Below are 43,615 nucleotides of genomic sequence, written 5' to 3' on the forward strand. Positions count from 1 at the left end.
TGGCATCGATCCAGACGGAACCGTTACGCTCCACTTTGGTGCCCAACTGGCCGAGCAACTTCATGGTCGTGTCGATATCTTTCAGCTTCGGTACGTTCTGGATCTCTACCGGCTCTTCTGCGAGCAGCGCAGCGAAAAGAATGGGCAGCGCGGCGTTTTTTGCGCCAGAAATTGTGACTTCGCCCTGGAGACGCGTAGGTCCCTGTACACGAAATTTATCCATCGTTTGCTCTCTTATAAATTCAACCGTGCTGCGGGCGTTTCGCCCTCAGCTCAAAAACCGTTTAGTTTGCGATCGCGTGCCCACTCCTGTGGGGTGAACGCTTTAATCGACAGGGCGTGGATGCGGTTATCCGCAATGTATTCCATCAGCGGCGCGTACACAGCCTGCTGTTTCTTCACGCGACTCATTCCGTCGAACATCTCACCCACAGCAATAACCTGGAAGTGACTGCCATCGCCAGAGACGTGGGCTTCCTGAAGGGAGAGTGCATTCATCAGCACAGTCTGGATTTCATTATTTTCCATGGGGTCTACATCATCTGATAGTGAAAACAAGCTCAACATCTTAGAGCAAAGTGGCGCGGTCTTAAACAAGCAAAAAGCCCCGACGCGTAAACTGTCGGGGCTTTCAGAAGTAACGTACTGAAAAAATTAGCGAGGTAATACGTCTTCGGGCAAATTGTAAAGCTGTGCAAGGGTAATCACGTTATCGCTTACCCCCGTCAGGGTGACGCTACTCCCCTGCTTTTTGCCCGTGGCCACCAGGTGCGCCAGCAGGGCGATACCGGCGGTATCTACCCGCGTGACGCCATGGAGATCAATCAGCGTCACGCCCTGCATCGCGTTATGGCGAGCGTCCCACAGCGGGTTAAGCAGATCCTGATCCAGCTCTCCCGTCAGCGTCAACGTCTCGCCGTCACGCGCCCAGCTAAGCTGCTGTGACATTACTTCTTCTCGTCCAGGGTAATTTTCTGACGAGAGATGGACTGAAGCTGAGCCGTCAGGCCATCGATGCCTTTAGTGCGCAGCAGATCGCTCCACTCGTTCTGTTTAGTGGTGATCATGCTGACGCCTTCAGCGATCATGTCGTACGCCTGCCAGTTTCCGGTCTGACTGTTTTTACGCCACTGGAAGTCCAGACGAACCGGTGGACGACCGTTTGGATCGATAATCGTCACGCGAATAGGAATGATAGTGGCATCGCCCAGCGGTTGTTCAGGGGCAATCTGATAGGTCTGCCCGTGATACATCGCCAGCGCCTGGCCGTAAGCCTGTTTCAGGTATTCACGGAACGCCGCAAAGTAAGCCTCGCGCTGCGCCGGGGTCGCGTCTTTGTAGTAACGGCCCAGCACCAGTGCGCCCGCGTACTTGATCTGCACATACGGCAGCAGCTCCTGATCCACCACATCACGTAGATAATCAGGGTTAGAACGGATTTTTGGCTGTTCGTTTTTAAGACGGTCGAAGGTTTTCTTCGCGGCCTCATTCATCAGTTTGTACGGGTTACTCTGATCCGCAGCGTGCGCCGCGGTAAGAGGGGCAATGACCAGCATGGCAACCATTAACAGTCGTTTAAACATGAATAACTTCTCCTGAAATTAATTCGTCGCGCCTGGCGTCGGTTCGACGTTGGTGTGGTCTTCACTCTGCGCAGGGGCATCGTCAGACTTTTTATCATCCCCTTTACTGTTGTAAAGGAACTGACCAATCATATCTTCCAGCACCATCGCTGACTTGGTATCCTGGATTACGCTACCGTCTTTAAGGATAGTCGTTCCCAGCTCAGGATCTTCAAAACCAACGTTAAGGGCCAGATATTGCTCCCCCAGCAGGCCAGAGGTGCGGATAGAAAGCGAGCTGGTGTCCGGAATGTGGTTATAGCGCTCTTCGATATCCATCGCGACGCGCGGCAGATAGGTTTTCTCATCAAGCGTAATGTCGGCGACACGTCCGATAACGACGCCACCAATACGCACCGGTGAGCGCGCTTTCAGGCCGCCGATGTTATCGAAAGTCGCGTAGATACGGTACGTCGGCTCGGCGCGAACAGAGGTGATGTCCGCCGCTCGCAGGCAGATGAACAGCGCGGCCAGCAGCGCCAGAAGCAGAAACACGCCAACCCAAATTTCATTTTTTCTCGTTTGCATGAACTCAATTCCCAAACATCAGTGCGGTGAGCACAAAATCCAGACCTAAAACGGCCAGCGACGAATGTACGACAGTACGCGTCGTTGCACGGCTAATGCCCGCCGACGTCGGAATGGCATCGTAACCATTAAACAACGCAATCCAGGTAACCGTCACAGCGAAAACCACGCTCTTGATCAGACAGTTCACCAGATCCATCCGCAGATCGATGGCGTCCTGCATGGCAGACCAGAAGAATCCGGCATCAATGCCTTTCCAGTTAACGCCAACCAGCGCGCCTCCCCAGATACCTACCGCCACAAAGAGGATAGTCAGTAACGGCAAGGAGATAACCCCGGCCCAGAAGCGCGGCGAGATCACCCGGCGCAGCGGATCGACTGCCATCATCTCCATACTGGAGAGCTGCTCGGTGGCGCGCATCAGGCCAATTTCCGCCGTCAACGCTGACCCGGCACGCCCGGCGAACAGCAGCGCGGCAACCACCGGCCCGAGTTCACGCAGCAGCGAGAGCGCCACCAGCATGCCAAGGCTGGTTTCCGCGCTGTAGGTTGTCAGTACCAGATACCCCTGCAACCCCAGCACCATGCCAATAAACAGACCCGACACGATGATGATAAGCATCGACAGCACGCCGACGTTATAAAGCTGCCGCACCAGTAACGGCGCATGCTTGCGGAACTCCGGTTTGCCGACCAGCGCGTTGAACAACATTAATCCGGCACGCCCGAACGTACTGATGGTTTTTAGGCCACGGTGTCCAAGACCCGCCAACGCATTTAACAGCATGAGTGGCTTAACTCCCTATTCCCAGTAAATCGTCATGATAGTCGCCCGCCGGATAGCGGAAAGGCACCGGCCCATCTGCGATACCGTCCAGGAACTGCCGCACGCGCGGATCGCCATTCTCCTGCAACGCCTGCGCGCTGCCGTGGGCGACGATCTTTTTGTCAGCCACAATATAGGCGTAATCAGCGATACTCAGCACTTCCGGCACGTCGTGGGAAACCACCACGCAGGTGACGCCAAGGGCGCTGTTCAGCTCCGAAATTAACTTCACCAGCACGCCCATGGTGATGGGGTCCTGCCCGACGAACGGTTCATCGAACATGATTAAATCGGGTTCCAGGGCAATAGCACGCGCCAGCGCGGCGCGGCGCGCCATCCCACCCGAGAGTTCGGACGGCATGAGTTTCGCAGCCCCCCGCAGCCCCACGGCTTCAAGCTTCATCATCACCGTGCTGTGCAACAGCGCAGGAGGAAGATGGGTGTGCTCACGCAGCGGATAGGCCACGTTGTCAAAAACGTTCATATCGGTGAACAGCGCACCCGACTGAAAGAGCATGCTCATCCGTTTGCGAACCGTGTAGAGGCGCGAGCGAGACATCGCCGGGACGTTTTCGCCGTCGAAGAGAATTTCGCCGCTGTCAGGGGGGATTTGCCCGCCGATAAGACGCAGCAACGTGGTTTTACCGATCCCTGACGGCCCCATGATGGCGGTGATTTTACCGCGCGGCACGGTCAGCGAAATATCATCAAATATTAACCGGTTGCCGCGAGAAAAACTGACGCCCCGGACATCGACTATATTCGCCATCGTTTGGCTCATTTATGGTTCCTTACTTACCTTGCTTCACGGCTGGCATGAAGCGTAAATCAGCCCTAAACCCCGCATTTTTACAGAATATTCACTATTGGGGTTAGCGAAAGCTGGCATTTGTTTTACTTTTCCGGCGCATAAAGTCAAAATTAGGAATTCGTCACGTCTCAGACTTCATCTGGCGCTAAAATTCGTGCGCAGTGGACCAGCGAGTATACCTGAAGAAAGGACTTTTGATGCTTTTAGCAACAGCACTGTTAATAATTGGTTTACTGTTGGTGGTCTACAGTGCTGACCGTTTGGTCTTTGCCGCATCCATTCTCTGTCGACTCATTGGCATGCCGCCCATCATTATCGGCATGACGGTGGTCAGTGTAGGCACATCGCTTCCTGAAATCATCGTTTCTGTTTCAGCCTCGTTGCATGGCCAGGTTGACCTCGCTATCGGCACCGCGATTGGCTCTAACATCGTCAATATCTTGCTGATTTTAGGCTTAGCCGCATTACTGCATCCATTTCGCGTACATTCCGATGTTTTGCGTCGTGAATTGCCGCTAATGTTAGTCGTCAGTCTGCTGGCGGGCTATGTGCTTTATGACGGGGTGCTGAGCGTCGGTGACGGTATATTCCTGCTCGCCCTAGCCGTGATCTGGTTGCTTTACAGCGTGAAGATCGCACGTCTGGCGGAAAAACAGGGTAACGATAGCCTCACGCGTGAGCACCTCGCCGAGCTGCCCCGGGAAGGGACCTTACCCGTCGCCCTGCTGTGGCTGGGCGTCGCGCTGATTATCATGCCAATGGCCACGCGGATGGTGGTCGATAACGCGACGGTGCTGGCGAACGCGTTTGCGATGAGCGAACTGACAATTGGTCTGACGGTCATCGCTATCGGCACCAGCCTGCCAGAGCTGGCTACCGCCATCGCCGGGGCGCGTAAAGGGGAAGATGATATCGCCATCGGCAATATCATTGGCTCGAATATTTTCAATATCGCGATCGTGACGGGGCTGCCGGCATTAATCTCACCGGGGCCGTTTAACCCTATGGTTTTCACGCGCGATTACGGTGTGATGCTGCTGGTCAGCGTGATTTTCGCCCTGCTCTGCTGGCGGCGAAAAGAGCAGATCGGCAAAGGCGCGGGCGCGCTGCTGACGGGTGGATTTATCGTATGGCTGGCGATGCTGTACTGGCTCTCGCCACTTCTCTCTGGGTAAACGGAAACGCATTATGTCGCAAATAGAATTGCAGCCGGGTTTTGACTTTCAGAAAGCAGGCAAAGACGTTCTGGAGATTGAACGTGAAGGTCTGGCGCAGTTAGATCAGTACATTAATCAGGATTTTAGTCTGGCCTGTGAGAAGATGTTCTACTGCGCCGGTAAAGTCGTGGTGATGGGGATGGGCAAATCCGGCCATATCGGGCGCAAAATGGCGGCGACCTTTGCCAGTACCGGCACGTCGTCATTCTTCGTTCATCCCGGTGAAGCCGCGCACGGTGACCTCGGCATGGTTACGCCGCAGGACGTGGTTATTGCGCTGTCCAACTCCGGGGAATCGAATGAAATCCTGGCGTTGATCCCGGTGCTGAAGCGTCTGCACGTACCGCTGATTTGCATGACCAGCCGCCCGGAAAGCAGCATGGCGCGCGCGGCGGATATTCACCTGTGCGTGAAGGTGCCTAAAGAAGCCTGCCCGCTGGGGCTGGCGCCGACCTCCAGCACAACCGCCGCGCTGGTGATGGGCGATGCCCTTGCCGTTGCGCTGCTGGAAGCCCGCGGTTTTACGCCAGAAGATTTCGCCCTGTCTCACCCCGGCGGCGCGCTCGGGCGCAAACTGCTGCTGCGGGTTAACGATATTATGCACACCGGGGATGAGATCCCGCACGTCAGCAAAGAGGCCTCTTTGCGCGACGCGTTACTGGAGATCACCCGTAAAAACCTGGGCATGACGGTTATCTGCGACGATCTGATGAAGATTCAGGGCATTTTCACCGACGGCGACCTGCGCCGGGTATTCGATATGGGTGTGGATGTCCGAACGCTGGGCATCGCTGATGTAATGACACCAGGAGGGATCCGCGTCCGTCCGGGTACGCTGGCGGTAGATGTACTGAACCTGATGCAGTCCCGTCATATTACCTCAGTGATGGTTGCCGATGGCGACCAACTGCTGGGTGTGGTACATATGCATGATCTGCTGCGCGCTGGCGTAGTGTAATGAAGGATAAGACAATGAGTAATGCGGGTGCATCCCTTGCAACCTGTTATGGCCCGGTGAGCGCCCACATGATGTCAAAGGCGGAAAATATCCGCCTGCTGATCCTCGATGTGGATGGTGTGCTCTCCGACGGTCTGATTTATATGGGCAATAACGGCGAAGAGCTGAAAGCCTTTAACGTTCGCGACGGTTACGGTATCCGCTGTGCGCTCACGTCCGGTATTGAAGTTGCAATCATCACCGGGCGGAAAGCTAAACTGGTAGAAGATCGGTGTGAAACGCTGGGCATTACGCATCTCTATCAGGGACAGTCTGATAAGATGGTAGCCTTCCGGGATTTGCTGGGAAAACTGGCCATTGCGCCAGAGAATGTGGCATACGTCGGGGATGATTTGATCGACTGGCCAGTCATGGCGGAGGTGGGTCTGAGCATCGCCGTGGCTGACGCGCACCCGCTGCTGATCCCGCGTGCTGATTACGTTACCCATATTCACGGTGGCCGTGGCGCCGTCCGTGAAGTCTGCGATCTGCTTCTGCTGGCGCAGGGCAAGCTTGATGAGGCGAAAGGGCAATCGATATGAGTAAAACCAGACGTTGGGTTATCATTCTGCTTGCGCTTGTCGCCCTGATACTGATTGGCGTAAATCTCGCTGACCGCGATGATACGCAAGCGGAAGTGGTTAACACGAGCGACCCGACCTATAAAAGCGATCACAGCGACACCGTGGTCTATAGCCCGGAAGGTGCGCTGAACTATCGCCTCGTTGCTCAGCATGTAGAATATTTTTCAGATGACGGCACCTCGTGGTTTACCCAGCCGGTCCTGACCACCTTTGATACGGACAAAGTGCCGACGTGGTCAATCAAGTCTGACCGGGCAAAACTGACAAATGACCGTATGCTTTACCTGTATGGTCACGTTGAAGTCAACGCCCTGACCGCTGACGCGCAACTGCGAAAAATTACGACGGATAACGCCCAGATCAACCTGGTCACCCAGGATGTCACGTCGCAGGATTTAGTCACCCTGTATGGCACAACATTTAATTCCAGCGGTTTAAGAATGCGCGGGAACTTACGCAGCAAAAACGCCGAGCTGATTGAAAAGGTTAGAACCTCCTATGAAATTCAAAACAAACAAACTCAGCCTTAAAGTTGTTATCGCCAGCGCGCTGCTGGCGGCCAGTCTTCCCGCGCTTGCTGTGACTGGCGACACCGAACAGCCGATTCATATTGAATCCGATACCCAGTCTCTGGATATGCAGGGTAACGTCGTCACCTTTACCGGCAACGTCGTTGTGACCCAGGGCACCATCAAAATCAACGCCGACAAAGTGGTCGTTACCCGTCCGGGCGGCGAGCAGGGGAAAGAGATTATCGATGGTTATGGCAACCCGGCCACCTTCTACCAGATGCAGGACAACGGCAAGCCGGTGAAAGGCCATGCCTCGCATATGCACTATGAACTGGCGAAGGATCTGGTCATCCTGACCGGTAATGCTTACCTGGAACAGCTGGACAGCAATATCAAAGGCGACAAGATCACTTATCTGGTGAAAGAGCAGAAAATGCAGGCCTCCAGCGAAAAAGGCAAACGCGTCACGACCGTGCTTGTGCCTTCGCAGTTGCAGGACAAGAACAACGGTCAGGCTCCGGCAAAGAAAAAGAGTAACTAATTCGTTATGGCAACTTTAACTGCAAAAAACCTCGCGAAAGCGTATAAGGGCCGCCGCGTCGTCGAAGATGTCAGTCTGACCGTCAACTCCGGCGAAATCGTGGGTTTGCTTGGCCCTAACGGCGCGGGTAAAACTACGACCTTCTACATGGTAGTGGGCATCGTCCCACGTGACGCCGGCAACATCATTATCGATGATGAAGATATCAGCCTGCTGCCGCTGCATGCCCGCGCGCGTCGTGGCATCGGCTATCTGCCGCAGGAAGCGTCTATCTTCCGCCGCTTAAGCGTGTTCGACAACCTGATGGCCGTGCTCCAGATCCGTGACGATCTGACCAGCGAGCAGCGCACTGACCGTGCGAACGAGCTGATGGAAGAGTTTCATATTGAACACCTTCGCGACAGCCTCGGTCAGGCGCTGTCCGGTGGTGAACGCCGCCGCGTTGAGATTGCGCGCGCGCTGGCAGCAAACCCGAAATTTATCCTGCTGGATGAACCGTTTGCGGGCGTTGACCCCATCTCCGTTATCGATATCAAACGTATCATTGAACACCTGCGCGACAGCGGGCTTGGCGTACTGATCACGGACCACAACGTTCGTGAAACGCTGGCGGTGTGTGAGCGCGCCTACATAGTGAGCCAGGGCCATCTGATTGCCCACGGTACGCCGCAGCAAATCCTCGAAGATGAGCATGTTAAGCGCGTGTACCTTGGGGAAGACTTCAGACTCTGATAGGGTAGAGGTTAAGTCACGCCGAACCGGAGAAAAACGCTCTGAACATGAAGCAAGGTTTGCAATTACGGCTCAGCCAGCAACTGGCCATGACGCCGCAGCTCCAGCAGGCAATCCGTCTGTTGCAGCTGTCCACGTTAGAACTCCAGCAGGAGCTCCAGCAGGCGCTGGACAGCAATCCGCTGCTGGAGCAGACCGATCTTCATGACGAGGTAGACGCCCAGCAGACGCAGGACACAGAAACGCTCGACTCCGTAGATGCACTCGAACAGAAAGAGATGCCGGACGAACTGCCGCTGGATGCCAGCTGGGATGAAATCTACACCGCGGGTACCCCTTCCGGGACGCGTGCAGACTACCAGGACGATGAACTCCCGGTCTACCAGGGCGAAACTACCCAATCGCTTCAGGACTACCTGATGTGGCAGGTGGAGCTGACGCCTTTCTCCGATACCGATCGCGCCATTGCCACCTCGATTGTCGATGCCGTTGACGACACGGGCTATTTGACCGTGACGCTGGACGAGATTCTTGAAAGCATCGGCGATGACGAGATTGAACTGGAAGAGATCGAAGCCGTCCTGAAACGCGTTCAGCGTTTCGACCCGATTGGCGTCGCCGCGAAAGATCTGCGTGACTGCCTTCTGATCCAGCTTTCGCAGTTTGCTAAAGAGACACCGTGGATTGACGAAGCCCGGCTCATCATCAGCGATCATCTGGATCTGCTGGCGAACCACGACTTCCGCACCCTGATGCGCGTCACGCGCCTGAAAGAAGAGGTGCTGAAGGAAGCGGTGAATCTGATCCAGTCGCTCGATCCGCGTCCGGGGCAGTCGATTCAGACCAGCGAACCGGAATATGTCATTCCCGATGTGCTGGTGAGAAAACACAATGGCCGCTGGGTCGTTGAACTGAACGCCGACAGTATTCCTCGCCTGCAAATCAACCAGCAATACGCCTCCATGTGCACCAGCGCCCGTAACGACGCTGATAATCAATACATTCGCAGCAACCTTCAGGAAGCACGCTGGTTGATTAAGAGTCTGGAGAGCCGTAATGACACGCTGCTGCGCGTCAGCCGCTGTATTGTCGAACAGCAGCAGGCATTCTTTGAGCAGGGCGAAGAGTTTATGAAACCGATGGTGCTGGCGGACATAGCCCAGGCCGTCGAGATGCATGAATCAACCATTTCCCGCGTGACCACGCAGAAGTATCTGCACAGCCCACGCGGTATTTTTGAGCTTAAGTATTTCTTCTCCAGCCACGTGAACACCGAAGGCGGCGGCGAAGCCTCGTCGACGGCCATTCGCGCACTGGTGAAGAAGTTGATCGCCGCGGAGAACCCCGCGAAGCCACTCAGTGACAGTAAGTTAACCACCATGCTGTCCGATCAGGGTATTATGGTGGCACGTCGTACTGTCGCGAAGTATCGAGAGTCTTTATCCATTCCGCCGTCTAACCAGCGTAAACAACTGGTTTGACACAACCGATAAGGAAGACACTATGCAGCTCAATATCACCGGACATAACGTCGAGATTACTGAGGCTTTACGCGATTTTGTAAACACTAAGTTTGCGAAACTCGAGCAGTATTTCGAGAGGATCAACCAGGTCTATGTTGTGTTGAAAGTGGAGAAAGTGACGCATATCTCGGATGCGACCCTGCACGTCAACGGAGGGGAACTCCATGCCAGTGCGGAAGGGCAAGACATGTACGCGGCTATCGACGGCTTGATTGATAAGCTTGCGAGACAGCTCAATAAACATAAAGATAAACTGAAACAACACTAATTGTCCGGGCAGTTAACGGGTGCAGGACGGCCTGTTGTGAAACACAACAGGCCATTTGTACAGTTAGCGCTTAGGTGAAATTATGATAAACAACGATTCCGCTCTTCAACTGAGCAATGTCCTTAACCAGGATTGTACCCGCAGTGGCGTTCACTGCCAGAGCAAAAAACGTGCGCTGGAAATCATCAGTGAGCTGGCCGCAAAACAGCTGGGTCTGCCGCCGCAGATCGTGTTTGAAGCCATTCTGACTCGTGAAAAAATGGGCAGTACCGGCATCGGCAATGGCATTGCGATCCCGCATGGCAAGCTGGAAGAAGATACGCTGCGTGCCGTGGGGGTGTTTGTGCAACTGGAAACGCCTATCGCTTTTGACGCCATTGATAACCAGCCTGTGGATCTGCTCTTCGCGCTGCTGGTTCCTGCCGATCAGACCAAGACCCACCTGCACACGCTGTCGCTGGTTGCCAAACGTCTGGCGGATAAAACCATTTGTCGTCGACTGCGCTCAGCCCAAAGTGATGAAGAGCTTTATCAAATTATCACTGAAGCAGAAGGCAATCAGGATGAGGCATAATCGGGAAAGGGCCTTCAGAACGGCTGCCCTGAGGAGAAACGGAACATGGTGCTGATGATCGTCAGCGGTCGTTCGGGGTCCGGGAAGTCCGTGGCCCTGCGCGCGCTGGAAGACATGGGATTTTACTGTGTAGATAACCTGCCGGTAGTGTTGTTACCCGATCTGGCGCGGACGCTGGCGGACAGGCAAATCTCTGCCGCCGTCAGTATTGACGTGCGTAACATGCCGGAATCGCCGGAAATCTTCGAGCAGGCAATGAACAGCCTGCCGGAATGCTTCTCGCCTCAGCTCTTGTTCCTGGACGCTGACCGCAACACGCTGATCCGCCGTTACAGCGATACACGTCGTTTGCATCCGCTCTCCAGTAAAAATCTTTCGCTGGAAAGCGCCATCGATAAAGAGAGCGATCTGCTTGAGCCGCTGCGTTCGCGGGCCGACCTGATTGTCGACACCTCTGAAATGTCCGTCCACGAGCTGGCGGAAATGCTGCGTACGCGCTTACTCGGCAAGCGCGAGCGTGAACTGACGATGGTGTTTGAATCCTTCGGCTTTAAGCACGGCATACCTATCGATGCGGATTACGTTTTTGATGTGCGTTTCCTGCCGAACCCGCACTGGGATCCGAAACTGCGTCCGATGACCGGTCTGGATAAGCCGGTGGCGGCGTTCCTCGACCGACACACAGAAGTACACAATTTTATCTACCAGACGCGAAGCTACCTTGAGCTATGGTTACCTATGCTGGAAACAAACAATCGCAGCTACCTGACGGTGGCGATTGGCTGTACCGGCGGTAAACATCGTTCGGTCTATATTGCCGAACAGCTGGCCGATTACTTCCGCTCACGCGGAAAGAACGTTCAGTCCCGTCATCGCACGCTGGAAAAACGCAAAACATGACCGTAAAACAGACCGTCGAAATCACCAATAAGCTGGGCATGCATGCGCGCCCGGCGATGAAGCTGTTTGAGCTGATGCAGGGTTTTGATGCTGAGGTGCTGCTGCGCAACGACGAGGGAACCGAGGCAGAAGCCAATAGCGTGATCGCCCTGCTGATGCTGGATTCTGCCAAAGGCCGCCAGATTGAAGTTGAAGCCACCGGCCCGCAGGAAGAAGAAGCGCTGGCGGCAGTGATTGCCCTGTTTAACGCCGGGTTTGACGAAGACTAACGTTCGCCATGTCGGCGGGTAGCGCTGCGCTTACCCGCCTTACATAAGATTATTTCGCTCCATAAACCCTTCCCCACCCAACTGACGCATCTGGCGCATAATCCACGCCTGGCGGCTTCGCACGTAGCCTGACGGGGTGCTGGCCTTAAAACGCAGCGGGTTCGGCAGCACGGCGGCAAGGAGTGCCGCTTCGGACATAGTCAACCTGCTGGCGGGCTTGCCAAAATAGCGCTGCGATGCCGCTTCGACGCCAAACACGCCGTCACCAAACTCCGCGATATTCAGGTAGACGGTCAAAATGCGTTTTTTGCTCCACACCGTCTCGACCCCCAGCGTCAGCCCGGCCTCCAGCCCTTTTCTTACCCAGCTGCGACCGTCCCATAAGAACAGATTTTTTACCGTCTGCTGAGAAAGCGTTGACGCGCCGCGGACGCGGTTTTCATGACGTTCATTATGATCCAGCGCCTTCTCAATAGCCGCCACGTCAAAACCCCAGTGCTCCGGGAATTTCTGATCTTCTGCCGCAATGACCGCCAGCCCCATCCACGGGGAGATTTCATCCATGCCGACCCAGTCTGAGTGGGCAACATAGCCAAAATCACCCGAGAGCCAGGCGCTAATCTGCCGCTCTGCCATCACGGCGGAGAACGGGACGGGCAGGATGCTGAACAGCGCAATGCCTCCGCCCCAAAAAACGGCCAGGACCAGCACAATACGCAGCAGGATCCGTTTTAACCACCCGCCAGGGGATAATTTACGACTCATTCGATAAGAACCAGCACTCTGTCCACCAGCTTTTCAATGCCTGCGGCAGCCTCAGCGATGTTCTGCGCCAGCATATACGCCGGCGTGGTGATGATTTTATTGTCCTCATCCACCACAATGTCGTCTACCGGGCATGGCACGTGCTCGCCGCCCATATCCTCGATAATTTCAGCGGTATCAATGTCGGTTCCGATCGTGAGCCGCAGCGGGAAATCAATAATTTTCGGCAGCATGGCTGGCGCAATGCAGATAAAGCCCTGCGGCTTACCTGCTGCATGCATCGCCAGCGATAGCGCTTTCAAATCGGGATCGACATGGCACGCCGCGCCTTCTGTTGCAAACGTGCTCAGGTTTTTTGCCGCGCCAAAGCCGCCCGGCACGATGAGCGCATCAAGTTCAGCGGCATCGGCCTGTGCCAGCGGATGAATATCTCCACGCACAATACGTGCTGCTTCAATCAGCACGTTACGGCTTTCCGCCATTGGCTCGCCGGTAAGATGATTCATTACATCTGCTTGAGTTTTATCCGGCGCGAAGCAGATAACGTCTGCCCCCTGCCGCGATAATGCCAGCAGCGTTAATACGGTTTCGTGTATCTCTGAACCATCGTAAACGCCACATCCGCTCAGCACGACACCCACTTTCTTCATTCTGACGATCCTTCTAAGCAACTCGCTGAAGCACATTAAAAATTCTGATTAAAACGCTATGCTTCACACATTTCACTGATTCATGTAACAAACTGTTTAAGATTTGCTATCTTATCTGCGTGCGGCCTCAATTTTCAGGCGGCGTCCATGCGAAAACAACCCACAAAAATCAGGCGCAGCCACGATTTCCCTGGTGTTGGCGCAGTATTCGCGCACCCCGGTATAGCCGGGGTCATTTTTTTCTGGCATCTACCCAGGCTTTCAGCACTGCCACATCGTTTTGCCACTCCTGTTTCATCTCTTCGACCCAATCACCTACATTATCTTCCCAGGCAGGTAAATCAGGCGACTGAATCTGTTGGCCCAGTTGCTGGAGATGACGTAACCCGACCGATCCTGCCGCGCCTTTGATTTTATGTCCCTCTTCGACGATGCCCTTCTGGTCACGCGCCGTCAGGTTGGATTCGAGCACGTTCAGATAGCCCGGCATCATTTTTTCGAACACGGCCAGGCCATCGGTGATCAGTTTTGGTCCTACCAGATCGATATACTGCTCCAGCATGGCGGTATCCAGTATCGTTTGGGCTTTGGCGCTATCAACAGACGTCATGGTGCTCTCCTCTTCATCACAGGTATCCCAGAACTTCTTGATCATCGCCGTCAGGGCAGGTACCGCCAGCGGCTTGCTGAGCACATCGTCCATTCCGGCCTCGAGGTACTCTTTTTTATCTTTCAGCACGTTTGCGGTCAACGCCACCAGCGGCGGCAGCTCGTCAGGAGCATATTTGCGCGTCAGCTCGCGGGAGATATCCAGTCCGGTCATGTCCGGTAGCTGAATATCGAGCAGCACCAGGTCGTACTCGCCCGGCGTGAACATCTCCAGCGCGGCTTTGCCGGTCATCGCCACATCCACGCTGTTACCGAGTTTTTCCAGTACCGACCGGGCGACAATGACGTTCAGCTCAATATCTTCCACCAGCAGGACGTGCAGGGCTGGCAGCGGCATATCATCGTTCTCAAACGTATCTTCCACCTCTTCCGCTACGGCAGGCGCATGGACGGTAAGCGTAAAGGTGGAGCCTTTACCCGGCTGGCTGGCAACGGTGATATCCCCGCCCATACTTTTCGCCAGACGTTTCGACACCGCCAGGCCAATGCCCGTACCGGTCGCCGGTTTACCGCCGTGGCTGTCTTTAACCTGATAATACATGGCGAAGATCTTATCCTGCTCTTCCTGAGGAATGCCGATACCCGAGTCCTCAACTTCAAAGTGCAGCATGTCGCCTTCGTCATAGCGAATGCGCACCGCAACCTGCCCCTTCTGGGTAAACTTCACGGCATTGCTGATGAGGTTCCACAGGATCTGCCGCAGCCGCGTGCCGTCCGTCACCACTTTATGCGGCAGCGGCAGCGTCGGCTCCATCACAAAGCTCAACCCTTTTTGCTGGGCCTGCAAACCTGACAGGTTCTCCAGGTCTGCGAGGAAGCCGGTAAAATCAACCGGCTGGTTGTCGAGCTGAACTTTACGGCGCTCCATCTTATCCATGTCGATAATATCATTGAAGATATTGCCCAGCGTGACCGCCGAGACGTGGATCGTTTTGAGGTATTTTTCCTGCTCGCTGGTCAGCTCGGTATCCAGCAGAATGCGGCTCAGCCCCACAATGCCATTCAGCGGGGTGCGCAGTTCATGGCTGATGGTGGAGATGAAGGTTGTTTTATCCCGGCTGGCGCGCTCCAGCGCATCCTGATAGCGCTTACGCTCAGTGATATCACGGCCAAAGCCCATCAGACCATGACGTTTACCCACCCGGTCGTAATAAGGTACTTTGCGGATCTCAAAGCAGGCTTTGCGCCCGTCTGGGTAGTCCAGCCACTGCTCATAGGTCAGCGAAACGTTATGGCGGAAGACCTTTTCATCCGTCTCCATCACTTTTGCTGCCGCCTCTTCGGAATAGACATCCTGAGGTTTCAGGTGTATCAGCTGTTTTTCGCTTTTCCCGGTCAACAGTTCCATGGCCCGGTTACAGCCGGAGAACTCTTTATCTTCATTACGGTAGAACACCAGATCCGGCGACGCATCGAGGAACGAGCGCAGGAAAGAGGATTGCTGTTCAAGCTGGATCTGCGTGACTTCACGCTCTTTCATCTCAATTTTCAGCTGCTCAAGCGTGGTCTGACGCTCGGCTTCCGCCTTCTCACGGTCTGAAATTTCCTGATTCAGCTGGGCAATGTTGTCCTTGAGCTGAACGTTGAGTTTAAGATCGCGCTCGCGCATCTCTTCCAGCTTATCCACCAGTTTCGATAAACGCTGTCGGGACTCTTCCAGCTGCTCAACCACCACGGAGAGGAAATAGACCGCCCATGGGGTGATCAGCAGGCCAAAGAAAATAGAGCGGATCACGTCGATGCTCTCGACCTGACCATGCAGAACCATGGTCACGGCCATTTGCACGACAATGGCCAGAACGACCAGCGCCAGCGCCAGCAGCATGGAAAAACGCACCAGCCCGAGCTTCATCATCAGGTCGACGTAGTACTGGGCCAGCATTCGAATTTGCTTCATAGAGGATCCCTTCACGACTTTATCGCTCAATAATACTCAAATTCACGGCGAGGCGTTGAAGGTTGTGAGAAAAAGTGCGGGGTGAAACAGGAGATTAGCCTCGCCCCCGGGCTAGCGGGAGCGAGGAAGACGTTTTATCAGGAGCGTTTTAGCAGCATCCAGAGGCTGATCAGGAAGAAACTGGCGCTCGGCAACAGCGCGCCGATAATTGGCGGAATGCCATACACCAGTGTCAGTGGACCGAAAATCTGATCGAGGACGTAGAACACGAAACCAAAGCTGATACCAGTTACCACGCGAACCCCCATCGGCACGCTACGTAGCGGTCCAAAGATGAACGACAGCGCCATTAGCATCATCACCGCCACGGACAGTGGCTGGAAGATTTTGCTCCACATGTTGAGCTGGTAACGCCCCGCATCCTGTCCGCTCGATTTCAGATATTTTACGTAGTTATGCAGACCGCTGATTGAGAGCGCATCGGGATCGAGCGCTACCACGCCAAGCTTGTCCGGCGTCAGGTTGGTTTTCCAGGTACCGCTTACGGTCTGCGAACCGGTGATCTGTTTCGGGTTCGTCAGGTCAGATTCATCAACCTGGGATAACCGCCACAGCTTGTTGTTCGCATCAAATTTAGCGGAGGCGGCATAACGCACCGACTGCAAACGACGATCGTTGTTGAAGGCGTAGATGCTCACGCCGCCCAGTTCATCGTCCCCTTTCACGCGTTCGATATAGACGAAGTTCTGACCATCTTTCGCCCATAACCCCTGCTGCGTGGAGAGCAGCGAACCACCGTACATAGCCTGAGCACGGTAGTTACGCGCCATCTGTTCGCCCTGCGGCGCGACCCATTCGCCAATCGCCATGGTCAACAGCACCAGCGGGATCGCGGTTTTCATTACCGACAGCGCAACCTGCATACGGGTAAAGCCAGATGCCTGCATCACCACCAGCTCGCTACGCTGAGCCAGCATCCCCAGGCCCAGCAACGCCCCCAGCAGGGCCGCCATCGGGAAGAAGATCTGCACATCTTTTGGTACGCTGAGCAGGGTGTACATCCCGGCACCCAACGCATCGTAACTCCCCTGCCCGGCTTTTTTCAGCTGGTCGACAAATTTGATAATGCCCGAAAGCGACACCAGCATGAACAGGGTCATCATGATGGTGGTGAAAATCGTTTTACCGATATAGCGGTCAAGTACGCCAAACGCCTGCATTAGATGGCTCCTTTACGCGTAAACCGGGCACGAAGACGACGCACAGGCACCGTGTCCCACAAGTTGAGTCCGACTGCCAGCAGCAGATACAAACCATTCACGACCCAGGTCCAGATCATCGGGTCAATTTTTCCTTTCCCGCCGTTAGACTTGATTGAGGTTTGCAGCAGGAAGAACACCAGATACAGCAGCATCGCTGGCAGCATCGACAGCACGCGGCCCTGGCGCGGGTTCACCACACTCAGCGGAACCACCATCAGCGCCATCATAAATACGGTGAATACCAGCGTGATACGCCAGTGCAGTTCAGCACGCGCACGATCGGTATCGGTATTCATTAAGGTGCGCATATCCATCTGCTCAGTATCCGTTGGATCGAGCGCGACGGCCTGATGACCAATGATGGCCTGGTAGTTCTGGAAATCGGTAATACGGAAGTCGCGCAGCATAGCCGTGCCTTCGAAACGCGTTCCTTTGTTCAGCGTGACAACCTGAGAGCCGTCTTTACGCTGAGACAGCTGACCGGAGTCCGCCACCACCACAGAAGGCCGAGCGTTACCTTTCGGGCGCAGTTGAGCAAGAAACACGTCATTGAAGCGGTTGCCATCGACGCTTTCGATAAACAGCACGGAGTTACCGTCTGTCGCCTGCTGGAACTGCCCCTGCGCCAGCGCCGCCAGCCCCGGGTTAGCTTTTGCTTCCGCCAGCACCTCATCCTGATGGCGAGAGGAGGTCGGCCCCGCCCACATGACGTTAACCGCGGCAACAATGCCCGTAAACAGCGCCAGCACCATGGCTGCTTTTACCAGTACGGCTTTACTGAGGCCGCAGGCATGCATCACGGTGATTTCACTTTCGGTATAGAGCTTACCCAGGGTCATCAGCAGACCAAGGAACAGGCTTAACGGCAGGATAAGCTGCGCCATTTCCGGCACGCCAAGCCCGAGCAGGGAAAGCACCAGATTCGTTGGGATTTCGCCATCAACCGCCGCGCCGAGGATCCTGACCAGCTTCTGACAGAAAAAGATCAGAAGGAGGATAAAGAGGATCGCCAGTTGGCTCTTCAGCGTCTCCCGAACCAGATATCTTATGATTATCACTTTAAATACGCCCGTTAAAACTCGTCTTATGCAGGAATTTAGCTTGTTTCATGGCTTAAACGTCATTTATTCTCTTGAGTCGTCGAAATCATCGCTAAGATTAAAAAACCCGGCGGATTCGCGCTTCATGACATTTATTGACGTGTCGAAACCGTAGTAACGTAAGATTAACACGAAGTCACCACAACGGCGGACATGAGTTACGAAAGGTTTCAATTCTATCCGTAGCCGCCGCCGTTGTCTTTAAGATTCAGGAGCGTAGTGCATGGAGTTCAGTGTAAAAAGCGGTAGCCCGGAGAAACAGCGGAGTGCCTGCATCGTTGTGGGCGTCTTTGAACCACGCCGACTCTCCCCGATCGCCGAGCAACTCGATAAAATCAGCGACGGCTATATCAGCGCCCTGCTGCGCCGTGGCGAACTGGAAGGCAAACCAGGGCAGACCTTGTTGCTGCACCATGTTCCGAACGTCCTGTCCGAGCGTATTCTGCTGATTGGCTGTGGTAAAGAACGTGAGCTTGATGAGCGCCAGTACAAGCAGGTTATTCAGAAAACCATTAATACACTGAATGATACTGGTTCGATGGAAGCCGTCTGCTTCCTGACGGAGCTGCACGTTAAGGGCCGCAACACGTACTGGAAGGTGCGCCAGGCCGTCGAAACCGCAAAAGAGAGCCTCTACAGCTTTGATCAGCTGAAGACCACCAAAAGCGAGCCGCGTCGCCCGCTGCGTAAAATGGTCTTTAACGTGCCAACCCGTCGCGAGCTGACCAGCGGCGAGCGCGCCATTCAGCACGGTCTGGCCATTGCCGCCGGTATCAAAGCGGCAAAAGATCTTGGCAATATGCCGCCAAACATCTGTAACGCCGCGTACCTGGCGTCTCAGGCGCGCCAGCTGGCTGACGCCTACAGCAAGAACGTTATCACCCGCGTTATCGGCGAACAGCAGATGAAAGAGCTGGGGATGCACTCTTATCTGGCGGTCGGTAACGGCTCCCAGAACGAATCCCTGATGTCAGTCATTGAGTACAAGGGCAATCCGTCTGAAGATGCGCGTCCGATCGTGCTCGTCGGTAAAGGGCTGACCTTCGACTCAGGCGGTATCTCCATCAAGCCTTCAGAAGGCATGGATGAGATGAAGTACGACATGTGCGGCGCGGCGGCGGTTTACGGCGTTATGCGCATGGTCGCGGAACTTCAGTTGCCCATCAACGTGATCGGCGTGCTGGCGGGCTGCGAAAACATGCCTGGCGGCCGCGCTTATCGTCCTGGTGATGTGCTGACCACCATGTCCGGCCAGACCGTTGAGGTGCTGAACACCGACGCCGAAGGTCGTCTGGTACTGTGCGACGTGCTGACCTACGTTGAGCGTTTCGAACCTGAAGCGGTGATTGACGTGGCTACACTGACCGGCGCCTGCGTGATTGCGCTGGGGCATCACATCACCGGCCTGATGTCGAACCACAACCCGCTGGCGCATGAACTGATCGGCGCGTCCGAACAGGCCGGCGACCGCGCGTGGCGTCTGCCGCTGGGGGACGAGTTCCAGGAACAACTGGAGTCTAACTTCGCAGACATGGCAAACATCGGCGGTCGTCCTGGCGGGGCGATTACCGCGGGCTGCTTCCTGGCGCGCTTTACCCGCAAGTACAACTGGGCGCACCTGGACATCGCGGGGACCGCATGGCGCTCCGGTAAAGCCAAAGGCGCGACCGGACGTCCGGTGGCGCTGCTGTCGCAGTTCCTGCTCAATCGTGCGGGTTTTAACGGCGACGAGTAATGATAAACGCCGGGTGGCGCTACGCTTACCCGGCTTTGCATTTAAATCCACGACAAGAAACCCCATATATGAAGAATGCAACGTTCTACCTTCTGGACAATGACACCCATCAGGATGGCCTCAGCGCCGTTGAACAACTGGTGTGTGAAATTGCCGCAGAACGTTGGCGCGCAGGTAAACGCGTCCTGATTGCCTGTGAAGATGAGCAGCAAGCAATTCGCCTGGATGAAGCGCTATGGGCGCGCCCGCCGGAGAGTTTTGTTCCGCATAACCTGTCGGGCGAAGGTCCACGCGGCGGGGCACCGGTGGAGATTGCCTGGCCGCAAAAACGCAACAGTAGCGCGCGCGATATTCTCATTAGCCTGCGGACAGACTTTGCAGATTTTGCCACCGCTTTCACAGAAGTGGTAGACTTTGTCCCTTACGAAGAATCTTTGAAACAACTGGCGCGCGAACGCTACAAAGCGTACCGCCTGGCCGGTTTTAACCTGAATACGGCAACCTGGAAATAATGGAAAAGACATATAACCCACGCGATATCGAACAGCCGCTTTACGAGCACTGGGAACAGCAGGGCTATTTCAAGCCTAACGGCGACGAAAGCAAAGAGTCCTTCTGCATCATGATCCCGCCGCCGAACGTCACCGGCAGTTTGCATATGGGGCATGCTTTCCAGCAGACCATCATGGATACCATGATCCGCTACCAGCGCATGCAGGGTAAAAACACCCTGTGGCAGGCGGGGACTGACCACGCGGGTATCGCGACCCAGATGGTGGTTGAGCGTAAAATTGCCGCTGAAGAGGGTAAAACCCGCCACGACTACGGTCGCGACGCGTTCATCGACAAAATCTGGCAGTGGAAGGCAGAATCCGGCGGCACCATTACCCGTCAGATGCGCCGCCTCGGCAACTCCGTGGACTGGGAGCGCGAGCGCTTCACCATGGACGAAGGCCTGTCCAACGCCGTGAAAGAAGTCTTCGTCCGTCTGTACAAAGAAGACCTGATTTACCGCGGCAAACGCCTGGTCAACTGGGACCCGAAACTGCGTACCGCCATCTCTGACCTGGAAGTGGAAAACCGCGAGTCTAAAGGCTCCATGTGGCACATCCGCTATCCGCTGGCAGACGGTGCAAAAACCGCAGACGGCAAAGATTATCTGGTGGTGGCGACCACCCGTCCGGAAACCCTGCTGGGCGATACCGGCGTGGCCGTTAACCCGGAAGATCCGCGTTATAAAGATTTGATCGGCAAATTCGTGGTGCTGCCGCTGGTGAACCGCCGTATTCCGATTGTGGGCGACGAACACGCCGACATGGAAAAAGGCACCGGCTGCGTGAAAATCACCCCGGCGCATGACTTCAACGACTATGAAGTCGGTCGTCGTCATCAACTTCCGATGATCAACATTCTGACCTTCGACGGCGATATCCGCGAAAGCGCAGAAGTGTATGACACCAAAGGCAACGAGTCCGACGTTTATTCCAGCGACATCCCGGCTGAGTTCCAGAAGCTGGAGCGCTTTGCCGCGCGTAAAGCCATCGTAGCCGCCGTTGACGCGCTCGGCCTGCTGGAAGAGATTAAGCCTCACGATCTGACCGTGCCGTACGGCGACCGTGGCGGCGTAGTTATCGAGCCAATGCTGACCGACCAGTGGTACGTGCGTGCCGACGTGCTGGCGAAACCGGCTGTGGAAGCGGTTGAGAACGGCAGCATTCAGTTCGTGCCGAAGCAGTACGAAAACATGTACTTCTCCTGGATGCGCGATATTCAGGACTGGTGTATTTCCCGTCAGCTGTGGTGGGGTCACCGTATCCCGGCGTGGTACGACAACGAAGGCAATGTCTACGTTGGCCGCAGCGAAGATGAAGTGCGCCAGGAAAACAACCTGGGCGCTGACGTTGCCCTGCGCCAGGATGAAGACGTGCTGGATACCTGGTTCTCCTCCGCGCTGTGGACCTTCTCTACCCTCGGCTGGCCGGAAAACACCGACGCGCTGCGTCAGTTCCACCCAACCAGCGTGATGGTCTCCGGCTTCGACATCATCTTCTTCTGGATCGCCCGCATGATCATGATGACCATGCACTTCATCAAAGACGAAGACGGCAAGCCGCAGGTTCCGTTCCATACCGTTTACATGACCGGCCTGATCCGCGACGACGAAGGCCAGAAGATGTCCAAATCCAAGGGTAACGTTATCGACCCGCTGGATATGGTGGACGGTATCTCTCTGGAAGAGCTGCTGGAAAAACGTACCGGCAATATGATGCAGCCGCAGCTGGCGGAGAAAATCCGCAAGCGTACCGAGAAGCAGTTCCCGAACGGGATCGAATCTCACGGTACCGACGCCCTGCGCTTCACCCTGGCGGCGCTGGCCTCCACCGGCCGTGACATCAACTGGGATATGAAGCGTCTGGAAGGTTACCGTAACTTCTGTAACAAGCTGTGGAACGCCAGCCGCTTCGTGCTGATGAACACCGAAGATCAGGATTGCGGCTTTAACGGCGGCGAAATGACCCTGTCTCTGGCAGACCGCTGGATCCTGGCGGAATTTAACCAGACGGTGAAAGCGTTCCGCGACGCGCTGGACAGCTACCGCTTCGACATCGCGGCAGGCATTCTGTACGAATTCACCTGGAACCAGTTCTGCGACTGGTACCTGGAACTGGCGAAGCCGGTCATGAACGGCGGTTCTGAAGCGGAACTGCGCGGCACGCGTAATACGCTGATTACCGTTCTGGAAGGTCTGCTGCGCCTTGCGCACCCGATCATTCCATTCATTACCGAAACCATCTGGCAGCGCGTGAAGGTGATTGCCGGTATTAATGCCGATACCATCATGCTCCAGCCGTTCCCGGCATTCGATGCCGCGAAAGTGGATGAAGCCGCGTCTGCGGATACCGAGTGGCTGAAACAGGCGATCGTTGCGGTACGTAACATCCGCGCGGAAATGAACATCGCTCCGGGTAAACCACTGGAGCTGCTGCTGCGCGGTTGCAGCGAAGCTGCCGTTCGTCGCGTCACCGAGAACAACACATTCCTGAAAACCATGGCGCGTCTGGAAAGCATCACCGTGCTGCCTGCCGATGACAAAGGTCCGGTTTCCGTGACCAAAATCATCGACGGCGCGGAGCTGCTGATCCCGATGGCGGGCCTGATCGACAAAGACGCGGAGCTGGCGCGTCTGGCGAAAGAAGTGGCGAAAGTCGACGTGGAAATTGACAAAATCGAAAGCAAACTGGCGAACGAGGGCTTTGTGGCCCGCGCGCCGGAAGCGGTCATCGCCAAAGAGCGTGAGCGTCTGGTTGCCTTCGCCGATGCGAAGACCAAACTGATCGAGCAGCAGGCGGTTATCGCAGCCCTGTAATGCTTTTACCCCTTACGCTTCAGGGCGTAAGGGGTATCCTTCCTGAAAACTCCTCGCTTGCACTCCCCTTTCTGCGGTGCTATTAACAGCAGTTGTGTGTCAATTTTTGTCATGAGTAATGCTATGAGCGTGATTACCCCCGTCGCGACGACAATGCGTCGGATCACTGAGCAGGACAACCCGGCTATCGCCGCCGTTATCCGCACGGTTTCTGCCGAATATGGCCTGACCGCCGACAAAGGCTACACCGTGGCCGACCCCAATCTGGACGAACTTTTTCAGCTGTACAGCCAGCCGGGTCATGCCTACTGGGTCATTGAACAGGACGGCCAGGTCGTGGGCGGCGGCGGCATTGCCCCACTGCTTTGCAGCGAGCCGGATATCTGTGAACTTCAGAAAATGTATTTCCTGCCAACGATACGCGGACAAGGCCTGGCGAAAAAGCTGGCGCTGGTCGCCCTGGAACATGCACGCTCACAGGGCTTTAAACGTTGCTACCTCGAAACCACCGCTTTCCTTAAAGAGGCCATTGGCCTGTATGAGCATCTGGGCTTTGAGCATATCGATGCGCCACTGGGCTGCACGGGCCACGTGGACTGCGAAGTCAGGATGCTGAAAAGTCTGTAAGTTTCGTTCCTGCCGCCTTCTGTTAAGCGTCTGTAAACTGAATGCTCTACACTCACAGTTCACACCAAAACAGGGGAAACGCGATGTCGAAGATAAAAAGCTACGCCGCACCGCAGGCGGGTGCAGAACTTGAGCTGTACGAGTACGATGCGGGCGAACTAAAAGCGGAAGACGTCGAAGTACAGGTTGATTACTGCGGGATCTGCCACTCGGATCTCTCGATGATCGACAATGAATGGGGCTTTTCCAGCTATCCGCTGGTTGCCGGGCACGAAGTCATTGGCCGCGTCGTGGCGCTCGGCAGCGCCGCGCAGGACAAAGGGCTGAAAGTGGGCCAGCGCGTGGGTATCGGCTGGACGGCACGCAGCTGCGGTCACTGCGATGCCTGTATCAGCGGCAACCAGATCAACTGCCTTGAGGGCGCAACGCCGACCATCCTTAACAAGGGCGGTTTCGCCGATAAGCTGCGCGCCGACTGGCAATGGGTTATCCCGCTGCCGGACAGCATTGATATTGAATCCGCAGGTCCGCTGCTGTGTGGCGGTATCACCGTATTTAAACCGCTGCTGATGCATCACATCACTGCCACCAGCCGCGTGGGCGTGATCGGTATTGGCGGTCTGGGGCATATTGCCATCAAACTGCTGCATGCGATGGGCTGTGAAGTGACGGCGTTCAGCTCTAACCCGGCGAAAGAGCAGGAAGTGCTGGCGATGGGTGCGGATAAAGTGGTGAACAGCCGCGATCCTCAGGCGCTCACCGCCCTGGCAGGCCAGTTTGACCTGATCATCAACACGGTAAACGTCGATCTCGACTGGCAGCCGTACTTTGAAGCGCTGGCCTACGGCGGTAACTTCCACACCGTGGGTGCGGTGATGAAGCCGCTGCCGGTTCCGGCGTTTACCCTGATCGGCGGGGATCGCAGCGTGTCAGGCTCCGCGACCGGTACACCGTACGAGCTGCGCAAGCTGATGAAGTTTGCCGGACGCACAAAAGTGGCACCCACCACCGAGCTGTACCCGATGTCAAAAATCAACGAAGCGATCCAGCACGTGCGCGACGGCAAAGCCCGCTACCGCGTGGTGTTGAAAGCGGATTTTTGATGTGACATTGCCGGGGAATGTGCGGCCTGATGCCCTCACCCCAACCCTCTCCCTCAAGGGAGAGGGGGCCGTCTGTGCAGGCATTATTTTGTGGGGATCCCTCAGCTCACAGGGAGAGGGCGCAAACACTAAAAACGGTAACGGTTGTTACCGTTTTGCATCTACCATGGTCTTAAAAACTTCCGCCACCGCGACTGCCCCCGGATCCATCACCCCGTCCAGATTCTCTTTATTCACATACGACGAGCGTCCCGCGCCGGCTTTCGCCATTTTTGCCGTTGCTTCGGCGCCCTGCTGCGCGGCCTGCGCTGCCGCCTGAATATTGCCTTTCTGTAACGCCTCCAGCGCCGGTTGCAGCGCATCGATCAGCGTACGATCGCCAAGATCCGCGCCGCCATACTGCTTCATCTGCGCAAGTCCGCTCAGCAAGGCTTCAGGTAGCGGCTGTCCATCGTGAAGCTTTTGTCCTGCCGCCGTGAAGAAGATCGACATCAACACCCCACTCGATCCGCCCATCACCGTTGCCAGCCGCTCGCCTACCAGCAGGAGTAATGTCGGCACGTCGTTAAGGGGCAGGTTGTTCTCCTCAAGTCGCTGCGCAATATCCCGCGCCCCTTGCGCAAAAGTGGAGCCCGTGTCGCCATCGCCTACTTTGGCATCCAGCGCGTTAAGGCGGTTTTCCAGCTGAATCAATGTTTTCGTTACCGAGGCGACGGCCTCGCTCACCTCCGTATTGTCCGACGGGGCATATTCCACGCGATCATGAAGGGCGCTATGTGGGACGGTACGCAGGGGCGCGAACGCCACGGGCTTCTGCCAGCCCAGCGTCTCGACCTCGGCGTGAATCGCCTTCTCGAAGAAATCGTTGAGCTTTAGCAGCGTTAACGAAAAGCCTTTCATATCCAGCGCACTCACCAGCGGCGCCGGGCCAATCAGATACGCAATATTCTCTTTCAGCGCCGAGTGCGCCAGCTCTTTGGTCAGCAGCGCCATCTCCAACGCCGATACGCCACCAAGATTGTTAATCAGCACCGCAAAACGCCCTTCCCCCGCCTGCGCGCGTAACGGCGTCACCAGCGTGTCGATAATGGCTTTGCTGTTTTGCGTATCCACGACGGAAGCTCCCGGCTCGCCGTGAATGCCCAAACCCAGCTCGACATGGCCTTGTTTAATGCGCCCCCCTTCATCATCGCTGCCCGGCAGGTTGCACGTTTGCATCGCCACGCCCAGGCTCCAGAGGTTATCGCAGGCCTGTTGCGCAATATCCCGCACGTCGTTTAGCGATTTCCCCTGCTCTGCCGCATATCCCGCAATTTTATGCACCAGCGCCGTTCCCGCAATACCACGCGGCTGCTTGTTATCCGGCAGGGCGATATCATCCGCCACGATAACCATCTCGACCTTAAGGCCGTAGCGTTTGGCTTTTTCCGCCGCCAGGCCAAAGTTAAGCCGGTCGCCGGTGTAGTTTTTCACAATCAGCAGGCAGCCACGGTCGCCCGTCACCGCCACAATGGCATTGAGGACCGCATCCACGCTTGGGGAGGCGAACAGATCGCCACACACCGCTGCGGTAAGCATGCCTTTGCCGACGAACCCGGCATGTGCCGGTTCATGGCCGGAGCCGCCACCGGAGATCACCGCCACGCGACTTTTATCCCAGTCGCCGCGAGCCACCACGCGGATGGCCGGATCGATATCCAGTTTGACGAGATTACCGTGCGGCGCGGAGAGAAGTATGCCTTCAATGGCATCGTTGACAAGCTGTTTGCGGTCGTTAAAAAAGAATCTGGACATAGTTTCCCAAAATTTTGTTTACCGTATGCAAAAGCATAGTCCGCACTGGATAATGCGCCGCAAAGTGAGGAATTTACGCAGACATTTTGCCGTCAGGTTGCCTATACTCCACCCAGGACTACGAGAGGACGTGCATCATGAGTACACCATTGCTAATCGCCAGGACGCTGGAAAAAGAGCTGTTTTTACTGCCCGCGATGGCGAACCGTCATGGCCTGATCACCGGCGCGACCGGGACGGGAAAAACCGTTACCCTGCAAAAGCTGGCTGAGTCGTTGTCAGAGACTGGCGTGCCGGTTTTTATGGCTGACGTGAAGGGCGATTTAACTGGGGTGGCTCAGGAAGGTGCAGCGTCAGAAAAACTGCTTGAGCGCCTGAAAAATATCGGTATCACGGACTGGACGCCGCACGGTAATCCGGTGGTGGTCTGGGATATCTTCGGCGAAAAAGGGCATCCGGTGCGTGCCACCGTCTCCGACCTCGGCCCGCTGCTGCTGGCTCGTCTGCTTAACCTCAACGACGTGCAGTCCGGGGTACTGAACATTATCTTCCGTATCGCCGACGATCAGGGGCTACTGCTGCTCGACTTCAAAGATCTGCGCGCCATCACCCAGTACATTGGCGATAACGCCAAATCCTTCCAGAACCAGTACGGCAATATTAGCAGCGCCTCAGTGGGCGCCATTCAGCGCGGGCTCCTGACGCTGGAGCAACAGGGCGCCGAACACTTCTTCGGCGAGCCAATGCTGGATATCAAAGACTGGATGCGTACCGACAGCAGCGGCAAAGGCATCATCAACATTCTGAGCGCAGAGAAGCTCTACCAGATGCCGAAGCTTTACGCCGCCAGCCTGCTGTGGATGCTCTCTGAACTGTACGAACAACTGCCGGAAGCAGGCGATCTGGAAAAACCCAAACTGGTGTTCTTCTTTGACGAAGCGCACCTGTTGTTTAACGACGCGCCGCAGGTGCTGCTGGATAAAATTGAACAGGTTATCCGCCTGATCCGCTCCAAAGGCGTCGGGGTCTGGTTTGTGTCGCAAAACCCGTCGGATATTCCGGACAACGTACTGGGGCAGTTGGGTAACCGCGTGCAGCACGCCCTGCGCGCCTTTACGCCGAAAGATCAGAAAGCGGTGAAAGCCGCGGCGCAAACCATGCGTGTCAATCCGGCCTTTGATACCGAAACCGCCATTCAGGCGCTGGGCACCGGTGAAGCGCTGATTTCGTTCCTCGATGCAAAAGGCAGGCCGACAGTTGTCGAGCGCGCGATGGTGATTGCGCCCTGCTCGCGCATGGGTCCGGTAACGGACGATGAACGCAACGGCCTGATTAACCACTCCCCGGTGTACGGAAAGTATGAAGACGAGGTGGATCGCGAATCGGCGTTCGAGATGCTGCAAAAAGGGGTGCAGGCGACTGCCGAATCGCAGGATGCGCCTGCCGCAAAAGGGCAATCTGTTGCCGTGGACGACGGCATTCTCGGCGGGCTGAAAGATATTCTGTTCGGCAGCACCGGGCCACGCGGCGGCAAACGCGATGGCGTGGTTCAGACCATGGCAAAAAGCGCGACGCGTCAGATTACCAACCAGATAGTACGCGGCATGCTGGGAAGTCTGCTAGGCGGCCGTCGCCGGTAGCGGGGGAACCCACGGGCGGCCAAGCGCCGACCCCTGTACGCCGTTCTCCTGTAGATAGCGGTTGATTTCCAGCATCCCCGTCCAGCGGTTCTCACACCATAGCGGTGCCAGAAGCGTTGGACGGCGGGCGCTTGCCGAGATGCGGTGGTAAACAATCTCCGGCGGCGTATGGCGAATCATTTCCCCCGCAGTCACCGTATAGTCGTCGAGTTCGATACCACATAACCGCCCCGCTTCCCAGGCTTTCGCCATTATGCTGCCCTTCACAATATGCAGCGGATGCAGCTTAATGCCATCCACGCCGGTCTCAACGACTTTTTCCAGCGTTTCCAGCCCGTGCTGCTGCCCTTCTCCCGGCAAGCCGACAATCAGATGCGAGCAGACTTTTAATCCACGCTCGCGGGCGAGACGCGTGGTGCGCTGATAGCAGGCGAAATCATGCCCGCGATTGATACGGTGCAGGGTTTTGTCATGCGCGGTCTGCAAGCCCAGCTCCAGCCAGATCTCGTAGCCCTTCTCTTTGTACTCGCTAAGTAAATCCAGCACGGCGTCCGGCACGCAGTCCGGACGCGTCCCCACGCACAGCCCGACAATGTTCGCTTGAGCAACCGCCTGCTGATACATCGAGCGCAGCACCTGCACCTCCGCCCACGTGCTGGTATAGGCCTGGAAATAGGCCAGATACTGCTTCGCGCGGTTCACCAGACTCGCCTGATGGGCGAGCTGTTCAGCGATAGATTTATGCTGCTGGGCCTCGTCAGCAAACGAGGCCACGTTACAGAAGGTGCAGCCACCACGCCCGATGGTGCCATCGCGGTTCGGGCAGCTAAAGCCGCCGTGCAGCGTCAGTTTATGAACCTTTTGTCCGTAGCGCTGCAAAAGATCCCCACCAAACATATTGACTAATTTCTGTAACTGCATAATCTGATAGACCGTCCCGAAGAAAGGGGACAAGCCTGCCATTTTTAGCCTCTGTCGGCGATGACCTGGATCAATCGCCCTGGACGGCTTTTATCTATTTGAATAAATAATCACGATTACCGACATTTCATTCACCCTGAACGTAATTACTTTTCCTTATGTTCTGATGGTTTTTTTCATTTATAGCGCCATGACTGAAAAACAGTGATTTTATGCGGCATTGAATGCAACACCAGATTAATATTCTGCTATAAATCTGCATTTCAGCACGCTGCATCGATAACACCGCTTTCGTATAGTGAGTCAGATCACACTCCCCTGCACCTGCCCGGTGCTTTAAGCGGTTGTAAAAATAGTTAAATACACAATAAAAACAACTAGATAAGCACTCTTTAGCACATTTTTGTATAAATAAGATTGCCATTTGACCTGTGTACCAATTCCCGATAAGTTGGAAATCCGCTGGAAGCTTTCTGGATGAGCGGCCTGCTCATCATATTTATGCAGTAATTGAGATTCCCTCTGAAGCAAGTCCTCAAACTTGTTTACCTGCGCAAAAGGATGAAAAAGAGGGCGAATGCGAGGTCCGCGTATGAAACGCTAACCCCGTCGCCATGCTCTTTCTGCGCCTGTGCGCCACGGTAAAGTTCAGTGGGAAGCCCGACGAGCCTGGGGAGGTTCACTGATATGTTGTACGATAAATCCCTTGAGAAGGATAACTGTGGTTTCGGCCTGATCGCCCACATAGAAGGCGAACCTAGCCACAAGGTAGTGCGTACTGCTATTCACGCACTGGCCCGTATGCAGCACCGTGGCGCCATCCTTGCCGATGGTAAAACCGGCGACGGTTGCGGCCTGCTGCTGCAAAAACCGGATCGTTTCTTCCGCATCGTGGCGGAAGAGCGCGGCTGGCGTTTAGCCAAAAACTACGCTGTCGGTATGCTGTTCCTGAATCAGGATCCAGAAAAAGCTGCCGCGTCACGCCGCATCGTTGAAGAAGAACTTCAGCGTGAAACCCTGTCGATTGTCGGCTGGCGCGATGTGCCAACCAACGAAGGGGTGCTCGGTGAAATCGCCCTCTCCTCGCTGCCTCGTATTGAACAGATTTTCGTCAACGCGCCTGCGGGCTGGCGTCCGCGTGATATGGAACGCCGTCTGTTTATCGCACGCCGCCGCATTGAAAAACGTCTCCAGGACGATAAAGAGTTCTACGTCTGTAGCCTCTCTAACCTGGTGAACATCTATAAAGGTCTGTGTATGCCGGCTGACCTGCCGCGCTTCTATCTGGACCTGGCGGATCTGCGTCTGGAATCGGCCATTTGCCTGTTCCACCAGCGCTTCTCCACCAACACCGTTCCACGCTGGCCGCTGGCTCAGCCGTTCCGCTACCTGGCGCACAACGGTGAGATCAACACCATTACCGGCAACCGCCAGTGGGCCCGCGCCCGTACCTATAAGTTCCAGACCCCGCTGATCCCGGACCTGCACGATGCCGCACCGTTCGTCAACGAAACCGGCTCGGACTCCAGCTCCATGGATAACATGCTGGAGCTGCTGCTGGCGGGCGGGATGGATATCGTGCGCGCCATGCGTCTGCTCGTGCCACCGGCCTGGCAGAACAACCCGGATATGGACCCTGAGCTGCGCGCGTTCTTCGACTTTAACTCCATGCACATGGAGCCGTGGGACGGCCCGGCGGGCATCGTGATGTCCGACGGTCGTTTTGCCGCCTGTAACCTGGACCGTAACGGTCTGCGTCCGGCGCGCTACGTTATTACTAAAGACAAGCTCATCACCTGCGCCTCTGAAGTCGGGATCTGGGATTACCAGCCTGACGAAGTGGTCGAAAAAGGCCGCGTCGGTCCGGGCGAGCTGATGGTGATCGACACCCGCGGTGGGCGTATTCTGCATTCCGCCGAAACCGACAACGATCTGAAGAGCCGCCATCCGTACAAAGAGTGGATGGAGAAAAACGTGCGTCGTCTGGTGCCGTTTGAAGATCTGTCGGACGAAGAAGTGGGCAGCCGCGAGCTGGACGATGACACCCTCGCGAGCTTCCAGAAGCAGTTTAACTACAGCGCGGAAGAACTGGACTCGGTTATTCGCGTGCTCGGCGAAAACGGCCAGGAAGCGGTCGGCTCAATGGGTGACGATACCCCGTTTGCCGTGCTTTCCAGCCAGCCACGCATTATTTACGACTATTTCCGTCAGCAGTTTGCGCAGGTCACTAACCCGCCAATAGACCCGCTGCGCGAAGCCCACGTCATGTCGCTGGCCACCAGCATCGGCCGTGAGATGAACGTATTTTGTGAAGCCGAAGGCCAGGCGCACCGTCTGACCTTTAAATCACCGATCCTGTTGTACTCCGATTTCAAACAGCTCACCACCATGACCGAGGAGCACTATCGCGCCGACACGCTCGATATCACCTTCGACGTGACCGAAACGAGCCTCGAAGAGACGGTGAACGCGCTGTGCGACAAAGCCGAGCAGATGGTACGTAACGGCACCGTTCTGCTGGTGCTGTCTGACCGCAACATCGCGAAAAACCGTCTGCCGGTGCCTGCACCCATGGCGGTGGGGGCTATCCAGACGCGTCTGGTGGACAAGAGCCTACGCTGTGATGCCAACATCATCGTTGAAACCGCGAGCGCGCGCGACCCGCACCACTTTGCGGTGCTGTTAGGCTTTGGCGCCACGGCGATTTATCCGTACCTGGCCTACGAAACGCTGGCACGCCTGGTAGATACCCGCGCGATCGATAAAGACTACCGTGCTGTGATGCTGAACTACCGTAACGGCATCAACAAAGGTCTGTACAAGATCATGTCCAAAATGGGCATCTCGACCATCGCCTCTTACCGCTGCTCGAAGCTGTTTGAAGCGGTCGGCCTGCATAACGAGGTCGCCAACCTCTGCTTCCAGGGCGTGGTCAGCCGTATCGGTGGCGCTGGTTTTGCTGACTTCCAGCAGGATCTGGTTAACCTGTCGAAACGCGCCTGGCTGGCACGTAAGCCGCTGGAACAGGGCGGCCTGCTGAAATATGTCCACGGGGGTGAGTATCACGCTTATAACCCGGACGTAGTGCGCACGCTGCAACAGGCGGTGCAGAGCGGCGAGTACAGCGATTATCAGCAGTATGCTGAGCTGGTGAACAACCGTCCCGCGGCGACGCTGCGCGATCTCATTGCCCTCAATCCGGGTGAGGAAGCGGTCAGCATTGCCGAGGTTGAACCCGCGTCTGAGCTGTTCAAACGCTTCGATACTGCGGCGATGTCCATCGGCGCGCTGAGCCCGGAAGCCCACGAAGCGCTGGCGGAAGCCATGAACAGCATCGGCGGCAACTCCAACTCCGGCGAAGGCGGTGAAGATCCGGCCCGCTACGGCACCAACAAAGTGTCCCGTATCAAGCAGGTGGCGTCCGGTCGCTTTGGCGTAACGCCTGCGTACCTGGTTAACGCCGACGTGATCCAGATTAAGGTCGCTCAGGGGGCAAAACCGGGTGAAGGCGGTCAACTGCCGGGTGATAAAGTTACCCCGTACATCGCCAAACTGCGCTACTCGGTACCGGGCGTGACGCTGATCTCCCCGCCGCCGCACCACGATATCTACTCTATCGAGGACCTGGCACAGCTGATTTTCGACCTGAAACAGGTCAACCCGAAAGCGATGATCTCCGTGAAGCTGGTTTCCGAACCGGGCGTTGGCACCATTGCCACCGGCGTGGCGAAAGCCTATGCGGATCTGATCACCATCGCCGGTTACGACGGCGGCACCGGCGCAAGCCCGCTCTCCTCCGTGAAATATGCGGGCTGTCCGTGGGAGCTCGGCCTGGTGGAAACCCAGCAGGCGCTGGTCGCTAACGGCCTGCGTCACAAGATCCGTTTGCAGGTGGACGGTGGGCTGAAAACCGGCCTCGACATCATCAAAGCGGCGATTCTGGGAGCGGAAAGCTTCGGCTTTGGTACCGGCCCAATGGTTGCGCTCGGCTGTAAATACCTGCGTATTTGCCACCTGAACAACTGTGCAACGGGCGTTGCTACCCAGGACGAAAAGCTGCGTAAGAACCACTATCACGGCCTGCCGTTCAAAGTGACTAACTACTTTGACTTCATCGCCCGTGAAACCCGCGAGCTGATGGCGCAGCTGGGCGTGAAGCGTCTGGTGGATCTGATTGGCCGTACCGACCTGCTGAAAGAGCTTGAGGGCTTCACGGCCAAGCAGCAGAAGCTGGAGCTGTCTAAGCTGCTGGAAACCGCTCAGCCGCATCCTGGCAAAGCGGTTTACTGTACCGAGAACAACCCGCCGTTCGACAACGGCGTGCTGAACGCACAGCTGCTGCAACAGGCGAAGCCGTATGTGGATGAGAAGCAGAGCAAAACGTTCTGGTTTGATATCCGCAACACCGACCGTTCCGTGGGTGCGTCCCTCTCCGGTTACATCGCACAAACGCACGGTGACCAGGGTCTGGCGTCGGATCCGATTACCGCGCACTTCAGCGGTACCGCGGGTCAGAGCTTCGGCGTGTGGAACGCAGGCGGAGTTGAGTTATACCTGACCGGCGATGCCAACGACTACGTCGGAAAAGGCATGGCGGGCGGTCTGCTGGCGGTGCGTCCTCCGGTTGGTTCAGCCTTCCGCAGCCATGAAGCGAGCATCATCGGCAATACCTGTCTGTACGGCGCAACCGGCGGTCGTCTGTTTGCCGCGGGCCGTGCGGGCGAACGTTTTGCGGTGCGTAACTCCGGCGCCATCACCGTGGTGGAAGGCATCGGCGATAACGGCTGTGAATACATGACGGGCGGAATTGTGTGCGTCCTGGGTAAAACCGGCGTGAACTTTGGCGCGGGCATGACGGGCGGTTTTGCCTACGTCCTGGATGAAGACGGTGAGTTCCGCAAACGCGTGAACCCGGAGCTGGTGGAAGTGCTGGACGTTGATACGCTGGCCATCCACGAAGAACACCTGCGCGGTTTAATTACCGAACACGTGCAGCATACCGGTTCTTCGCGCGGCGAAGAGATCCTGGCCAACTGGCCGGCGTTCTCTGCGAAATTCGCGCTGGTTAAGCCGAAGTCCAGCGATGTTAAAGCCCTGTTGGGTCACCGTAGTCGTAGCGCAGCAGAGCTGCGCGTGCAGGCGCAGTAAGGAATTCAGATGAGCCAGAACGTTTACCAGTTTATCGACCTTCAGCGTGTTGATCCGCCAAAGAAACCGCTGAAGATCCGTAAAATTGAATTTGTTGAAATCTATGAGCCGTTTTCAGAAGGCCAGGCCAAAGCACAGGCAGACCGCTGCCTGTCCTGCGGTAACCCTTACTGCGAATGGAAGTGTCCGGTCCATAACTACATCCCGAACTGGCTGAAGCTGGCCAACGAAGGGCGTATTTTTGAAGCCGCCGAGCTGTCTCATCAGACCAACACCCTGCCGGAAGTGTGCGGCCGCGTGTGCCCTCAGGATCGTCTGTGTGAAGGCTCCTGTACGCTGAACGACGAGTTTGGCGCGGTAACCATCGGCAACATCGAACGCTATATCAACGATAAAGCGTTCGAGATGGGCTGGCGCCCGGATATGACCGGTGTGCGTCAAACCGACAAGCGCGTGGCGATTATCGGCGCGGGCCCGGCAGGCCTGGCCTGTGCGGACGTGCTGACCCGTAACGGCGTGAAGGCGGTGGTCTTTGATCGCCACCCGGAGATTGGCGGCCTGCTGACCTTCGGTATCCCGGCCTTCAAGCTGGAGAAAGAGGTGATGACCCGCCGCCGCGAAATCTTCACCGGCATGGGCATTGAGTTCAAACTCAACACCGAAGTGGGCCGCGACGTACAGCTCGACGACCTGCTGAAGGATTACGACGCCGTGTTCCTGGGCGTGGGAACCTATCAGTCCATGCGCGGTGGTCTGGAGAACGAAGATGCGCCAGGCGTGTACGACGCGCTGCCGTTCCTGATTGCGAATACCAAACAGCTAATGGGCTACGGCGAGACCGCCGATGAGCCGTTCGTCAGTATGGAAGGCAAACGCGTGGTGGTGCTGGGCGGCGGTGATACCGCGATGGACTGCGTGCGTACCTCCATTCGTCAGAATGCGGCGCATGTCATCTGTGCCTACCGTCGTGACGAAGAGAACATGCCGGGTTCTAAACGCGAAGTGAAAAACGCGCGTGAAGAGGGCGTCGAGTTCCAGTTCAACATCCAGCCTCTGGGTATTGAAGTGAATGCCAACGGTAAAGTGAGCGGCGTGAAGATGGCGCGCACGGAGATGGGTGCGCCAGATGCGAAAGGTCGTCGTCGCGCGGAGATCGTGGCCGGTTCTGAACACGTGATCCCGGCTGACGCCGTGGTGATGGCGTTTGGTTTCCGTCCTCACAGCATGGAGTGGCTGGCGAAGCACAGCGTAGAGCTGGACTCTCAGGGCCGCATCATTGCGCCAGAAGGCAGCGACAACGCGTTCCAGACCAGCAACCCGAAAATCTTCGCCGGTGGCGACATCGTTCGCGGCTCTGACCTGGTGGTCACGGCGATTGCCGAAGGCCGTAAAGCGGCTGACGGGATCATGAACTTCCTGGAAGTGTAAGAGACAAGCCGGATGGACATCCCATCCGGCTTTTTTATGCGGTTAACAGGCTGGCCCGGACTTTTACCACGGCTTTTTTAATTTCCCCCTCCGATTCAACAAGACATCCCGGCTTATGCGGCTCACCCGGCATAAAGACCACGAACATACCAGGCTTTAATACAATGGATTGTTCATCATTGATGTGGCGGCAAAGCTGATAATCTTCTGCGCTATGCATTTCTTCACACGCCCGCGCGGACCCCATAACCCCAAAAAAGATGCGTTCTTCTCCAGCGAGCAGAAGCTGAATATCAATATACTGTGCGTGCAGTTCCGCCTTTTTCTGCTTCGGCTCTTGCGTGGCAAACTGCATCACGTTCATAAAGATATCCGTGCCCTGGAGTTCATAATGACCAGGGCGTTTCTCTTCTGGCCGTGCCGCCACGGCCAGCGTGAGGGCATTGATCAGAACCCCGGTCAGGCCAGATGTCGCCAGCGACTGCAACTCTCCCAGCATCATAACGCGTCTCCATGTGCTAACAACGCCGCACCTAACAGCCCGGCATCGTGGCGATAGTGTGCAGGCCGAAGTGCGGCCTGATAGACGGCGGGCTCCCGCGACAGATACGCCTCCACGAGCCCCAGATACCCCTCTGCCAGCCCCACGCTGCCTCCAATAACTACAATCTGGCAATCAGTCACGGCTTTGACATCGGCAATAAGACGCGCCAGCGTCTGCGCTGAACGCGCAATCAGCGCCTGTGCCTGTGGATTACCTTGCGCTGCAAGGCTGAATATCGCTTTCGAATCCAGCCCGGACAATACGCCTTCTGCCTGAGCAGCGATGCCGCGCCCCGAGGCGATAGCCTCAACGCACCCTCTTCGCCCGCAGCCACAACGCGGACCGGCGGGATCGGCCAGCGTGTGACCCAGATGTCCAGCCAGACCGCCGCTGCCCGTTTGCAGTGTTCGATTGAGGACCACGCCACCACCGACACCGGTTGAGACGGTCAGAAAGACCATATCGTCATCATCCGGCAAGGCGCAGAACTCAGCCCAGGCGGCGGCCTGCGCGTCGTTGATCGCCATCACCGGCAGATCGGTTATTCCCGAGAGAAATTCCACCAGTGGAAATTCCGCCAGCCCGCCCAGATTAGACGGATTAATGGAGGTCAAAATACCGTTGTGAATGATCCCGGTTGATGCCACCGCGACCCGCGTTGCCTGCGCCGTAAAGGGTGCAATCAGCGTTTGTAGCGCAGCCTGCAACGCCTCCGGCGTCTGGCTGGCAGGCGTCTGACACTCGCGACGGGCAGTAATGGTCTGCCCCTCCACGCACGCAGCCGCGAGTTTGGTGCCGCCAATATCAATAGCCAGGGTTGTCATTTCACCGCCTCGCGCTGCTGTCTTCTGGTTTAGCAATGACATCAGCTTATCCTTTGTGTTTGATCAGACCGCTTTTACTGGCACCAAAAGGGAGTGCGCCACTCAGCGGTTTACCGTCAATAGCATCATGCGTACGCAGGGCTTCTGGCCTGATCCAGCGCTGAACGCGGGAGGGCATATCCAGACCAATAAGCAAGATCACCACAAACGTCAGGCCAAAGGAGAGCGACCCCAGGGCCGTGCCCAGCGCCATATCCTGCGACAGCAGCGCGCCAATCACCGGGGCAATCGCGCCGCCCAACGCGCCAACGTTGTAGGTAAAACCCAGACCCGCCGCACGCTGGTCGGTATCGAAATAGCCGCCGATGAGTTTGGGTAAGATCCCGGAGATCCCCTGCCCCAGCATCTGCTGGAAAAAGAGTAACAAGCCCAACACCCAGACATTGGCGCCGCCAATCGCAAAGACGGGAACAATCAGGAGCTGTGAGGCCAACAGGCTACAGACATAGGCCTTGCGGGTGCCAAGCCAGTCACCGAGAAAACCACCCACGCAGCAGCCTACCGCCGCGCCGAAGCCGCTAAAGAACAGCACCTTCGCCACCGTTGACGGATCATAGGCCAGGTCGGTTTTCAGATAAGTGGGTAATAGCGCCTGAATCGGCCAGGAGTAGAGAAAGGCGAAGAGCACGACAACCATCAACGTGACGCCCGTCGGCCAGCGTTTGCCGCTGCTTTGCACCATAAAGCTGATAAAGACGATGGCGCACAGCAGGCCGAGAATAACGACCAGCCCCGCGTTGTTGAGTTCGCCTGCAAAACAGAACCACAGCGCCGTACCGGCAAACAGTGTCATCGCCATATTGATGACGCGGTATTTGCCGCGATACAGAATATCAACCATGGTGCGCACCGGGGCTTTGCCTTCGTGCTTCGCTTTCCAGTCCTCAGCTTCCGGAATATTTTTCCGCAGCCACAGGGCAAAGACGATGGGCAGAATGCCGATAAAGAACAGCGCCCGCCAGCCCCAGACGGGCACGACAAGGCTGTAGACCTGGGCCGCAACCACGGCGCCGACGGAGAAACCGGAAATCAGAAAACCACTCGCCTTGTTGCGCAGGTGCTTTGGCCAGCTTTCAATCACATAGGTTGCGCTGGAGCCATATTCCCCCGCCATCCCCATGCCTATCACCATGCGGGCGATAAACAGGGTGACGTAACCCGGCGCAAAACCGCAGGCCAGCGTACCGCAGGAAAAGAGCACGATGCTGGTGATCATCGCCAGCTTGCGGCCATAGCGGTCGCCCATGGCGCCCAGCAGCAGGCCGCCGAACCAGCGCGATATAAAGGCCGCCGAAATCAGGCTCGCCGCTTCCACTGTTGTCAGGGCAAACTCGCTTTTTATTTCTGTCAGGACTAAGGCTATCAATACAAAATCGAAGCCATCAAGCAGATATCCCAGCCAGGCGGCGGAGAAGGCGCGCCACTGAGGACGGGTAAGATGGCGGTACCACGGGATGCTTTGGGTAGACTTACTCATTTCACTCTCCCGACGATTTCTCTGTCGTTTTGCCGGATGGCGGCTGCGCCTTATCCGGCCTACGTAGCATGTTTTTGTAGGCCGGATAAGGCGAAGCGCCCCCGGCTATGCGTTAGCGTTTTTCCGCCATTAGCTGCTCCGCCAGCGCTTTCAGCTCAGGCACGAATTTTTCATCCACAGGGGCAAACGGCTTACGGCACAGCGGCACGGATACCACGTCCATATAGTGCAGAACCGTTTTCAGACCACGGAACACCCCGGCTTTAATAAGCAGATCGATCACCTTGTTGCATTCGCTTTGCAGGCGCTGTGCGGTGGCGTTATCCCCTTCACGAACCGCTTTAGCGATCGCCTGGTAACGCCAGCCCATAATGTTGTAGGTGCTGCCGATCCCCCCGTCCGCGCCGGCCAGCAGGCCGGAGGCGAAGATCTCGTCATAACCGTTGTAGAGCACCAGATCCGGGTGCGCGCGACGGATCTGCTCCATCTGGAAGAGATCGCCGGAGGTTTGCTTCAGCGCGCCGACGCCAGGCAGCGTCACCAGCGTGTTGATCTGATCCAGCGTTAACTTAACGCCGCTCAGCGCCGGGATGTTGTAAACCACCATCGGTAAACCGTCAGCGGAGTCAATAATTGCACGGTAGTGGTCACAATGTTCTTCAAAGCTAAAGGGATAGTAAAACGGTGTGACGGCGGATACAGCGTCAAAACCGACGCGGGCGGCGGCCATGGCTAACTGCTGGCTTTCCGCCGTGCTGACGCAGCCAACATGGGCGATGAGCGTGATTTTCCCTTTCGCCTCTTCTGCCACAATCTCCATCACCTGCTCTCGTTCCGAAAGGCTCTGTACAAAGGCCTCTCCCGTTGAACCGCCGACGTACAGCCCATCGATACCTTGTTCAATATTGAACTGCACCAGACGGCGCAGGCTTTCTTTATCCAGCATCTGCTCAGAGTTAAACGGGGTCAGGAGTGCGGCCATTACGCCGCGTAATTGCGTTGCCATAGTTACCTCAATCGATCGTGTGTTTGTTATAACGACATACCTTTATACCTGTTATACCAGATCAATTAAGCAGCAGTGGAATACAGAACGCTTATATTGCGATCTGCTTCACTAAAGGATCGTTATTTTTTGGCTTTTGAATGCTGGCCGAAAGCGTGCCAGGTGGCGGAGACGCTGTTAAGGTGAGTTTGCAACGCCCGATCCGCTTCATCGGGATCGCGGCGGCGGATCGCATCCACAATTGCGATATGCTGGCGATAGCTGACTTCATTATGCTGATAAAGCTCTGCGTCCGGCACTTTAGGACGCGCCGCAATTAACCAGTCAAGCAGCGCAACGTGGATCGCATTGAAGATCGGATTGCCGGGGATCTCCGCCAGCACGCGGTGAAAATCGACATCGGAACGAATAAATAGCGTGTTGTCATCCAGGGACTGGCTGTTGATCTCCAGGGCTTTTGTGAGCTGCGCAATCTGATCGTCAGTGGCATATTCTGCGGCATAACGAACAAGGCTGGATTCAAAGAACAGGCGAAGCTGCTCGAAATGGGCAATACCGCTGGGCTGGGTCAGAAAGTCTTTCGCCATTCCCGACAATTCACTGATGATGGTATCGGCAGACGGCATGGTTACGCGGGCACGTTCACCGTTGTTAATCTGCACCAGCCCTTTACGCTTTAGCGCCGCCAGCGCTTCGCGCACCGAGGGGCGACCCACGTTGAAGAACTCCATCAGTTCGCGCTCGGAGGGTAACTGCTCTCCCTGGGCAAATTCCTTCCGACGGATCATCTGCTCCAGCTCTTCTTCCACCATATCAGACAGTTTTTTGCGCGCCAGCGGCCGACGGCGCAGGCTGCGGCCAATGGTTTCATCAGAGTTTTCAGCTTTAAGATCAGTCGGTTTCATTGCAGTCCGGTGCCATTGAAGGAAAACAGTTCATCATAACACAGGAAATTAGAGGGGGCGAAAAGGGACGGAAAGCAAAACAGGCCCGTCGGGCCTGTTTGTTTATTTCACAACGCGCAGTGCGGGACGACCACCGCGTGGTGGTGGCTCGTCATCCGGATCGGTGTCGTCATTATGATCGGGTTTATCGCCATCGATGACAGACATTACCGTGTCGCTTTCGCGTTCATCGGATGCCTCATCATCATTCAGGCTGGCAACCTCTTCATCATAAGCCGCTTCCGGCTCAAACATGGTGCCCGCACCGTTTTCACGGGCGTAGATAGCCAGCACAGCTGCCAGCGGCACGGAAACCTGACGCGGCACGCCGCCGAAGCGCGCATTAAAGCGCACTTCGTCGTTCGCCAGCTCCAGGTTACCCACTGCGCGTGGCGCAATATTCAGTACAATCTGCCCGTCGCGCGCGTATTCCATTGGAACCAGCACGCCCGGCAACGTCACATCCACAACCAGGTGCGGCGTGAGCTGGTTATCCAGCAGCCATTCATAGAAGGCGCGCAGCAGATACGGACGGCGTGGTGAAAGTTGTGACATTTCCACAGTCATTAGCCTCGGCCGAGACGCATTTCACGTTCCGGTTCAGTTAAGGATGCCAGGAAAGAGTCGCGCTCAAAGACGCGAGTCATGTAGCCTTTCAGCTCTTTCGCGCCAGGGCCGCTGAACTCTACGCCCAGGGTTGGCAGACGCCACAGCAACGGAGCCAGGTAGCAATCCACCAGGCTGAACTCGTCGCTCAGGAAGAAAGGCTTTTGACCAAAGACTGGCGCGATTGCCAGCAGCTCTTCACGCAGCTGTTTACGTGCAGCATCCGCTTCAGAAGAGGAACCGTTGACAATAACGTTCATCAGCGAGTACCAGTCTTTCTCGATACGCTGCATGTACAGGCGGCTTTCACCACGCGCAACAGGATAAACAGGCATCAGCGGCGGATGCGGGAAACGCTCATCCAGGTATTCCATAATGATACGGGATTCCCACAGGGTCAGCTCGCGATCCACCAGCGTCGGTACGCTTTGGCTCGGGTTGAGATCGATCAGATCCTGAGGCGGGTTATCCTTTTCCACATGCTCGATCTCAAAACTGACACCCTTCTCGGCCAGCACGATACGAACCTGATGGCTATAAATGTCAGTAGGACCAGAAAACAGCGTCATTACCGAACGTTTGTTGGCAGCGACAGCCATGAAAACCTCCAGGTATATTCAGAATTTTTACTGCTACCAGCCCAACGGGGCCAGCCAGATGATGTATCGCCCATCCCAGAGAAGACACATTGTTCAAGAATCGAACAAAAATCGAGTATTCACCGATATTTGGGCAGAAAATTGGATGATAGTTTACCAGATTTTGATGGCTTTGTGGTGAGGGGATTCCGGAAATGAGGAAAAAGAGAAGATATATGAAATGTTACTGTGGATAACCTGCGCATTATCCATAAAAAAACCCGCCGAAGCGGGTTTTTCGCCAATCGTTCTGCGTAAGCAGAATGGATTAACGTTTGGAGAACTGTGGACGACGACGTGCTTTACGCAGACCCACTTTCTTACGTTCAACCTGACGCGCGTCACGAGTAACGAAGCCAGCTTTACGCAGTTCAGAACGCAGGGATTCGTCGTACTCCATCAGAGCGCGGGTGATACCGTGACGGATCGCACCTGCCTGACCGGAGATACCACCACCTTTAACGGTGATGTACAGATCCAGTTTTTCTACCATATCAACTAGTTCCAGCGGCTGGCGAACTACCATGCGGGCAGTTTCGCGACCGAAGTATTGTTCCAGAGAACGCTGGTTGATTACGATTTTACCACTGCCCGGTTTGATGAAAACGCGAGCTGCGGAACTTTTGCGGCGACCAGTGCCGTAGTATTGATTTTCAGCCATTGCCTATAATCCCGATTAGATGTCAAGAACTTGCGGTTGCTGTGCCGCGTGGTTGTGCTCGTTGCCTGCGTAAACTTTCAGTTTACGGAACATAGCACGACCCAGCGGGCCTTTTGGCAGCATGCCTTTAACCGCGATTTCAATCACACGCTCAGGACGGCGGGCAATCATCTCTTCAAAGGTCGCTTCTTTGATACCACCGATGTGGCCGGTGTGGTGGTAGTACATTTTGTCAGTACGCTTGTTGCCGGTAACAGCAACTTTGTCAGCGTTCAGAACGATGATGTAATCACCGGTATCAACGTGCGGAGTGTATTCCGCTTTATGCTTACCGCGCAGGCGACGAGCCAGTTCAGTAGCCAGACGGCCCAGAGTTTTACCGGTCGCGTCAACAACATACCAGTCGCGCTGTACGGTTTCTGGTTTAGCTGTAAAAGTTTTCATTAAAAGCTTACCCAAATAATAAGTTACACGTTGGTGAACACCCAAACGTTTAGTCAGTTGAGGTTCACACGACAAAGTCCGGCAAACCTACCCCTTCGAATAGCACATGCCGACACATAGAAAGTTTCGGGAAAAAAACCTTCTCGTAACGTGGGGTCGCAAGATTATAGAGAAGTTGAGGTCAAAGATCGACCCTTAAATGTGATTTGGAATGGGTTTTTCGGGGTTGCGTACTGTGCGGTCTGGTGCCCTCACCCCCAGCCCCTCTCCCACAGGGAGAGGGGAGCATTTGTTAAGGTCTGGTGCCCTCCCCCCAACCCCTCTCCCACGGGGCTGAGGGTTCCCCAGAAAAATGAAAAGCACGATGAAGTGTGATCTACTGGTTGCGCTAACAAATCAGA

Annotated in this window: 42 protein-coding genes (1 of these 42 only partly in view); 19 read left to right on the forward strand and 23 right to left on the reverse strand. The window is 56.0% G+C overall.

What is annotated here, in order from left to right; translation table 11 throughout:
- The 7 genes from murA to mlaF all read right to left on the reverse strand — a co-directional run.
- On the reverse strand, positions 1 to 223 hold the 5' end (the start) of the coding sequence (gene murA / locus ACOTYB_RS13380; RefSeq protein ID WP_006812128.1) for a UDP-N-acetylglucosamine 1-carboxyvinyltransferase. Its footprint begins 1,037 nt before the window's first position; the window shows 223 of its 1,260 coding nt (coding positions 1-223); the start codon lies at positions 221 to 223; the stop codon falls past the left edge of the window.
- A gap of 50 nt (positions 224 to 273) precedes the next feature.
- Complete coding sequence (gene ibaG, locus ACOTYB_RS13385) at positions 274 to 528, reverse strand: BolA family iron metabolism protein IbaG (RefSeq protein WP_003861840.1); 255 nt, start codon at positions 526 to 528, stop codon at positions 274 to 276.
- A gap of 126 nt (positions 529 to 654) precedes the next feature.
- On the reverse strand, positions 655 to 948 hold the full coding sequence (gene mlaB, locus ACOTYB_RS13390; protein ID WP_003861843.1) for a lipid asymmetry maintenance protein MlaB: 294 nt from the start codon (positions 946 to 948) through the stop codon (positions 655 to 657).
- Positions 948 to 1,583, reverse strand: coding sequence for a phospholipid-binding protein MlaC (mlaC, locus tag ACOTYB_RS13395; protein WP_003861845.1), 636 nt, complete (start codon positions 1,581 to 1,583; stop codon positions 948 to 950). The genes mlaB and mlaC overlap by 1 nt, the downstream gene beginning before the upstream one ends.
- A gap of 18 nt (positions 1,584 to 1,601) precedes the next feature.
- Positions 1,602 to 2,150, reverse strand: coding sequence for an outer membrane lipid asymmetry maintenance protein MlaD (mlaD, locus tag ACOTYB_RS13400; RefSeq protein ID WP_003861847.1), 549 nt, complete (start codon positions 2,148 to 2,150; stop codon positions 1,602 to 1,604).
- A gap of 4 nt (positions 2,151 to 2,154) precedes the next feature.
- Entirely contained in the window at positions 2,155 to 2,937 is a 783-nt protein-coding gene (mlaE, locus tag ACOTYB_RS13405) for a lipid asymmetry maintenance ABC transporter permease subunit MlaE (RefSeq protein WP_003861848.1), read from the reverse strand.
- A gap of 7 nt (positions 2,938 to 2,944) precedes the next feature.
- Positions 2,945 to 3,757: a phospholipid ABC transporter ATP-binding protein MlaF gene (gene mlaF, locus ACOTYB_RS13410; protein ID WP_003861850.1), complete on the reverse strand. Its 813-nt coding sequence runs from the start codon at positions 3,755 to 3,757 to the stop codon at positions 2,945 to 2,947.
- A gap of 227 nt (positions 3,758 to 3,984) precedes the next feature.
- On the opposite strand from mlaF, the gene ACOTYB_RS13415 reads away from it, so the two are divergent.
- The 11 genes from ACOTYB_RS13415 (at position 3,985) to npr (ending at position 11,904) form a co-directional block, all read left to right on the forward strand.
- Positions 3,985 to 4,962, forward strand: coding sequence for a calcium/sodium antiporter (locus ACOTYB_RS13415; protein ID WP_003861852.1), 978 nt, complete (start codon positions 3,985 to 3,987; stop codon positions 4,960 to 4,962).
- A gap of 13 nt (positions 4,963 to 4,975) precedes the next feature.
- Positions 4,976 to 5,962 carry an arabinose-5-phosphate isomerase KdsD gene (kdsD, locus tag ACOTYB_RS13420; protein WP_003861853.1) on the forward strand — a complete coding sequence of 329 codons (987 nt, stop codon included), beginning with the start codon at positions 4,976 to 4,978 and terminating at the stop codon, positions 5,960 to 5,962.
- A gap of 14 nt (positions 5,963 to 5,976) precedes the next feature.
- Positions 5,977 to 6,543 carry a 3-deoxy-manno-octulosonate-8-phosphatase KdsC gene (gene kdsC, locus ACOTYB_RS13425; protein ID WP_003861856.1) on the forward strand — a complete coding sequence of 189 codons (567 nt, stop codon included), beginning with the start codon at positions 5,977 to 5,979 and terminating at the stop codon, positions 6,541 to 6,543.
- Positions 6,540 to 7,115, forward strand: coding sequence for an LPS export ABC transporter periplasmic protein LptC (lptC, locus tag ACOTYB_RS13430; protein ID WP_003861858.1), 576 nt, complete (start codon positions 6,540 to 6,542; stop codon positions 7,113 to 7,115). Before kdsC ends, lptC begins: the two co-directional genes overlap by 4 nt.
- Positions 7,084 to 7,638 carry a lipopolysaccharide ABC transporter substrate-binding protein LptA gene (gene lptA / locus ACOTYB_RS13435; protein ID WP_003861860.1) on the forward strand — a complete coding sequence of 185 codons (555 nt, stop codon included), beginning with the start codon at positions 7,084 to 7,086 and terminating at the stop codon, positions 7,636 to 7,638. Before lptC ends, lptA begins: the two co-directional genes overlap by 32 nt.
- Before the next feature lie 6 nt (positions 7,639 to 7,644).
- Positions 7,645 to 8,370 carry an LPS export ABC transporter ATP-binding protein gene (gene lptB, locus ACOTYB_RS13440; RefSeq protein ID WP_003861862.1) on the forward strand — a complete coding sequence of 242 codons (726 nt, stop codon included), beginning with the start codon at positions 7,645 to 7,647 and terminating at the stop codon, positions 8,368 to 8,370.
- 47 nt (positions 8,371 to 8,417) lie between these two features.
- Positions 8,418 to 9,851 (forward strand): RNA polymerase factor sigma-54, encoded by a 1,434-nt coding sequence (gene rpoN / locus ACOTYB_RS13445; protein WP_003861864.1) that lies wholly within the window; start codon positions 8,418 to 8,420, stop codon positions 9,849 to 9,851.
- A 22-nt stretch (positions 9,852 to 9,873) separates the two neighbouring features.
- On the forward strand, positions 9,874 to 10,161 hold the full coding sequence (hpf, locus tag ACOTYB_RS13450) for a ribosome hibernation promoting factor (RefSeq protein WP_003861866.1): 288 nt from the start codon (positions 9,874 to 9,876) through the stop codon (positions 10,159 to 10,161).
- A gap of 82 nt (positions 10,162 to 10,243) precedes the next feature.
- Positions 10,244 to 10,735, forward strand: coding sequence for a PTS IIA-like nitrogen regulatory protein PtsN (ptsN, locus tag ACOTYB_RS13455; protein ID WP_003861869.1), 492 nt, complete (start codon positions 10,244 to 10,246; stop codon positions 10,733 to 10,735).
- 45 nt (positions 10,736 to 10,780) lie between these two features.
- Entirely contained in the window at positions 10,781 to 11,635 is an 855-nt protein-coding gene (rapZ, locus tag ACOTYB_RS13460) for an RNase adapter RapZ (RefSeq protein ID WP_003861870.1), read from the forward strand.
- Positions 11,632 to 11,904: a PTS phosphocarrier protein NPr gene (gene npr / locus ACOTYB_RS13465; RefSeq protein WP_003861872.1), complete on the forward strand. Its 273-nt coding sequence runs from the start codon at positions 11,632 to 11,634 to the stop codon at positions 11,902 to 11,904. The genes rapZ and npr overlap by 4 nt, the downstream gene beginning before the upstream one ends.
- A gap of 39 nt (positions 11,905 to 11,943) precedes the next feature.
- Here the strand turns inward: npr and mtgA are convergent, their stop codons facing one another.
- From mtgA to lptF, 5 genes are all read right to left on the reverse strand, one after another.
- Entirely contained in the window at positions 11,944 to 12,669 is a 726-nt protein-coding gene (gene mtgA / locus ACOTYB_RS13470; protein ID WP_003861874.1) for a monofunctional biosynthetic peptidoglycan transglycosylase, read from the reverse strand.
- Complete coding sequence (gene elbB, locus ACOTYB_RS13475; protein WP_220153379.1) at positions 12,666 to 13,319, reverse strand: isoprenoid biosynthesis glyoxalase ElbB; 654 nt, start codon at positions 13,317 to 13,319, stop codon at positions 12,666 to 12,668. The genes mtgA and elbB overlap by 4 nt, the downstream gene beginning before the upstream one ends.
- A gap of 232 nt (positions 13,320 to 13,551) precedes the next feature.
- Positions 13,552 to 15,885: an aerobic respiration two-component sensor histidine kinase ArcB gene (gene arcB, locus ACOTYB_RS13480; protein WP_000809803.1), complete on the reverse strand. Its 2,334-nt coding sequence runs from the start codon at positions 15,883 to 15,885 to the stop codon at positions 13,552 to 13,554.
- 137 nt (positions 15,886 to 16,022) lie between these two features.
- On the reverse strand, positions 16,023 to 17,105 hold the full coding sequence (gene lptG / locus ACOTYB_RS13485) for an LPS export ABC transporter permease LptG (protein WP_001147540.1): 1,083 nt from the start codon (positions 17,103 to 17,105) through the stop codon (positions 16,023 to 16,025).
- Positions 17,105 to 18,205, reverse strand: coding sequence for an LPS export ABC transporter permease LptF (lptF, locus tag ACOTYB_RS13490; protein WP_003861881.1), 1,101 nt, complete (start codon positions 18,203 to 18,205; stop codon positions 17,105 to 17,107). Before lptF ends, lptG begins: the two co-directional genes overlap by 1 nt.
- A 265-nt stretch (positions 18,206 to 18,470) precedes the next feature.
- Here lptF and pepA point away from each other — a divergent pair, with 265 nt between their 5' ends.
- From pepA to ahr, 5 genes are all read left to right on the forward strand, one after another.
- Positions 18,471 to 19,982 carry a leucyl aminopeptidase gene (gene pepA, locus ACOTYB_RS13495; RefSeq protein ID WP_003861882.1) on the forward strand — a complete coding sequence of 504 codons (1,512 nt, stop codon included), beginning with the start codon at positions 18,471 to 18,473 and terminating at the stop codon, positions 19,980 to 19,982.
- Between the two features lie 68 nt (positions 19,983 to 20,050).
- A complete protein-coding gene (gene holC, locus ACOTYB_RS13500; RefSeq protein WP_003861884.1) occupies positions 20,051 to 20,494 on the forward strand; it encodes a DNA polymerase III subunit chi in 444 nt (147 codons plus the stop codon).
- The gene (locus ACOTYB_RS13505; RefSeq protein ID WP_220153380.1) at positions 20,494 to 23,349 is read left to right on the forward strand and encodes a valine--tRNA ligase; all 2,856 of its coding nucleotides are present in this window, start codon (positions 20,494 to 20,496) and stop codon (positions 23,347 to 23,349) included. The genes holC and ACOTYB_RS13505 overlap by 1 nt, the downstream gene beginning before the upstream one ends.
- A 123-nt stretch (positions 23,350 to 23,472) precedes the next feature.
- Positions 23,473 to 23,976 (forward strand): GNAT family N-acetyltransferase, encoded by a 504-nt coding sequence (locus ACOTYB_RS13510; RefSeq protein WP_003861887.1) that lies wholly within the window; start codon positions 23,473 to 23,475, stop codon positions 23,974 to 23,976.
- Positions 23,977 to 24,059: 83 nt separating this feature from the next.
- A complete protein-coding gene (gene ahr / locus ACOTYB_RS13515; protein ID WP_003861889.1) occupies positions 24,060 to 25,079 on the forward strand; it encodes an NADPH-dependent aldehyde reductase Ahr in 1,020 nt (339 codons plus the stop codon).
- Between the two features lie 147 nt (positions 25,080 to 25,226).
- On the opposite strand, the gene ACOTYB_RS13520 is transcribed toward ahr, so the two are convergent.
- A complete protein-coding gene (locus tag ACOTYB_RS13520) occupies positions 25,227 to 26,873 on the reverse strand; it encodes a dihydroxyacetone kinase subunit DhaK (protein WP_022651917.1) in 1,647 nt (548 codons plus the stop codon).
- Between the two features lie 137 nt (positions 26,874 to 27,010).
- Here ACOTYB_RS13520 and ACOTYB_RS13525 point away from each other — a divergent pair, with 137 nt between their 5' ends.
- A complete protein-coding gene (locus tag ACOTYB_RS13525) occupies positions 27,011 to 28,513 on the forward strand; it encodes a helicase HerA-like C-terminal domain-containing protein (protein ID WP_421765823.1) in 1,503 nt (500 codons plus the stop codon).
- Here the strand turns inward: ACOTYB_RS13525 and ACOTYB_RS13530 are convergent.
- Complete coding sequence (locus ACOTYB_RS13530; RefSeq protein WP_057979951.1) at positions 28,493 to 29,434, reverse strand: TIGR01212 family radical SAM protein; 942 nt, start codon at positions 29,432 to 29,434, stop codon at positions 28,493 to 28,495. The two genes, ACOTYB_RS13525 and ACOTYB_RS13530, sit on opposite strands and share 21 nt — an antisense overlap.
- A gap of 687 nt (positions 29,435 to 30,121) precedes the next feature.
- On the opposite strand from ACOTYB_RS13530, the gene gltB reads away from it, so the two are divergent.
- On the forward strand, positions 30,122 to 34,582 hold the full coding sequence (gltB, locus tag ACOTYB_RS13535; RefSeq protein ID WP_047054288.1) for a glutamate synthase large subunit: 4,461 nt from the start codon (positions 30,122 to 30,124) through the stop codon (positions 34,580 to 34,582).
- A gap of 9 nt (positions 34,583 to 34,591) precedes the next feature.
- Positions 34,592 to 36,010, forward strand: a complete 1,419-nt coding sequence (gene gltD, locus ACOTYB_RS13540; RefSeq protein WP_017382721.1) for a glutamate synthase subunit GltD — start codon at positions 34,592 to 34,594, stop codon at positions 36,008 to 36,010.
- 34 nt (positions 36,011 to 36,044) lie between these two features.
- On the opposite strand, the gene nanQ is transcribed toward gltD, so the two are convergent.
- The 9 genes from nanQ to rplM all read right to left on the reverse strand — a co-directional run bounded on the left by nanQ (position 36,045) and on the right by rplM (position 43,214).
- The gene (nanQ, locus tag ACOTYB_RS13545; protein WP_047054290.1) at positions 36,045 to 36,512 is read right to left on the reverse strand and encodes an N-acetylneuraminate anomerase; all 468 of its coding nucleotides are present in this window, start codon (positions 36,510 to 36,512) and stop codon (positions 36,045 to 36,047) included.
- Positions 36,509 to 37,378, reverse strand: coding sequence for an N-acetylmannosamine kinase (gene nanK, locus ACOTYB_RS13550; protein WP_032645685.1), 870 nt, complete (start codon positions 37,376 to 37,378; stop codon positions 36,509 to 36,511). Before nanK ends, nanQ begins: the two co-directional genes overlap by 4 nt.
- Positions 37,379 to 37,424: 46 nt before the next feature.
- A complete protein-coding gene (locus tag ACOTYB_RS13555; RefSeq protein ID WP_022651922.1) occupies positions 37,425 to 38,915 on the reverse strand; it encodes an MFS transporter in 1,491 nt (496 codons plus the stop codon).
- Positions 38,916 to 39,027: 112 nt separating this feature from the next.
- Positions 39,028 to 39,921 (reverse strand): N-acetylneuraminate lyase, encoded by an 894-nt coding sequence (nanA, locus tag ACOTYB_RS13560; RefSeq protein WP_022651923.1) that lies wholly within the window; start codon positions 39,919 to 39,921, stop codon positions 39,028 to 39,030.
- A 122-nt stretch (positions 39,922 to 40,043) separates the two neighbouring features.
- Positions 40,044 to 40,826 (reverse strand): transcriptional regulator NanR, encoded by a 783-nt coding sequence (gene nanR / locus ACOTYB_RS13565; RefSeq protein ID WP_022651924.1) that lies wholly within the window; start codon positions 40,824 to 40,826, stop codon positions 40,044 to 40,046.
- 102 nt (positions 40,827 to 40,928) lie between these two features.
- Positions 40,929 to 41,426, reverse strand: coding sequence for a ClpXP protease specificity-enhancing factor (gene sspB / locus ACOTYB_RS13570; protein WP_026080566.1), 498 nt, complete (start codon positions 41,424 to 41,426; stop codon positions 40,929 to 40,931).
- 5 nt (positions 41,427 to 41,431) lie between these two features.
- Entirely contained in the window at positions 41,432 to 42,070 is a 639-nt protein-coding gene (sspA, locus tag ACOTYB_RS13575) for a stringent starvation protein SspA (protein WP_003860438.1), read from the reverse strand.
- Between the two features lie 307 nt (positions 42,071 to 42,377).
- Positions 42,378 to 42,770 carry a 30S ribosomal protein S9 gene (gene rpsI, locus ACOTYB_RS13580; protein WP_003860436.1) on the reverse strand — a complete coding sequence of 131 codons (393 nt, stop codon included), beginning with the start codon at positions 42,768 to 42,770 and terminating at the stop codon, positions 42,378 to 42,380.
- Positions 42,771 to 42,785: 15 nt separating this feature from the next.
- The gene (gene rplM, locus ACOTYB_RS13585; RefSeq protein ID WP_003860434.1) at positions 42,786 to 43,214 is read right to left on the reverse strand and encodes a 50S ribosomal protein L13; all 429 of its coding nucleotides are present in this window, start codon (positions 43,212 to 43,214) and stop codon (positions 42,786 to 42,788) included.
- Between the last annotated feature and the right edge of the window lie 401 nt (positions 43,215 to 43,615).

This window comes from Enterobacter cloacae complex sp. IR5450 (assembly GCF_049238665.1).
Taxonomy (GTDB): Bacteria; Pseudomonadota; Gammaproteobacteria; order Enterobacterales; family Enterobacteriaceae; genus Enterobacter; species Enterobacter hormaechei_C.

Excerpts from the sequence above, each read along its gene's own strand:
- ibaG (WP_003861840.1), bottom strand. The coding sequence starts at position 528 with ATGGAAAATAATGAAATCCAGACTGTGCTGATGAATGCACTCTCCCTT.
- mlaB (WP_003861843.1), bottom strand. The coding sequence starts at position 948 with ATGTCACAGCAGCTTAGCTGGGCGCGTGACGGCGAGACGTTGACGCTG.
- mlaC (WP_003861845.1), bottom strand. The coding sequence starts at position 1,583 with ATGTTTAAACGACTGTTAATGGTTGCCATGCTGGTCATTGCCCCTCTT.
- mlaD (WP_003861847.1), bottom strand. The coding sequence starts at position 2,150 with ATGCAAACGAGAAAAAATGAAATTTGGGTTGGCGTGTTTCTGCTTCTG.
- mlaE (WP_003861848.1), bottom strand. The coding sequence starts at position 2,937 with ATGCTGTTAAATGCGTTGGCGGGTCTTGGACACCGTGGCCTAAAAACC.
- mlaF (WP_003861850.1), bottom strand. The coding sequence starts at position 3,757 with ATGAGCCAAACGATGGCGAATATAGTCGATGTCCGGGGCGTCAGTTTT.
- ACOTYB_RS13415 (WP_003861852.1), top strand. The coding sequence starts at position 3,985 with ATGCTTTTAGCAACAGCACTGTTAATAATTGGTTTACTGTTGGTGGTC.
- kdsD (WP_003861853.1), top strand. The coding sequence starts at position 4,976 with ATGTCGCAAATAGAATTGCAGCCGGGTTTTGACTTTCAGAAAGCAGGC.
- kdsC (WP_003861856.1), top strand. The coding sequence starts at position 5,977 with ATGAGTAATGCGGGTGCATCCCTTGCAACCTGTTATGGCCCGGTGAGC.
- lptC (WP_003861858.1), top strand. The coding sequence starts at position 6,540 with ATGAGTAAAACCAGACGTTGGGTTATCATTCTGCTTGCGCTTGTCGCC.
- lptA (WP_003861860.1), top strand. The coding sequence starts at position 7,084 with ATGAAATTCAAAACAAACAAACTCAGCCTTAAAGTTGTTATCGCCAGC.
- lptB (WP_003861862.1), top strand. The coding sequence starts at position 7,645 with ATGGCAACTTTAACTGCAAAAAACCTCGCGAAAGCGTATAAGGGCCGC.
- rpoN (WP_003861864.1), top strand. The coding sequence starts at position 8,418 with ATGAAGCAAGGTTTGCAATTACGGCTCAGCCAGCAACTGGCCATGACG.
- hpf (WP_003861866.1), top strand. The coding sequence starts at position 9,874 with ATGCAGCTCAATATCACCGGACATAACGTCGAGATTACTGAGGCTTTA.
- ptsN (WP_003861869.1), top strand. The coding sequence starts at position 10,244 with ATGATAAACAACGATTCCGCTCTTCAACTGAGCAATGTCCTTAACCAG.
- rapZ (WP_003861870.1), top strand. The coding sequence starts at position 10,781 with ATGGTGCTGATGATCGTCAGCGGTCGTTCGGGGTCCGGGAAGTCCGTG.
- npr (WP_003861872.1), top strand. The coding sequence starts at position 11,632 with ATGACCGTAAAACAGACCGTCGAAATCACCAATAAGCTGGGCATGCAT.
- mtgA (WP_003861874.1), bottom strand. The coding sequence starts at position 12,669 with ATGAGTCGTAAATTATCCCCTGGCGGGTGGTTAAAACGGATCCTGCTG.
- elbB (WP_220153379.1), bottom strand. The coding sequence starts at position 13,319 with ATGAAGAAAGTGGGTGTCGTGCTGAGCGGATGTGGCGTTTACGATGGT.
- arcB (WP_000809803.1), bottom strand. The coding sequence starts at position 15,885 with ATGAAGCAAATTCGAATGCTGGCCCAGTACTACGTCGACCTGATGATG.
- lptG (WP_001147540.1), bottom strand. The coding sequence starts at position 17,105 with ATGCAGGCGTTTGGCGTACTTGACCGCTATATCGGTAAAACGATTTTC.
- pepA (WP_003861882.1), top strand. The coding sequence starts at position 18,471 with ATGGAGTTCAGTGTAAAAAGCGGTAGCCCGGAGAAACAGCGGAGTGCC.
- holC (WP_003861884.1), top strand. The coding sequence starts at position 20,051 with ATGAAGAATGCAACGTTCTACCTTCTGGACAATGACACCCATCAGGAT.
- ACOTYB_RS13505 (WP_220153380.1), top strand. The coding sequence starts at position 20,494 with ATGGAAAAGACATATAACCCACGCGATATCGAACAGCCGCTTTACGAG.
- ACOTYB_RS13510 (WP_003861887.1), top strand. The coding sequence starts at position 23,473 with ATGAGCGTGATTACCCCCGTCGCGACGACAATGCGTCGGATCACTGAG.
- ahr (WP_003861889.1), top strand. The coding sequence starts at position 24,060 with ATGTCGAAGATAAAAAGCTACGCCGCACCGCAGGCGGGTGCAGAACTT.
- ACOTYB_RS13520 (WP_022651917.1), bottom strand. The coding sequence starts at position 26,873 with ATGTCCAGATTCTTTTTTAACGACCGCAAACAGCTTGTCAACGATGCC.
- ACOTYB_RS13525 (WP_421765823.1), top strand. The coding sequence starts at position 27,011 with ATGAGTACACCATTGCTAATCGCCAGGACGCTGGAAAAAGAGCTGTTT.
- ACOTYB_RS13530 (WP_057979951.1), bottom strand. The coding sequence starts at position 29,434 with ATGCAGTTACAGAAATTAGTCAATATGTTTGGTGGGGATCTTTTGCAG.
- gltB (WP_047054288.1), top strand. The coding sequence starts at position 30,122 with ATGTTGTACGATAAATCCCTTGAGAAGGATAACTGTGGTTTCGGCCTG.
- gltD (WP_017382721.1), top strand. The coding sequence starts at position 34,592 with ATGAGCCAGAACGTTTACCAGTTTATCGACCTTCAGCGTGTTGATCCG.
- nanQ (WP_047054290.1), bottom strand. The coding sequence starts at position 36,512 with ATGATGCTGGGAGAGTTGCAGTCGCTGGCGACATCTGGCCTGACCGGG.
- nanK (WP_032645685.1), bottom strand. The coding sequence starts at position 37,378 with ATGACAACCCTGGCTATTGATATTGGCGGCACCAAACTCGCGGCTGCG.
- ACOTYB_RS13555 (WP_022651922.1), bottom strand. The coding sequence starts at position 38,915 with ATGAGTAAGTCTACCCAAAGCATCCCGTGGTACCGCCATCTTACCCGT.
- nanA (WP_022651923.1), bottom strand. The coding sequence starts at position 39,921 with ATGGCAACGCAATTACGCGGCGTAATGGCCGCACTCCTGACCCCGTTT.
- nanR (WP_022651924.1), bottom strand. The coding sequence starts at position 40,826 with ATGAAACCGACTGATCTTAAAGCTGAAAACTCTGATGAAACCATTGGC.
- sspA (WP_003860438.1), bottom strand. The coding sequence starts at position 42,070 with ATGGCTGTCGCTGCCAACAAACGTTCGGTAATGACGCTGTTTTCTGGT.
- rpsI (WP_003860436.1), bottom strand. The coding sequence starts at position 42,770 with ATGGCTGAAAATCAATACTACGGCACTGGTCGCCGCAAAAGTTCCGCA.
- rplM (WP_003860434.1), bottom strand. The coding sequence starts at position 43,214 with ATGAAAACTTTTACAGCTAAACCAGAAACCGTACAGCGCGACTGGTAT.